Source organism: Rhizorhapis sp. SPR117 (assembly GCF_021742065.1).
In genome coordinates this window covers 1-57,671 of sequence record NZ_JAKKIE010000019.1, presented here as the reverse complement: position 1 = coordinate 57,671, position 57,671 = coordinate 1, and the positions used below count along the sequence as shown (strand labels likewise).

The following is a 57,671-nucleotide window of genomic DNA, read 5'->3' as shown; positions in this document are numbered from 1 at the left end:
AACTGCATCCCGATCGCAACGCCGACAATCCCAAGGCGACGGAAAAATTCTCGGCCGCTACGCAGGCCTACGACCTGTTGACGGACAAGGACAAACGCGCCCAATTCGACCGCGGCGAAATTGACGAAAATGGCAACCCGACCGCACCTTTCGGTTTTGGCGGCGGGCGCGGCAGCGCCCGTTCTGGTGGGCCTGGAGCCGGCGGATTCGAATTTCACAGCGAAAGCGGTGATTTCGGCGATATTTTCGAAGGCCTGTTTGGCGGCGAACGTCGTGCGCCGGGCGGCGGATTTGGCCGGTCCGCGCCGCCACCAAAGGGGGCAAATGCGGCATATCGTCTGCCCGTCCAGTTTATTGACGCTGCCACCCTGGCGCCGCAACGCATTACATTGCAGGATGGCAAGACAATCGATCTCAAACTGCCCAACGGCGTTGAAGACGGGACGCAAATGCGCCTTTCGGGCAAAGGGCAGCCCGGACCGGGCGGCACGGGCGACGCGATAATCACGATTGAAATCAAACCGCATGCATTTTTTACGCGCGAAGGTCATAATGTCAGACTGGAACTGCCCATCACCCTTGATGAGGCGGTGAACGGAGCCAAGGTAAAGGTGCCGACCGTCGATGGTCCGGTGATGCTAGGCGTTCCTGCCGGTTCCAGCTCCGGCAAAACATTGCGGCTTAAGGGCAAGGGTTTTCATGACAAAAACGGTGTGCGCGGCGATCAGTTCGTTACATTGATGATCGATATTCCCGCCGATGACGACAAACTGAAAAGCACGCTTCAAGGCTGGAGCGACACACGGAAGGTGCGCGGGGCTTTGGGAGTGTGATGTCGTCGGCCGCTAGAAAATGAGGGATTTCTCACCACAATCTCCCGAAGCGCGCCGCAAGCGATTGCATCTGGCCAGAGCCAAAGTGCGGCAGCAATTGGAGCGACCACGGCCCGTTTCGCATCCTTTCGAGGTTCTAAAGCGCGTTGTGGTCGGCGTTTATAGCGACGGCTTCATCCATGCCGGCAATCTTGCCTACCTTTCGCTCATCGCTCTATTTCCCTTCTTCATCGTAGCAGTTGCCATTGCGAAGATTTTCGGACGCACGCAGGACGGCATGGCCAGCGTCAATACTTTTCTGGCCAACGTGCCGCCCAGCGTCGCCAATGCATTGCGCGGACCGATTGAGGACGTGCTGACCGCACGCACGGGGAATTTGCTTTGGCTGGGCGCATTGGTGGGCCTGTGGACGACGGCAAGCCTGATCGAAACCATCCGCGACATATTGCGCCGCGCCTATGGGACGACCAGTGGGCGGCCATTCTGGGAATATCGGCTGGGATCGATCGGCATCATCCTCCTTTCCATCTTTGCCGTAATGTTCGCCTTCAGCATTCAGGTGATCCTGGTCGGGCTCGAACAGTTCCTGCGAGCCCTTTTGCCTTTCGCTGACCAGGCCATTACCATCGTCTCCACTACACGGTTGCTGCCCATGGCGGTCGTGGGCGGCGCGCTATATTTCCTGTTCGTTTCACTGACCCCGAGCGCCTACAAAGCGAAACAATACCCAAAATGGCCCGGTGCCATATGCACTGCGATATGGTGGTATGGCACAACTTTGCTGCTGCCCGTGGTGCTTTCCAGCCTTGGCGGCTACGATTTGACCTATGGCAGTCTGGCGGGCGTGATGATTACGCTCATTTTTTTCTTTGTGGTTGGGCTGGGCGTGGTAATTGGCGCGGAGCTTAATGCGGCGCTCGCCGAATTTCCGGCTGATGAGGGAGATCCGGCGGGTGATCAGCAGGCGGACGATCAGGAGGTATTAAAATAATGACTGGCTTGATGGCGGGGAAGCGTGGCCTGATCATGGGTTTGGCCAATGAAAAGTCACTGGCCTGGGGGATTTCACGGCAGTTGGCGGCGCAAGGAGCGCAGCTTGCCTTTTCCTATCAAGGCGAAGCGTTGGAAAAACGTGTACGTCCGCTGGCCGCGGAGCTCGGTTCCGATGATTTCCTGGTGGAATGCGACGTGTCGGACATGACGGCGCTTGACCGCACCTTCGACACGATTGCGGAACGCTGGCCGACGATTGACTTTGTTGTTCATGCCATCGGTTTTTCCGACAAGAATGAGCTGCGCGGCAAATATGTCGATACCAGCCTCGACAACTTCCTGATGACGATGAACATTTCCGCATACAGCTTCGTCGCCGTGGCAAAGCGCGCCCGCGCGATGATGCCCGAAGGGGGCAGCCTGCTGACGTTGAGCTATTATGGCGCGGAAAAAGTCATTCCTCATTATAACGTCATGGGCGTGGCCAAGGCGGCGCTGGAAACCTCCGTCAAATATCTGGCGATGGACATGGGGCCGGAAAATATCCGCGTTAATGCCATTTCGGCGGGTCCGATCCGGACATTGGCGGCCTCCGGCATTGGCGATTTCCGCTATATCCTGAAATGGAACGAGCTGAATTCTCCCATGCGCCGTAATGTCACCATCGACGATGTCGGCGGCGCGGGCCTCTATCTGCTCAGCGATTTGGCGAGCGGGGTTACCGGCGAAATTCACCACGTCGACGCAGGCTACAACGTCATCGGCATGAAGGCCGAAGACGCTCCGGACATTGCGCTCGACAAATGAGTTTCAACACATTCGGCCGCGTCTTTCGCTTTTCGACCTGGGGGGAAAGCCACGGGCCTGCCATTGGTGCGGTAGTCGATGGTTGCCCGCCGGGGCTGGTATTGAGCGAAGCGGACATCCAGCCTTTCCTCGACAAGCGACGGCCCGGCACATCGAAATTCACAACGCAACGACAGGAGCCGGACCAAGTCCGCATCCTGTCGGGCGTGTTTGAAGGCAAAACCACCGGCACGCCGATCAGCCTGATGATCGACAATGTGGATCAGCGGTCGAAGGATTATTCCGACGTCGCCAAATCCTATCGCCCCGGCCATGCCGATTATGCCTATGACGCCAAATATGGTTTCCGGGATTATCGCGGCGGCGGCCGGTCTAGCGCGCGGGAGACCGCCAGCCGGGTCGCGGCGGGCGCGGTGGCGCGGCTGGTGATCCCGGACGTCGATATTTTTGCCTATGTGACTGAAATCGGCGGCGACGCCATTGATTTTGCCAACTTCGATCCGGCCGAAATCGACAACAATCCTTTTTTCTGCCCCGATGCGAAGACCGCCATACGCTGGGAAAAACTGGTCGATGGTGCGCGCAAAGAGGGGTCGTCGCTGGGCGCAGTCGTCGAATGCGTCGCAACCGGGGTTCCGGCAGGCTGGGGTGCGCCGCTTTATGCCAAGCTGGACAGCGAATTGGCCAGTGCAGCCATGTCAATCAACGCGGTCAAAGGCGTCGAAATCGGCGATGGCTTCGCCGCTGCCCGTCTGCGCGGCGAAGAGAACGCCGATCCCATGCATCCAGGTAAAGACGGCCCGGTCTTCGAGGCGAACCATGCAGGCGGCATTGCAGGCGGCATTTCCACGGGACAACCTGTGAAGCTTCGCGTGGCCTTCAAACCGACCAGTTCCATCCTGATTCCGGTCGAAACGGTTGACCGGCAAGGAGACGCGAGCCAGATCATCACCAAGGGCCGTCATGATCCGTGCGTAGGCATTCGCGGGATGCCCGTTGTCGAAGCGATGATGGCACTTGTCCTTGCCGATCAGAAGCTGTTGCACCGGGCCCAATGCGGCTGACTGCATTGCGGTAATTACGATGGCCTGATAGCCATGCCCATGGCTGCGGGAGCATTACGCACATGACACAGAGCGCAACATTGCAGGGCGGCAAGGGCATTTCGCTTCAATGGCAAATGCTGATCGGTTTTCTGACCGGCCTTGTGTTCGGCCTGATCGCGCATATTGGCGCTCCCGATGCTGAATGGGTTCAAACTACCATTACCTATGTAACTGGTCCTATCGGCCAGATATTTCTTCGCCTGCTTTTCATGCTGGTCATCCCGCTGCTCTTTTCGGCACTGGTGATCGGAATCGCCGAAATGGGTGAGATCCGTTCGCTGCGGCGTGTGGGCATGCGGACATTGATCTACACCTTGGTCGTATCCAGTATTGCCGTGATTGTCAGCCTTGCAATCGTGAACCTATTCCGGCCGGGCGATGGTGTGGATCCGACGGTCGCGCGCCAATTACTGTCCAGCGCTGGCGAGGGCGCACAGGCCATTGTCAGGCAATCGGCTGAAAGCGTGTCCGGCATTGATGCGCTGGTCAACATTGTACCCTCCAACATCGTTGCCGCCATGAGCGCCAACGACATATTGGCGGTGATGTTCTTCGCCCTGTTCTTCGGCATCGGTCTGGTACTGGTGCAGACGCCAAATTCACGGGCGCTGAAGGATGCGATTGAGGGTATTTTTGAGATCGCGATGCGTCTGATCGGCATTGTCATCAAGATGGCCCCGCTCGCCATCGCCTGCTTCATGTTCAATCTTGCCGCACTGTTCGGCTGGGACCTGCTGGTGCGCCTTTCCGCCTATGTCGGCGTTGTCCTGCTGGCGCTGGCGATCCAGATGTTCATTGTTTTTTCAGTGCTGCTCGTGGTGCTGGCAAAGAAATCCCCACTCACCTTCTTCCGTCAGGTTGAAGAGGCAATCATCATGGCCTTTGCCACCGCGTCGTCCAATGCGACCCTGCCAACGGCGCTGCGCGTGGCCGATGAACAATTGAAGCTGCCGCCCAAAGTCGCCCGCTTCGTCCTCACCATAGGGGCCACGGCAAACCAGAACGGCACCGCAATGTTCGAGGGTGTGACCGTCATTTTTCTCGCCCAATTTTTCGGCGTCGATTTGACGCTGAGCCAACAGTTCATGGTGATGCTGGTGTGCATATTGGGCGGGATTGGCACGGCCGGCGTTCCAGCGGGCTCCTTGCCCGTCGTGGCGCTGATTCTGGGCATGGTCGGCGTGCCGCCAGAAGGCATCGGTCTGGTGCTGGGTGTCGACCGGTTCCTCGATATGTGCCGCACTACGTTGAACGTGACAGGCGACCTGGTTGCCGCGACAGTTATATCGGCTGGCGAAAGGGATGAAGATACGGGCGAACCGTCGCTGTCGCGGGAAGAGCAAATGGCGCGGTTGCCCGAAGTTCAGAATAACTGAGCTATCGGTACAAAAAAGGGCGACCCCTATGGAGCCGCCCTTCTTTAACCTGGTCGTCGCATCCCGTTCCGGGCGCAACATCCAAAAGCTTACTTCAGTTCGACGGTCGCGCCGGCTGCTTCGAGCTGAGCCTTCAGCTTCTCTGCTTCTTCCTTGTTCACGCCTTCCTTGACGGCCTTCGGCGCGCCTTCAACCAGCGCCTTGGCTTCGGTCAGGCCAAGCTGCGTGATCGTGCGAACTTCCTTGATGACGTTGATCTTCTTGCCACCGTCGCCGGTCAGGATGACGTCGAATTCGGTCTGCTCTTCAGCGGCAGGCGCAGCAGCGCCAGCGGCGGGACCGGCAACCGCAACGGCGGCGGCGGCGGAAACGCCCCACTTTTCTTCCAGAGCCTTCGACAATTCAGCGGCTTCCAGGACGGTCAGTTCGGAAAGCTGTTCTACGAGCGTGTTGATGTCTGCCATGTTACTATCTCCATATCGGGGCGCATATGGCCCCGTGTGTTTAAATCAAAGTGTTTCAGTCAAATCGAAAAATCAGGCTGCGTCTTTGGTTGCATAAGCATTGAAGACCCGTGCAAGCTGTCCGGCCGGCGCCTGAATGACCTGTACGACCTTGGTTGCGGGTGCCTGAACCAGGCCCACAATCTTGGCGCGCAGTTCATCGAGCGACGGCAGCGATGCCAGCGCCTTCACGCCTTCGACGTCAAGCAGGGTATCCCCCATCGCACCGCCGACAATTTCAAACTTGTCATTGGTTTTGGCGAAATCGACAGCGACCTTTGCGGCCGCTACCGGATCCGACGATGTGGCGAGCGCTGTCGGACCAGTCAGCAGATTGCCGAGCTGTTCGTAAGCGGTGCCCGTGACGGCGATCTTGGCGAGACGGTTCTTCGTTACCTTGTAGCTGGCGCCGGCATCACGCATTTTCGCCCGCAGATCAGTTGACTGAGCCACGGTGAGGCCAAGATTGCGTGTGACCACAACAACCCCGATCTCCGCGAACGTGTCGTGAAGCGTGGTAACCAGCTCGGCTTTTTGAGCACGATCCATGCCATTCTCCACTCTGGCGCGGACGGACCATCCGCCCGCGCGGGTTAAGCAACAGGGTGGCCAAAGCCGGCCCTGCCGCCTGTCCGAGGGGAATGTTGCCTGGCCTTCGATCCTTATCTGAGGACTTCAGGCAGACCCGGTACGCCGCTCTGTCAGCGAACCGATAAAAACTTTCCCCGTCTTGGCAGGAGATTAAGGAGGGCAAATTCCCTCCACCTGCTGTCTCGGACGGTTTAAAAAAATGAAAACGCCGGGGCGCTTCATTCCTTCGGACCACGAAAGCCGAAGCCCCCGAGGATCTCGCCCCAACTCCGCTCATGTCGAGCCAAGTCGAGACATGCCAGCGCTACGTCAACGTCCCTCGACTTCGCTCGGGACAAACGGGCGCTGAAATAATGTTACGCCACCGACAATGCGGCGACATCAACCTTTACGCCAGGACCCATCGAACTCGAAAGCGCGACCTTGCGGACATATTTGCCCTTGGTGCCCGATGGTTTGGCCTTGACGATAGCATCGACAAAGGCGTCGAAATTCTTGCGCAAATCGTCCTGGCTGAAGCTGGCCTTGCCAAGCCCGGCGTGAATGATACCGGCCTTTTCAACGCGAAACTCGATCTGACCACCCTTGGCAGCCTTGACCGCTTCAGTCACGTTCGGAGTGACAGTGCCCAGCTTCGGATTCGGCATCAAGCCTTTGGGACCCAACACCTTGCCCAGACGACCAACCAGGCCCATCATGTCAGGCGTAGCGATGACGCGGTCGAAATCGATCGTGCCGCCCTGGATGGTTTCCAGAAGATCTTCTGCGCCTACGATATCGGCACCAGCGGCAGTCGCTTCGGCGGCCTTTTCGTTGCGCGCAAACACTGCAACCCGAACGGTCTTGCCAGTGCCTGCGGGCAGCGTCACGACGCCACGGACCATCTGATCGGCATGGCGCGGGTCAACGCCCAGGTTCATCGCTACTTCGATGGTTTCATCGAACTTGGCGGTGGCATTGGTCTTGATGAGCGCAATCGCTTCGTCGACGCCATGCAGCTTGTCGCGGTCAACGGTGGTGGCCAGAGTCTTGGCTTTCTTGGTCAGCTTTGCCATGTCCTTAACCCTCCACAACCTGAAGGCCCATGGCCCTCGCCGAACCTTCGATGATGCGGGTCGCCGACTCAATATCGTTGGCGTTCAGATCCTTCATCTTCTTCTCTGCAATTTCAGCAAGCTGCGAACGTTTGATCTGTCCGGCGGAAATCTTGCCCGGTTCTTTCGAACCCGATTTCAGCTTCGCCGCTTTCTTGATCAGAAAGGATGCAGGCGGGGTTTTGGTTTCGAAGGAAAAGCTGCGATCGGCATAAACGGTGATGATCGTGGGGATCGGCATCGCCTTTTCCAGGTCGCCGGTCGCCGCGTTGAAGGCCTTGCAGAATTCCATGATGTTGACGCCGCGTTGACCCAAAGCAGGACCGATCGGCGGCGACGGATTTGCAGCGCCCGCAGGCACCTGGAGCTTGATATAGCCCGTGATTTTCTTAGCCATTATTCACTCACTCTATAGTCGGGGCTGCCGCGCCGAAACGCCTCGCCCTGTTTCAAGTTTAGCGGTACAATCGGCAGCCCGAAGACTGCCTCCCGCACGTATCCCGGGGTTGCCCCCGAAAATTCCTAACCATCATGCTGAACTTGTTTCAGCATCCATTGGCTCTGCCGTTGCGCCTCTTTCGGAAGCTTCGGCGCTCATAGACCCTGAAACAAATTCAGGGTGACGAAAAACCTGTGTTTATCCCTGCCAAGCTGGATCCCGGCCTTCGCCGGGATGACGGCCTGTGGGGGCCGTCACTTCGCCAATTCCACCTGCTCGAAATCGAGTTCAACCGGCGTTGCCCGGCCAAAGATGGAAACCGACACTTTTACACGATTCTTTTCGAAATCCAGTTCCTCGACCGTGCCGTTGAAGCTGGCGAACGGGCCGTCCAGAACCTTGACCTGATCGCCAATCTCGTAATTGACGGTGACCTTATGCTTGGTCTGGGCTGCTGCTTCCTCCTTGGTGTTGAGGATGCGCGCGGCCTCTGTTTCGCTGATCGCCTGCGGCTTGCCGCTGGCACCCAGAAAGCCGGTCACTTTCGGCGTATTCTTGATCAGATGATAGACATCGTCGTTCAAGTTCAGTTTCGCCAGCACATAGCCGGGAAAGAACTTCCGTTCCGACTGAATTTTCTTTCCACGGCGCACCTCGGTCACCGTCTCGGTCGGAACCTCGACCGATTCGACAAGCTGCTCGAGGCCCATACGCGTGGCTTCCGCCATGATCGCGTCGCGCACCTTGTTCTCGAATCCGGAATAGGCGTGAATGATGTACCAGCGCGACATGTCTACTGTCTAAACTCCAGTCAACGAACCTTGCCCCTTATCGGGCAAGGCCAAGTAGAAATTGAACGACCCATCCGAAAAACGAATCGATCCCGAAGAAGAACAGGCCAAGAATCGTGGTCATGATCACCACCATGATAGTGGTGACAACCGTTTCCCGCCTCGACGGCCAGACGATCTTGCCCGCTTCGGCGCGTACTTGCCGAACGAAATCACCGGGAGATGTTTTAGCCACTGGACCTTAATCCGTTCACATACCAAGTAAAAACATCGAAACCAAAAGCCGCAGGCCGGTCTTTCAACCGGAGCGGCTTTGACCTCGTACCAATTTCCCTGCGGCCCTTACCCTGAACTGCATGGACTTGCAAGTATTTGGCAGGAGTGGAGGGATTCGAACCCCCGGCATTCGGTTTTGGAGACCGACGCTCTACCAGCTGAGCTACACTCCTGCACGTCAAGGGGAGGGCTATTAGCTTGGGGAGCAGGCAGGCGCAAGGGATATGGTAGCAATCAGCGAACATGCTTCTTGCTGGCAAGGGACGAAATCTTTGCTAATCCATGGCGTGATGGCCATCGACCTCAACATCCTGCTGCGCGCCTATGCCATGGGAATTTTCCCGATGGCCGATAGCAGGGACGATCCAGAGATTTTCTGGGTAGAGCCCAAGAAGCGATCAATCCTGCCGCTTGATGAACTGCACTTGTCCCGGTCCTTGCGTAAAACTATCCGGTCCGACAAATTTCGCGTCACTGCGGACCGCGATTTTCCTGCTGTTTTACAGGCCTGCGCCGAACCTGCTCCGGATCGGCCCGAAACCTGGATCAATCCGACGATTGCGGAGGCTTGCCTCACCCTGTTTCGAATGGGTTATGCGCACAGCGTCGAATGCTGGATGGATGACACACTGGTCGGCGGCCTTTATGGCATATCTTTGGGCCGCGCCTTTTTTGGCGAAAGCATGTTCAGCCGAAAAACTGACGCGTCGAAGGTGGCGCTTGCCTGGTTGGTTGCGCGACTGAAATTAGGCGGATTCGAATTGCTCGATTGCCAATTCATGACCGATCATCTCCGCTCGCTGGGTGCGGTGGAAATCAGCCAGAAACACTATCTGTCGTTGCTTGACGATGCACTTGCCGGTGCGGGAGCGGCGATGGTGGGAGGGGTTTCGGGCGCAGCTGCAGCATCTGTGCTGCCCGTCGCAGGAGATTTTTCCGCACTGGACGTATTGGCTGCTGCTCCGTCCTTGCCCAACTTGACGGTATCAGGCCCGGTTTCAGGCCAACTCATCTTGCAGCTTTTGACCCAGACGTCGTAAATTCCATGTTCGACGACGTTGCGTTCGGGCCGTTCCTTGAACAACCAACCTGAAAAGATGCGCCGCCATTTCTTGTCGTTGCCATGAACATCGAGTTGAACGAACGCCCCCGTTTCGGGCACCTCTTCCCAAGGCGCAGTGGTTTCGCAGGCGCGCAGGCGAACAATGACGTTGCCCACCCGTAACGCCTCACCCGGCTTCATCGTGAGATCACGAGTAAGGCCATTGCGTTTGTTAAGCAGGCCGATCACAGCGACGCGCTCAGCCATTGGCGTGCCCGGAAGGGCGGCGAGTTCCTTGCCGGTTGCGGATAGATCGACGCCATTGCCGACTTCTACCGGACCGCTGTTGGTTTGATCGTCGGAGGGGAGCTTGTCGCTACAAGCGCCGAGCATCAGCAGGGCAGGCAGGACCGCACCCGCCAGCTTGATATTCATGATGCGTCAGGGCTCCACGCTTCATAGTCGCCCGTCGCCTGCGCACGACGCCCGCCCTGTTCCAGGGCGCCCTTGGGGCGATAGGCATGCGCAGTACCAGTAAGGTTCGGTGTCGATTCCTTTTCCCAGATGCGCGACGGCGGCAGAAAGCTTTCAGGTTCCTCATCAAATGTATGATGCAGCCAGCCATGCCATTCGGCCGGCACACGGCTTGCGTCATTGGGACCATTGTAGATCACCCAGCGGCGATCATCCTTGCCCTTGTAATAGACATTGCCCAGATGGTCCTCCCCTACTTTCGCGCCGTTACGCGCGCTATAGAGCGAGGTGCCGATGGTGGCGCCGTCCCACCAGGTGAAGATCTTGCCGAGGATTCCCATGGCCCGCCTTAGCCTTTTCTCGTCCTGCCTTGCAATGGCCTATCGCAGCCCTGTACCCGCCAGCGCCAGGATCACGCCGAACGCCACCAGCAACAAACCGGCCGCTTCCGTCCGCGCCAGCTTTTCGCGCAAATAGAAATGCGAAAAGCCCAAAGTGAAAAGCACCTCCACCTGTCCAACGATCCGCACCAAAGCCACCGGCGCGGTCGCAAAACCGGTGAACCAGCAAGCCGACCCCAGCGAAGCAAGCAAACCCACTTGCCCCGAAACACGCCAGCTTGCAGCGATTTTTGCAAATTGTTCTCGCTCTCGCCAGAACAGATAAGCGCCTTGCATCAGCGTCTGCAGAAAAACTGTAACTGCAAGGACGATCAGCGCAGCCTCTATCTTGTCGTCGCTCGCAACTTCAAAGGTTGCGCGCTTTACCGCCACCGATGTCATGGCGAACAGGAAGCCTGCGGCAATACCGCAAATCGCAGCGGGCTGCCCCAGCACCCGCAGCAATCCGCCCGGCCCGATTCGCTGCCCGCCAACCGACAGTACCAGTACGCCCGCCACACCCGTCGATATGCCGAGCCAACTCAAAGGCGAAAGTCTCTCCCCCAGCAGCACCAGCGCCAATATCGCGCTCTGCAGCGCCTCGGTCTTGGAATAGGCGGTCCCAGCAATGAAATTGCGATAGCCAAAGGCCATGATCAGTAAATTGGTCGCCAGTATCTGCGCTATCCCCGCCGCCAGCGCAAAGAGCAACAGCATGGGGTGAATGGCGGGAAAGGTATCCGCCGCGATCAGTTTTTCATACAAGACCAGCAAAGCCCATGCGACTGGCAGGCCAAACAGATAGCGCACCAGCCCCGCCGCATTGACCGAAAGCGTCGCCCGCACCCGCTGCTGTACCGCCGTCCGCCACGCTTGAAGCGCGCCAGCGATGAGGGTGGCGGGTAGCCATATGGAGGACGTGATCATAATATTATTTCAGCCGGGACGCAGGGAATGAAGGCAATGCGATCATACCCCCGCTAGCAATTTCTCCCGCTTGATCTTTTCCTGCCACACCAGCGGCGCAAGGTGATGGACGCTCTGGCCCTCGCTATCTACCGCAACGGTGACCGGCATGTCCTGCACCTCAAATTCGTATATTGCTTCCATGCCGAGATCTTCGAAGCCCACGACTTTCGATCCCTTGATGGCACGGGCGACCAGATAGGCCGCACCACCCACCGCCATCAGATAAGCCGATTTGTGATCTCTGATCGCCTCGATCGCCATCGGTCCGCGCTCCGCCTTGCCGACCATGGCGAGCAAGTTTTTTTCCAGCATCATGCGCGTGAATTTGTCCATGCGTGTGGCGGTGGTGGGTCCCGCGGGGCCGACGATTTCCTCGCCGACAGGATCGACCGGGCCGACATAATAGATGACGCGCCCGGCAAATTCGACGGGTAGTTCCTCGCCCGCGTCCAGCATATCCTTGATCCGCTTATGTGCCGCATCGCGCCCCGTCAGCATCTTGCCGTTGAGCAGCAGGCGATCGCCATGCTTCCAACTCTGCACCACTTCCGGCGTCAGCGTGTCGAGGTCGACGCGGATCGCGGCTTTATCCGGCGTCCAGTTGACGTCCGGCCATTCGGAAAGCTTCGGCGCTTCCAGATAGACCGGCCCCGACCCATTCAGCGTGAAATGCGCGTGGCGGGTGGCGGCGCAGTTGGGGATCATCGCAATCGGCTTGGATGCCGCGTGGGTCGGCCAGTCCATGATTTTGACGTCCAGGATGGTAGAAAGCCCGCCCAGTCCCTGTGCGCCGATGCCCAGCGCATTGACCTTGTCGAAAATCTCGATCCGCAACTCCTCGATCGGGTTCTGCGGCCCGCGCTCTTTCAACTGCGCCATGTCGATCGCGCCCATGAGCGATTCCTTTGCAAGCAGCACCGCCTTTTCCGCCGTGCCACCAATGCCGATGCCCAACATACCCGGTGGGCACCAGCCGGCACCCATTTGCGGCACCATTTCAAGCACCCAGTCAACGATGCTGTCGGACGGGTTCAGCATCTTGAACTTCGACTTGTTTTCCGATCCGCCGCCCTTGGCCGCGACGTCGATGCTCACCGTATCGCCCGGCACCATTTCGACGTGGAGAACCGAAGGCGTATTGTCTTTCGTATTCACCCGCGAAAAGGCCGGGTCGCGCAGAATTGAGGCACGCAGGGGGTTTTCAGGATTGCGATAGGCGCGCCGCACGCCCTCATCGACCACATCCTGCAGGCTCTTGTCACTTTCCAGGCGGCAATTCTGCCCCCACTTTACGAACACCGTCACGATACCGGTATCCTGGCAGATCGGGCGATGCCCCTCGGCGCACATGCGGCTGTTGGTCAGTATTTGTGCGATCGCGTCCTTGGCCGCCGGACTCTTTTCCGCCTCATATGCCGTACCCAGCGCGCGGATATAGTCCATCGGGTGATAATAGCTGATAAACTGCAACGCGTCGGCGACGCTTTCAATCAGGTCGGATTCCTTGATGACGATCATGAAGCGGTTCCCTCATTTCCCGGATTTGGCTGTTGGCCGCCGCTTTAATGCTTTGGGGCGGAGTGTCCATAGCCGAGGGAAGCATGACGTCAGTTTCGAGCGGTATCCTGTTCAACCGGCGATGATGGCCTCGCCAAGCTGCAACCTCTTGCCATTCGTGATGATCACACGGTCGCCAATTTTGGCCTGCGCAAACAGTTTCGCCGCAAACGCGATGGGAACGCCGATGCAGCCATGCGTGGCCCAACCCCATTCCACCTTGCTGCCATGAATGGCAACGCCATCGTTGGTGAGCCGCAGCATATAAGGCATCGGCGCGTCATAAAGGTTGGACACATGATCCGCGTCCTTCTCCGTAATCGGGAAGACGCCCTCAGGAGTCGGCTTTTCTTCGGCGCCATAAAGGATGACGGCAGCTCCAATCTCATAGCCGCCGCGAAAGACGGAGAGCGTTTGCGCCTCGACATCGACGGTGATGACGATGGGACCCGCCGGTACACCGGCATCGTCCCAGACATAATCACCATGCCTGAATGGATGATCGATGTTGAGGATGCGCTTCACCACAAAGTCCGGGTTCAGTGCAACAGGTGCCGGAGACGGCTTTTCCACTGGAGGCGCGGGGCGATCGGGTTCAGCGACAACAGCAACAGGCGCGCGTGCTGGCAGATTCGTTACATGAAAAATCGCGGCGAACAGCGCAACAAGAACCAGCGGCCTGGTGCCCGCCCATGTTCTGATCCTTCCCATCCTGATCGCCATCACCAAGGCCTCCATCTGCCTTACCGGGTTGCATATCAAAAACCCGCAAAAGTACCAGACGGGGATTCCGCCTGTTTCGGTTCGGGACGATAAAGAGGGTAAATATTAACAAAGCGCATCAGGCTATATTTGCTACGATGAACGTCATCGACGCACAGAAAAAGGCCCAGCTGTTGCCAGCCGGGCCTTTTGTCTCCCCATTTTTCTTTTATTCGGTCAGCCGTCGTAGTCGCTGCTGATATTCTGATTGCGAGGCGGCGCCGCTGCTGTCAGACGCAGCGCTTCAGCCGACTGGGCAATCGATCCGATTTCATCGGGCATATCATCGTCATCGATCTGAACCTTTTGCAGACTGGCGACCAATGAATCCTGCAGTTCGTCAGGCAAGACTGTTTCATCTGCAATTTCGCGCAGGGCGACGACCGGATTCTTGTCCCGGTCCCGATCGACAGTCAGTTCGGCGCCGCCGCTGATTTCGCGGGCGCGTTGCGCCGCCAGCAGGACGAGATCAAAACGATTGGTAACCTTGTCGACGCAATCTTCGACGGTGACGCGGGCCATGCGGGCTCCCTTGAAATGCAGAAAAAGAGTAAGTGGCGTCGCCTAGCAGCAAGGCCTCGGCGAGTCAATGAAATCGCGGATGGCAATCCCGCCCCATCAAGCTGAACTCTATGCAACTGCCGTGAAAGCAGGCACATTGTTCTCATGTCTGTTGCCGTCGCCCCCGTAGCCGATCCCATAAACGCAGAAATTGAGGGTAATCGCTTACGCCTTATCGAAACCGGCCCTGAACGCCTGTCCGTATTACTCGATTTCATCGACGGCGCACGATGCAGCCTGAAGTTTTATTATTACGTGTTTGAAAGCGACGATTGCGGAAGCCAGATCATGGACCGGCTGATCGCCGCCGTCCGGCGCGGAATAGACGTTGTGCTGATGGTCGACAGCTTCGGATCGTCAAACGCGGCACCAGGATTTTTTGACGCATTCCGTAAAGGCGGCGGCAGATTCGGTGTCTTTGGCAATCGCCGCTCCACTCGCTATCTGATCCGTAATCACCAAAAGATCGCCATCGCCGATGACCAACGGTTGATTATCGGCGGCTTTAACCTGTCCGACCATTATTTCGGCATCCCTGACGATAAGGCATGGCGGGACATCGGCCTGTATATGGAAGGACCGGGAACGGCGGAAGCGGTACGCTGGTTCAACGCGCTCCAGGCGTGGGTGATGGCCGACAAACAACGATTTTCGACGCTGCGCCGGATGATTCGCACATGGCGGCCGGCCGATGGGATGTTTCATTTCCTGATCGGCGGTCCGGTTCGACGGCTCAGCCCCTGGGCACAAGCGGTAAAACATGATCTGGAGAAGGGGCGCCAGGTCGATATGATCCAGGCCTATTTTTCACCTTCTCGTGGAATGCTCCGCCGAATCGAAAGGATAGGCACACACGGGAAAACTCGGATCATCACCGCATCTCGATCCGATAACAGCACCACCATCTCGGCTGCGCGTGCACTTTATGCCGCGCTGTTGAAACGCGGCGTGCGAATTTATGAATATCTGCCTGCCAAACTGCACACGAAACTGATTATCATCGATAACATCGTATATATCGGATCGGCCAATTTCGACATGCGAAGCCTGTTCATCAATCTGGAACTGGTTTTGCGAATTGAAGATGCAGCTTTTGCCGAACAAATGCGCGCATTTGTCACGCGCGAGATTGCGGATTGCGAAGAAATCACCCTATCACTGCATCGGCATCGCACCGGCATTTTTGCGCGTCTTCTTGGCTGGATCAGCTACGTGATGGTGTCGGTCATCGACTATACGGTAACCCGGCGGCTCAATTTCCCTGCCCGCACATGGCAGGACGATGATGATTGATGGGAGCCATGGTTCAGGCCGCGATTTCAGCGACCTCTTGGTCTTTCCATGCCCAGTATAGCTGGCAGGGCGGGATATTCCAGAATTCAAAATCATGATCGATGTCCCGGAAATGCGGGGCGATGAATTTGTGAACCTTGGGCGAATATTGGTAAACCAGAAACGCGCCGCCCGGCCGCAACGCTGCCTGTGTTTCGCGGGCTATAGTTGGCCCCACGCCACCTGGCAGGGTCGAAAAAGGCAGGCCGGATAATATATAATCCGCATGGGCAAAGCCATGGTCAGCGATGATCTTGCGCACATCGGCAGCCGACCCATGCACAGCCAGAAAACGGCTGTCGGCAATGTCAGCATTCAGATAATCGACAAATTCGTCATTCGTGTCGATGGCGATCAGCATCGCATCCGGCCGCATCCGTTCCAATACCGGACGGCAGAACGTACCCACGCCCGGTCCATATTCGATAAACAGTTTCACATTCTGCCAATCGACCGGCTTCAACATTGTTCGGATCAACGTGGGCGATGAGGGAATCACCGACCCGACCATGACCGGATGTTTCAGAAACCCCCGGAAAAATAAGCCCCAGGGGCCTAAAAATCGGGTGAAGCGGACCAGAAGGTTGTTCGAACCGCGAAGCTTTTCGGCGCGTGAAGTGCTCATTCTGTTCCTGTCTTTTAAACCCTATGGCACCAGCCGTCGCAAATCCGGCGGCAAGTTTCAAGTACGCTAATCATCTTTACAAGCTGCGCCCGCTCCGAGTTGCGACGAATGGAAATAGCTCGTGCCATGGAAATAGCTCGTGCCAGAGAATTGCCGATCGGTCGGGCATAGACCGCCGCTGGACCTCGACGGTTCCATTGTGCCACTATTCTCTCGCGGGATATTGGGCTGGGCGAGCCTTGTTGCCACCTTTGTCGCTGTCATTGGCTGGCGGCTGACCATGCCGCCTGGCCAATTATATATGCAGATGCAAATATGCAAAACCATATTAAATGCGTTACGAACTGACGTCGGTATAAAATCTTCAGCTATTCAATTGGACTTTCATGTTAAAATTATCAATTGGGCCACTGATAATGCTTGGTGCGCCGCAATAGTATTGGGTTGAAAAGGTAACAGATGCGGCGTTTGCCACCCCTTACGGCTCTGGAAGCCTTTGTACAGGTCGCCCGACTCGGCTCGGTCAAAGCCGCCGCTGAGGAACTGGCCCTGTCTACTCCGGCGTTGAGCCGTAGAGTGCAGGCGCTGGAGCGCTTTGTCGGAAAGCCCCTGTTCGAACGCAAGCATCAGGCCATCGAAATTAACGCCGATGGCCAGCGGCTATTGGCCAATATCGCACCGGCACTTGATGTTCTGTCGATTGCGGTCGAAGAAGTGCAAAAGGATAATGGTCAGCTTCGCCTGCGCCTCAGCGTCATGCCGCTGTTCGCCAGTCAGCGCCTGTTCCCGCGCATGGGTGAGTTTCGGCAGATGCATTCCAACCTTCATCTCGACATCGAAACGACGCCGCACAGCATTTCCCGGCTGGGAGAAGGTATCGATGCAGCAATCGTGTTGGCGCGCGAGGTAGAACCATCGCTTTATGCCCATCAGCTTGACCATGACGAAGTTTACCTGATTGCCGCACATGATCTGGTGCATGGGCCGAATGCAATTACCCGGCCAGAACAGATTGCCAATATGACCATCCTGGTCCACCGTGAAATGCCCGGCAGTTTTGATGCATGGAAAGACGTGGTGGGACTACCCGACCTGCAACCGGCTGCGATCGACAATTTCGATTCCGGACCCTTGATGCTGGAAGCGGCAGCGCAAGGTCTGGGCGTCGCCTTTATGCATGCCAGCCATTATCATCAGGCAAAGGATAATCGCCTCGCCCGATTGTTCGATATGCAGGTGAAAAGCCCCTATTATTACTGGTTCGTCTGCCGGCCAAAGGCCTTGCAAGGGCGGGCCGTAAGCCTATTCCACGATTGGTTGATCAAGGCTGGAATCTGAAAAAATCGACGGCAAGCTAAAAAGCGTCGTCAGATTTCCGTTCTGACGCCCATGGGATACGAGCCGACATCGGTACGAAATGAACATGGCACACCTGCGGTCGCGCCGCGGGGACGCCTGTCGCAATGGCTGGGACATTTTTCTTTCAACCTGATGGCCAACGAAGACGGCGGCGACGCCGCGGCGATGGATAATCAACCATGTCATGATCGCGCAGAGAACCGCCGCGCCAGATTATATCAGGAGATCGGCGAATTCATGTTCGCGCACGACCTGGACCTGACGCCGCTTAATTTCGGACTTGCCTATGACTATGTGACCGGCAACGATCGCGCCATCGAACAGGCCGTGCGCGCCATCATCATGGAAAAGGGAAAACTGACCAATGGTCAGGCCGAAACCATCCTCGCCGAAACGCACAAAGACGAATTTACCCCCGAAGCCATGACGGAAATGCTCGATTCGGTCGAATCCAACTTTGCCCAGCTTTCCGAACTGGTCAAACAGTCACAGCATGAGGCCACGCATTATGGAGCCGCTCTGCAAGCGCAGGTGAAGGACCTTTCCGTTCCGGAAATGGCGGAACCCGTGATGGGCCGGCTCATTGCGCTGACGCGGTCGATGATCGACAAGAGCCGGGCCGTTGAAGCGCAGATGCGCGAAAGCCATAGCCAGACCAGACTGCTCAAGAAAAACCTGGACCATGCACGCAAGGCAGCCGAGCAGGACCATCTCACTGGCCTGCCCAACCGCCGCGCCTTCGAAGCGACCCTGCGTGAAGCCGCGCTGCGGGCGCAAGGGAACGGCAAGGCGCTCAGCATCGCCTTTTGTGACATTGACCACTTCAAACAAATCAATGACGTCCATGGTCACGACGTGGGCGATCGCATTCTGAAATTCGTGGGCAAGCTGCTCGCCGATATTTCCAATGATACATGCCATGTCGCACGACACGGCGGCGAGGAATTCGTCATGCTGTTCGAAGGTCAGACGACGGCGGCGGCTTGCGAAATCGTTGACGCCGCCCGCATCGACCTGTCAAGCCGCACTCTGGTCAACAAGACGACGGGCGAACGTCTGGACAAGGTCAGCTTTTCGGCTGGTATAGCCGATGTCGCAGCCTATGAGGACGCCCGCGCGGCGCTGCGAGCCGCAGACGCGGCCATGTATGATGCCAAAACAGACGGCCGCAACCGCGTCTATATTGCCGCCGCGTGATACTCGTTTCCCGCAAGACGACCGGCCAAATACAAATCGGGGCGGCGCTTTTCAACGCCGCCCCGATTCGGTTGTCACGGTTTTCAGTTATGTCGGCCGCAGACCGCTGGTTTATTCCTGATCCAGCGACTGCGTGGTGAAGTCCTCACCCTGAACCGCAGCCAGTGGATCGTCGCCGATAGCGGCTTCCGGGCCTTGCTGCAGTTCAGCCTCATGTTCCTCGGCAGCGCTTTGCGGCGCAACCATATGCGCTTGCATCATCTTGAGCTGCGCCCGCAGTGCGGCGTCACGGCTGTTGGCCGCGATCCGCATGCGGTTCATGCCAGCGCCCGTGCCCGCCGGGATCAGGCGACCAACGATGACATTTTCCTTCAGACCAACCAGCGTGTCCTTCTTGCCCTGAACCGCCGCTTCGGTGAGAACGCGGGTGGTTTCCTGGAATGAGGCGGCAGAAATGAAGCTGCGCGTCTGCAGGCTTGCCTTGGTGATGCCGAGCAGCACCGGCTTGCCCACGGCAGGCTGCTGACCAGGTTTCAGTCTGGCATTGATCTCGCTCACTTCCTCGTGGTCGAGCTGTTCGCCAGCCAATAGCGTGGTATCGCCCGCATCGGTGATTTCCACCTTCTGCAGCATCTGACGCACGATCACTTCGATATGCTTGTCGTTGATCTTCACGCCCTGCAGTCGATAGACTTCCTGTATTTCGCTGACCAGATATTCGGCCAGCGGTTCAATACCAAGCACTTCCAGAATATCATGCGGATCGGGCGACCCGCCGATCAGGTTATCGCCACGCTTGACGAAATCGCCTTCCTGCACGTCGATAACCTTCGACTTGGGGATCAGATATTCAACCGGCTCGCCATCCTCGGGAACAATGGCGATCTTGCGCTTCGCCTTGTAATCCTTGAGGAACTGAACGCGACCTGAAACCTTTGCGATGATCGCATTGTCCTTGGGCTTGCGCGCTTCGAACAGTTCGGCAACGCGCGGCAAACCGCCGGTGATGTCGCGGGTCTTGGCAGCTTCTCGGGACACACGGGCCAGCACGTCGCCGGCATGGACCTCTTGCCCATCCTGAACCGACAGGGTCGCCCCGATGGTCAGCATATAACGGGCTGCTTCGCCGCTGTCCGCATCGAGCAGGGTCAGACGAGGACGTAAATCCTCCTTCGCCCGCGCGGCGCCACGATATTCAGTGACGACGCTCTGGGCGATGCCCGTTGCTTCGTCGGTCTGTTCCACCAGCGTCTTGCCGTCGATCAGATCCTGATATTTGACGATACCGGGCTTTTCCGTAATCACCGGCATGGTGAACGGATCCCATTCGGCCAGACGGTCGCCCTGCTTAACCTGCGCGCCGTCTTCCAGCATCAACTGCGCACCATAAGGCAGGCGGTGAACTGCGCGTTCGCGGCCTTCCTTATCGATGATCGCCAGCTCGCCATTGCGAGCCATCGACAACCGCCGATTACGCGAGTCCATGATGGTCGGCATGTCACGATATTCGAGATGGCCGTCGGCCACTGCGTCCAGGTTCGACGTTTCGTTGAGCTGCGCCGCGCCGCCGATGTGGAAGGTCCGCATCGTGAGCTGCGTGCCAGGTTCACCGATCGATTGCGCCGCAATAACGCCGACGGCTTCACCGATGTTGACCGGCGTACCACGGGCAAGATCGCGGCCATAGCATTTGCCGCACACACCCATTTTCGATTCGCAGATCAGCGGCGAACGGATCTTCACCGCCTGAATACCGATGGCCTCGATCTTCACAATCGCCGCTTCGTCCAGCAAGGTGCCGGTTTCAACGATGACCGAACCATCCTTGACGTCGATGATGTCCTCCGCCGTGGTGCGGCCCAGGATGCGCTCACCAAGCGAAGCGATGACCGAACCACCCTGAATGATGGCTTTCATCTCCAGTGCATGTTCGGTGCCGCAGTCTTCTTCGACGATCGTGCAATCCTGCGACACGTCCACAAGACGGCGGGTCAGATAGCCCGAGTTCGCCGTCTTGAGCGCAGTATCGGCCAGACCCTTGCGCGCGCCATGGGTCGAGTTGAAATATTCAAGGACGGTCAGGCCTTCCTTGAAGTTCGAGATGATCGGCGTTTCGATGATCTCGCCCGATGGCTTTGCCATCAGACCGCGCATACCGGCGAGTTGTTTCATCTGCGCTGGCGAACCACGCGCACCGGAGTGCGACATCATGTAGATCGAGTTGATCGGCGCAAGCCGCCCGTCGGCCAGTTTCGGAGTCGCCTTGATCTCATCCATCATCGCGCTGGCGACGACATCGCCGCAACGCGACCATGCGTCGATCACCTTGTTGTATTTTTCCTGCTGGGTGATCAGACCATCCTGATATTGCTGTTCATAGTCAGCAACCAGTGCGCGGGTTTCATCAACCGTGCCCACCTTCGAGTCCGGAATGATCATGTCATCCTTGCCGAAGGAAATGCCGGCCTGGAACGCGTGACGGAAGCCAAGAGCCATGATTGCGTCGGCAAACAGGACCGTGTCCTTCTGGCCGGTATGACGATAGACCTGATCGATGACGTCACCGATGTCCTTCTTGGTCAGAAGGCGGTTAACGATGTCGAAAGGCACCTTGTGGCTTTGCGGCAGGCATTCGGCGATCAACATACGGCCCGGTGTCGTTTCGAACCGTTTCATATACTGGTTGCCGTCCTCGTCCGTTTGCGGAACGCGACTGATGATCTTGCTGTGCAGGGTCACCGCCTTGGCAAATAGCGCCTGATGCACTTCCTGCATGTCGGTCAGCATCATGCCCTCGCCCGGCTCGCCTTCACGCTCCATGGACAGATAATAGATGCCCAACACCATGTCCTGCGAAGGCACGATGATTGGTTTGCCGTTGGCGGGCGAGAGGATGTTGTTGGTCGACATCATCAGCACGCGCGCTTCCAGCTGCGCCTCAAGGCTCAGCGGAACGTGTACGGCCATCTGGTCGCCATCGAAGTCAGCGTTGAAGGCGGAGCAGACCAGCGGATGCAGCTGGATCGCCTTGCCTTCGATCAGCACCGGCTCGAACGCCTGAATGCCCAGACGGTGAAGCGTCGGTGCGCGGTTCAGCATCACCGGATGTTCGCGGATCACCTCGTCTAGAATGTCCCAGACTTCCTTGCGCTCCTTTTCGACCCACTTCTTCGCCTGTTTCAAGGTCATCGACAGACCCTTTGCGTCAAGACGCGCGTAGATGAACGGCTTGAACAGTTCGAGCGCCATCTTCTTGGGCAGGCCGCACTGGTGCAGCTTGAGTTCCGGACCGGTCACGATGACCGAACGACCGGAATAATCGACGCGCTTGCCGAGCAGGTTCTGGCGGAAGCGACCCTGCTTGCCCTTGAGCATGTCGGACAGCGACTTCAGCGGACGCTTGTTCGCGCCGGTGATGACGCGACCACGGCGGCCATTGTCGAACAGCGCATCGACGGCTTCCTGCAACATGCGCTTTTCGTTGCGGACGATAATGTCCGGCGCGCGCAGTTCCATCAGGCGCTTCAAACGGTTGTTGCGGTTGATGACGCGGCGATAAAGATCGTTCAGATCCGAGGTGGCGAAGCGGCCGCCATCGAGCGGAACCAGTGGACGCAGTTCAGGCGGAATGACCGGCACGACTTCCAGGATCATCCATTCGGGACGGTTGCCCGAATCAATGAAGGATTCGACGACCTTCAACCGCTTGATGATTTTCTTCGGTTTCAGTTCCGACTTGGTTTCGGCCAGGTCCTTGAGCAGAATTTCCTTCTCGCCCTCAAGGTCGAGGTCGATCAGCATCTGCCTGACCGCTTCCGCGCCGATACCAGCGGAGAAAGCGTCTTCGCCATATTCGTCCTGCGCCGTCAGCAGTTCGTCTTCGGTCAGAAGCTGATATTTGTCGAGCGGGGTCAGACCCGGTTCAATGACGATATAGGCTTCGAAATAAAGGACGCGCTCAAGCTGCTTCAACTGCATGTCGAGCAACAGGCCGATCCGGCTGGGCAGCGACTTCAGGAACCAGATATGCGCTACGGGCGCGGCCAGTTCGATATGGCCCATCCGCTCGCGGCGGACCTTCGATACGGTGACTTCGACACCGCACTTTTCGCAAACGATGCCCTTGTACTTCATGCGCTTGTACTTGCCGCACAGGCACTCATAATCCTTGATCGGACCAAAGATGCGTGCACAGAACAGACCATCGCGTTCGGGCTTGAACGTGCGGTAATTGATGGTTTCGGGCTTCTTGATCTCGCCGAAGGACCATGACCGGATGCGCTCAGGGGAAGCAAGGCCGATCTGGATCTGGTCGAAAGATTCCGGCTTGGCCACCGGATTTGCGAAATTGGTCAGTTCGTTCATTTCTGATCCCTTATCTAATTCCCCTCCCGCCTGTGGGAGGGGCTAGGGGTGGGTATTTCCAGTTTCGGGCAGGCTGCGGCCAACCCGTCCAACCCCTCCCGCAAGCGGGAGGGGAGGCCTATCACTCGGCTGCTTCGGCCTCTTCATCGTCGGCGATCGCATCAAACGCCGCCAGTTCGACATTAAGGCCAAGGCTGCGCATCTCCTTGACGAGAACGTTGAAGCTCTCCGGAATGCCGGCTTCGAATGTGTCGTCGCCCTTGACGATCGCTTCATAGACCTTGGTGCGGCCGATCACGTCATCCGACTTCACGGTCAGCATTTCCTGCAATGTGTATGCAGCGCCATAGGCTTGCAGCGCCCAGACCTCCATTTCACCAAAGCGCTGGCCGCCGAACTGTGCCTTGCCGCCCAGCGGTTGCTGGGTGACGAGCGAATAGGGACCGATGGAACGGGCATGGATCTTGTCATCGACAAGGTGATGGAGCTTCAACATATAGATGTAGCCCACGGTCACCTTGCGGTCGAACCTGTCGCCAGTGCGGCCGTCGAACAGATCGACCTGACCCGATTTATCGAGACCGGCCAGCTCAAGCATATCGGCCACATCGGCTTCACGCGCACCATCGAACACGGGCGTCGCCATCGGCACGCCTGTGGTCAGCAACGATGCCATTTCGACAATCTGATCGTCGGAACGCGCCCCGATTTCCTCATGATAGCCAGCACCATAGACGGTCTTGAGCCTGTCACGAACCGCTTCAGGCGGGGCTGCCGCCTGCGGATCGGGATTGGCGTCGCGCCATGCCTCAAGGGCTTCCTTGATCTGGTGGCCCAAGCCGCGGGCAGCCCAGCCCAGATGCGTCTCAAAGATTTGCCCAACGTTCATGCGGCTCGGCACACCCAGCGGGTTGAGTACGATGTCGACAGCAGTGCCATCGGCCAGGAACGGCATGTCTTCCTGCGGCAATATGCGGGAGATGACTCCCTTGTTGCCGTGACGACCGGCCATCTTGTCGCCCGGTTGCAGCTTGCGCTTCACCGCGACGAACACCTTGACCATTTTCAGCACACCCGGCGGCAGTTCATCACCGCGTTCCAGCTTGTCGCGGCGATCCTCGAACTTGTCGACGATCAACTTGACCGCTTCGTCATATTGCGCCTTGACCGCTTCCAGATGGGTCTGGATGGTGTCGTCGGCCACCGCAAATTTCCACCATTCATAATGCTCGGCTTCATCGAGCAGTTCTTCGGTTATCTCTACGCCCTTTTTGATGCCTTTGGGCGCAGCAGCCGCAACCTGGCCGAGCAGCATGTCCTTCAGACGGTTAAAGGTCGCACGGTTGAGAATGCCCCGTTCGTCTTCACGATCCTTGGCGAGACGATCGATTTCTTCCCGCTCGATCGCCATCGCGCGTTCATCCTTGTCGATGCCGTGGCGATTGAACACGCGCACTTCAACGACAGTCCCTGCAACACCGGGCGGCAGGCGAAGCGACGTATCGCGCACATCGCTGGCCTTTTCGCCAAAGATGGCACGGAGCAGCTTCTCTTCCGGCGTCATAGGGCTTTCGCCCTTGGGTGTGATCTTGCCGACCAGAATGTCGCCCGGCTCCACTTCGGCGCCGATATAGACAATACCTGCTTCGTCGAGGCTACGCAGCGCCTCCTCACCGACGTTTGGAATGTCGCGGGTGATGTCTTCCGGACCCAGTTTGGTGTCGCGGGCCATCACCTCAAATTCCTCGATATGGATCGAGGTGAAGACGTCATCCTTCACAATCCGTTCGGAGATCAGGATGGAGTCTTCATAGTTGTAGCCATTCCACGGCATGAACGCGACGAGCGTATTGCGGCCCAACGCCAGTTCGCCCAGTTCCGTCGAAGGACCGTCGGCGATCACATCGCCCTTGGCAATGGCCTCACCCACCTTCACCAGCGGACGCTGGTTGATGCAGGTGTCCTGGTTCGATCGCTGGAACTTCATCAACGTATAGATGTCGACGCCCGACTGACCCGGCGCGATTTCCTCTGTGGCGCGAATAACGATACGGGTCGCATCGACCTGATCGACTATGCCCGCCCGCTTGGCGGCGATGGCTGCGCCGGAATCCCGAGCAACCGTTTCTTCCATGCCCGTGCCGACAAATGGCGCTTCGGCAGACACCAGAGGCACGGCCTGACGCTGCATGTTCGATCCCATGAGCGCGCGGTTGGCGTCATCGTTTTCCAGGAATGGAATGAGCGATGCCGCAACAGACACAAGCTGCTTGGGGCTGACGTCCATAAGTGTGATGGTATCGCGCGGCGCCATCAGGAATTCGCCTGCCTGCCGAGAAGATACGATTTCCTCTGCAAAACCGTTATTGGCATCCAGTTCGGCGTTTGCCTGCGCGATCGTGTGCTTGGCCTCTTCCATGGCGGACAGATAGACCACCTCGCTGGTCACCTTATGGTCAATGACCTTGCGATAGGGCGTCTCGATGAAGCCATATTTATTGACCCGGCTGAACGAAGCCAGCGAGTTGATCAGGCCGATATTCGGGCCTTCAGGCGTTTCAATCGGGCAGATACGGCCATAGTGGGTCGGGTGAACGTCGCGGACCTCAAAACCCGCACGCTCACGCGTCAGGCCGCCGGGGCCAAGCGCCGACACACGGCGCTTGTGAGTGACTTCCGACAGCGGATTAGTCTGATCCATGAACTGCGAAAGCTGCGACGAACCAAAGAACTCACGCACTGCCGCCACGGCGGGCTTCGCGTTGATAAGGTCGTTGGGCATCACGGTCGAAACGTCAACGCTCGACATACGCTCCTTGACTGCGCGTTCCATGCGGAGCAGGCCGACGCGATACTGATTCTCCAGCAATTCGCCGACCGAACGCACCCGGCGGTTGCCGAGATTGTCGATGTCGTCGATTTCGCCCTTGCCGTCCTTCAGGTTCACCAATTCCTTGACGACCGCGATAATGTCTTCGCGGCGCAACGTGGTGACCGTATCCTCACAGTCGAGTTCGAGGCGCATGTTCAATTTGACGCGGCCCACGGCGGACAGGTCATAACGCTCAGGGTCGAAGAACAGGCCTTCAAACAGCGCTTCGGCGGTTTCGCGTGTCGGCGGTTCACCGGGACGCATGACGCGATAGATATCGGAGAGCGCATGATCGCGGTCCTCCGCCTTGTCGGCCTTCAACGTATTGCGGATCCACGGTCCAGTGGCGACATGATCGATATCAAGCAGTTCCAGACGGTCTATGCCCGCCTTGTCCAGCTTTTCGAGATTTTCGGTCGAAACTTCGTCGCCAGCCTCGATATAGATTTCGCCTGTCTTTTCATTGATAAGGTCGAAGGCGGAATAGCGGCCAAAGATTTCCTCGGTCGGGATCAACAGATCGGTGAGACCATCCTTTGCAGCCTTGTTCGCGGCGCGAGGGGAAATTTTCTGGCCCGCCGGGAAAATCACTTCGCCCGAACCGCCATCGATGATGTCAAAGGTCGGCCTTTGCCCGCGCCAGTTTTCGGCGGCAAAGGGAATTTTCCAACCGCCATCGCCACGCACGAAGGTGACTGTGTTATAGAAAGTGTTGAGAATTTCTTCGCCGCTCAAGCCGAGCGCATGCAGCAGCGCTGTGACCGGCAGCTTGCGCTTGCGGTCGATGCGAACATTTACGATGTCCTTGGCGTCGAATTCGAAATCCAGCCATGAACCGCGATAGGGAATGACGCGCGCAGCAAACAGATATTTGCCTGAACTGTGCGTCTTGCCGCGATCATGGTCGAACAACACACCCGGCGAACGGTGCATCTGCGACACGATCACGCGCTCAGTACCGTTGATGATGAAGGTGCCGTTCCCCGTCATGAGCGGCATGTCGCCCATGTACACGTCCTGCTCCTTGATATCGAGGACAGAGCGGCTCTCGGTGTCCTGATCGACTTCGAACACGATGAGGCGCAGCGTCACGCGCATCGGCGCGGCATAGGTGATGCCCCGCTGACGGCATTCCTCGGTATCGTATTTCGGATCTTCCAGCACATACTGGACGAAATCCATTTCGGCAGTGCCGGCAAAATCGCGGATCGGGAACACGCTGCGCAACGTCTTTTCCAGGCCCGATACATAACCGATCGCCGGGTTGGAGCGCAGAAACTGTTCATAGGATTCGCGCTGCACCTCAATCAGGTTCGGCATCTGCACGACTTCGTGGATATTGCCGAAAACCTTGCGGATGCGCTTTTTTGCGCCCGAATTATGATGTGTCGGGGGGACTGCCTTGGTCGCCATGCTTTATCCTGCCTTGTTTTTACAAACATTTTTTCCGCCTTGCAGCGGGATTGCAGCCGATTCGCGGGACCCATGCCACGAAAAAAAGTGCGGGTCCGGGCTGTCGGAACCGCACTGTCTGCGTCTGGTAAAACCCCCGCATCCTCCAATTCGTCGCGGTCCGAAGCGCAAAAGCGGACCGTGTCCCGAAGGAGCGAGAGCGGCTTCGGTCATCTGGGATGACGGGATGAAGCCGGAAAACTCGAACGGCCTATATAGGCGGCCTGTTGGATTTTGTGAAGTGGCGATTTCACCTTTTGCCGCAAACCGCCGGAACATGACGAAACCATATCGATTTTCTTGTTATACAATTGTATTATGTCCTTGATCCAATGAAGCACCAGCGCTGTTAAATCAGGCAAAGAATCAGAGTTCGGGATAAAAACATGACACAGGCGCACGAATCGGTGTTGCTGCGACTTCTGCAAAGCGAGCGTGATATCCGTCCGCCGCCATGGCTGACTGGCGCGGTGCATATTCACCCGGCGCTGAAGGCAGAAATTGGCAACACCGCATCCCGCGCCGTTATGGCCATGGCGTTAAATCTATATCTGCTAGCGGATTTGCTGGGCCGCGTGCCCACCGGCCGCCAATATATGAGGGAACTCGCCGCAGCCGGACGGCAGATGACTTTCGACCACGGCGCCCTGCGCACGGTCGACCTTATGGGCATGGGAACCCTTCCTGCCGGTGAACGGGCGATCACACGCATTCTGGAACCTCTGGGCTATCGTCAAACCGGACTTTATCCGCTCGACGCTCTGAAGATGACAGGCAGATCGTATACGCATGTGGATTTTCCCGAAAACGTGCCGCAATTCTTTGTGAGTGAACTGCACCCCGCACGTTTTTCGACTTCCTTCCAGGCCGCAGTGGCGCGCCTTACAGAAAATTCGCTCGATCCCCTCGATGCCGCCGACATGCGATTGCTGGATCGCCTGTCCGCGGATGCAAAGCTTTTGGTATCGGACGCTGCGCGACTGCTGCCCAAACTCACGGCCTGTTTCATGCGTCAGCACCCACACCCGAGTTTGGCCGATTATGAATGTGTACGCGCCGAGTCCGCCGAAATGGCCTGGATTGCTACGGAAGGGAATGCCTTCAATCATGCCACGGACCGCGTCGCCTCATTGGAAGCACTGGTGAGCGAGCAGCGCAGCCTCAACCGCCCGCTCAAGGACAAGATCGAAGTATCGCGGTCAGGCAGTGTCCGGCAAACGGCGTTCAGGGCCGACCCGGTCGAACGAATTTTCATTGACGCGCAAGGCAGGGAAATTCCGCGACAAGTCCCCGGTTCTTTTTTCGAATTCATCCAGCGAGATCGCATATGCGACGCTGCAAGCGGCCAAGACAGGCTTGACCTGGGTTTTGACAGTGGAAATGCGCAAGGCATTTTCAAAATGACGACGGCGGCTTGAACCGCAACAGAACGACAGAAATACAAAGCCACTTGAAATCTATGTTGGCCCCAACGGAGCGTTATTGGTTCCATTGGTTCGCTTGGTCGCATTGGCAGTACTGCCTTAGGGTTACGAGGGCGGCGAATAGTTTTTCTTGTTAGAATGCCGACGAAGGGCAATGGTAATGCCCTGCACATGCTCGGCCATTTGATCCTGATGGCCGGCAATGATGAAGAAGGTACGATGACGGCAAGCAGTCTAACCCATCTCCAGCGGCTTGAGGCCGAGAGCATTCATATCATGCGCGAGGTTGTTTCAGAGGCTGAAAAGCCTGTGATGCTGTATTCGGTGGGAAAAGACAGCGCCGTCATGCTGCATCTGGCAAAGAAGGCCTTTTATCCTTCGCCCCCGCCATTTCCGTTACTGCATGTCGATACCACATGGAAGTTTCGCGCGATGTATGATCTGCGCGACAAGGCGGCGGCGGATGCCAGGATGGAACTGCTGGTTTATAAAAACCCCGAGGCGCTGGAAAAGGGGATCAACCCGTTCGACCATGGCAGTCTGCACACCGATATGTGGAAGACCGAAGGGCTGAAGCAGGCGCTCGACAAATACGGCTTTGACGCGGCCTTTGGCGGGGCGCGACGCGATGAGGAAAAGTCGAGAGCCAAGGAGCGCGTCTTTTCCTTTCGCTCGGCCAATCACCGTTGGGACCCCAAGCAGCAGCGGCCCGAACTGTGGCGGCTATATAATGCGCGCAAGGCCAAGGGGGAATCAATGCGCGTCTTCCCGATCAGCAACTGGACCGAGCTGGACATCTGGCAATATATCCATCTGGAGGGCATCGAGATCGTGCCCCTCTATTTCAGCGCGCCGCGCCCGACAGTAGAGCGCGATGGACTGTTGCTAATGGTCGATGACGACCGCTTTCCGTTGAAGGAAGGCGAGGTTCCGGTGGAACGCTCGATCCGGTTCCGCACATTGGGCTGCTATCCCCTGACCGGCGCCGTAGAGAGCGAAGCCGCCACTTTACCGCAGGTAATTCAGGAGATGCTGCTGACCACGACGTCGGAACGGCAAGGCCGCGCTATCGATCATGATCAGGCAGCCAGCATGGAGAAGAAGAAGCAGGAGGGGTATTTCTGATGACCGAAGCCCTCACAGACAATGCCTATCAGGCCGACGCGCTGATCGCATCGGACATCGATGCCTATCTGGAGGTGCATCAGCACAAGTCGCTGCTGCGTTTCATCACCTGCGGCAGCGTGGACGATGGCAAGTCGACGCTGATCGGCCGCCTGCTCTACGACAGCAAGATGATCTTTGAGGATCAACTGGCGACACTCGAAGCGGACAGCAAGCGCATGGGGACGCAGGGGCAGGAGATCGATTTTGCCCTTCTGGTCGATGGCCTTGCCGCCGAGCGCGAACAGGGCATCACCATCGATGTCGCCTATCGCTTTTTTGCCACCGAAAAGCGCAAGTTCATCGTCGCCGACACGCCGGGGCATGAACAATATACCCGTAACATGGTGACCGGCGCATCGACCGCGGACCTTGCCGTCATCCTGATCGATGCGCGGCAGGGGGTGCTTACACAGACCCGTCGACACAGCTATCTCGTCAACCTGATCGGTATTCGCAATGTGGTACTGGCGATCAACAAGATGGATCTTGTCGATTATAGTCAGGAACGCTTCGACGAAATCGTTGCGCAGTACAAGGCGTTCGCCGACAGCATCGGCATCGAAAGCTTTCTTGCCATTCCGATTTCGGGCCTCAAAGGCGACAATATCACGGCGAAAAGCCAAAATACGCCCTGGTATAAAGGCCCCGCCTTGCTGGATCATCTGGAAACGGTGGAACTCGACAGCGAGCGCATGGCGCAGCGGCCGTTCCGCATGGCCGTGCAATGGGTCAATCGCCCCAATCTCGACTTTCGTGGCTTTTCCGGGCTGATCGGGTCAGGCACCATCAAACCGGGCGACGCAATTCGCGTGCTGCCGTCGGGCAAGACCAGCACGATCAAGTCCATCGTCACCTTTGATGGCGAGCTGGAACAGGCAGTAGCGGGCCAATCGGTCACGCTGACCTTCAAGGATGAGATCGACTGTTCGCGCGGCGACGTCATAACGGCATCCGACGCGCCCACCGAAGTCGCCGACCAGTTCGAGGCGACATTGGTGTGGATGGATGAACATGAAATGCTGCCCGGACGGCCCTATCTTCTGAAAATGGGTACATCGACGGTCACGGCCGCGATTACCAAACCCAAATACGAAGTCTGCATCAACACCATGGCGCATGAGGCGTCGGACACGCTGGCATTGAACGTGATTGGCGTCGTCAACATCTCACTCGATCGCGCCCTGCCGTTTGAGGCCTATGCCGATAACCCCGACCTTGGCGGCTTCATCCTTATCGACCGGATAACCAACCGCACGGTTGCGGCGGGCATGATCCATTTTGCCCTGCGCCGTTCGCAGAACATTCACTGGCAGGCGCTCGATCTGGATCGCAGCTTCCATGCGCGGCTGAAGAACCAGAAGCCCGCCGTGCTCTGGCTGACCGGGCTGTCGGGCGCGGGCAAGTCGACCATTGCCAACATCGTGGAAAAGAAGCTGGCGCGGATGAATCGCCATACCTTCCTGCTTGATGGTGACAATGTTCGCCATGGACTGAACCGCGATCTGGGCTTTACCGATGCCGACCGGGTAGAAAATATCCGCCGCGTGGGCGAGGTTGCCAAGCTGATGACCGATGCGGGCCTGATCGTTATCACCGCCTTCATCTCGCCCTTCCGTGCAGAGCGGGAGATGGTGAGGCAAATGATAGCACCAGGCGAGTTTTTCGAGATCCATGTCGATACGCCGCTGGAGATTGCGGAACAGCGAGACGTCAAAGGCCTCTATAAAAAAGCGCGTGCCGGACAGCTCAAGCACTTCACCGGCATCGATAGCCCCTATGAAGCGCCCGAAAAGCCCGAAATCCGGGTCAATACCACCACAATGAGCGCAGAAGAGGCCGCCGACCTGATCGTCGAACACATCCTCGGCGAGTGGAGTCCTGAACTTTGAGCGCGGATCTTGGTGCGGACGCGCAGCTTGCGGCACAACTGGCGACATCAGCTGGCGAAATCCTGCTGGCCGTTCGCCGGTCGGGCCTCCTTTCGAGCAAGGCGCTGGGCAAGGCGGGCGACCAGACCGCCAACCAGTTTCTTGTTCACGCCATAAAGGAGCAGCGCCCGGACGATGGCCTGCTATCCGAAGAAAGCCAGTGTGACGGCAGCCGCCTCGCCAAGTCCCGCGTCTGGATCATCGACCCGGTCGATGGCACCCGCGAATATGGCGAAGAACGCGCCGACTGGGCCGTGCATGTGGCATTGGCCATCGATGGTATCGCTACTATCGGCGCGGTTGCGCTGCCTGGCATGAACTTGACCCTGCGTTCTGACCAACCCGCTGCCGTGCCGCCACCAAAAGCCCCGCTCAAGATGGTTGTCAGCCGCACCCGCCCCGCAGCCGAGGCTGTTGCGGTCGCCAAAACTATCGGCGCCGAACTTCTCCCCATGGGATCGGCCGGTGCAAAGGCCATGGCCATCGTGCGCGGCGAGGCTGATATCTATCTCCATTCGGGTGGCCAGTATGAATGGGATAGTTGCGCGCCCGTCGCCGTCGCGCACGCCCATGGCCTCCACTGCTCGCGCATCGATGGATCGCCGCTCCTCTACAACCGGCAAGACACTTATATGCCCGACCTGCTTATCTGCCGGAAAGAGCATGCGGCTGTTGTTTTTGAAGCGCTGAAGATTTTCGCCGACGCGAGGCAGTGACGGCTCAGTCAGCCTGAGCCATCAAAATTCAAAACAAGCCGGGTGACAAGCATCATTGTAGACGGTAGAGGCGCTTCCCATGACGGAGTGGCTCAGGCAATCGGCAATGGGGCGCGGCATATTTGCCGCCGCATTATTGTTCGCCCTGTCGGTGCGGATTCTGATCCCGACCGGATACATGCCCACCGCGTCGGCGCATGGCGTGGTCATTTTCCTGTGTACCGGACAGGGCCCTGTCGAACTGACAGTCGATCTCGGCAAGAAGGCCCCAGCCCAGCATCAGGACCAGAATTCCCACCCCTGTACCTTTGCGACCGGTCTGGGCGGGGGGTTGCTGGCTGCCTCTTTGCCATATCTGCTTTTGTCGACGGTCATGGCCGTGCCAGCCGCGCCGGGCGCAGCCCTTGCTGACTTTACGGTCCATCGCCTTGCTGCGCCGCCGCCGCCCTCGCAAGGACCACCCGCGCTGAGCTGATTGCTCGCGCGGCGGACGCCCTCATTATCGTTCGCTGCTTGTCTGTGCAGGATTGATCCTGCGCTCCTGCCCGCTGTCATCAGCGGCAGACTGACCTTCAGTAAACGGAAATCCACTACCCATGAAATCGTCCCTTATCGCGCTCGCCGTGGCGCTTGTTGCTGCGCATCCCGCCTTTGCCGAAGACGCCGCATCTGCTGATGACGGCGCGCCTCATGCCTCCATCCTGGTCGTTGGCCAACAGGAAGCGCCGATGACCATCGAACCACGCGGCCTGTCCGTCAGCCTGGGCAAGGAGCAATTCGACGGCATCAACGCCTATAATGTCGAGGATTTGATGAAATACGCGCCGGACTTTTTCGTCCGCAAGCGCTTCATTGGCGACAATAATGCGGTGTCCGGTTTCCGCGGCACCCACAGCACGCAATCTGCGCGCAGTCTTGTCATGGTGGACGGTTTCAACATCTCGAACTTTCTGGGCAACAGTTACAACTTCCCGCCCAAATGGGGTATTATCGGCCCCGGTGAGGTCAAGCAGTTCGATATTGTCTATGGCCCATATAGCGCGCGCTATCCCGGCAATTCGATGGGTGGCATCGTCAACATCACCACCCGCGACCCCGAAGACGCCGAAGCATTCGGCAAGGTACAAGGCATCTACCAGAACTACCGGCAATATGGCACGGATGAGGAGCTTTATGGCTGGTCGGCAGAGGGCGGCTTCGGCCTGAAGCAGAAGGATGGACCGCTGGCGTTCCGCATATCGGCCAGACGTCTGAAAAATCAGGGCCAACCTCAGCAATTCTACGCGCTGACAAGCGCCGGCAATGCGACTGGCGCCATTCCAGTGACGGGCGCTGTTGCGGATACGAAAAATCCGTCTCTGCCGCTTTATTTCGGCGATTATTCCGCCGTCGATACGACACAGGATCAGGTCCGGGCAAAGCTGATTGCCGATACCGGCACGATCAAGCTGTCCTGGCTCTTCACCTATTGGTGGAACACAGAGGATGAGACCCATCCATCCACCTATTTGCGTGGCATGAATGGTGATCCCGTCTTCGGTGGTGCTGGCGGTTCGGTAAAGGTGCTGTATGACGGCACAGCCTATATCGCCAATGGGTCCAACCTCACCATTCGCGACAAACGCGAATGGCTGGGCGGATTCAGCGCGGAAGCGGGTCTGGACAGGAACTGGAATGTCCGGTTGAACCTGTCCACCATCCGCACCGACAGCCAGCGCGTGCGCACGTCCAACGGCTATACGAATGGCAAGACGGAGGGAGCGGGCACGCTGACGCTCGCCGGGCCGACCGGCTGGTACACGGGTGACCTGCTGCTGACCGGCGATGTGGGGCGCAATCATCTTGCCCTCGGCATCAACGCCAACCTCTATGAAACCGACCAATCGCAATATGCCACGACCAGTTGGCGCGCCGCAACGGGTCAGATCTTTCAGAACAGAGCCTTTGGCAAGAGCCGCCAGATCGGCTTGTTCGCGGAGGATGAGATTGCGTTCACCGACAGCCTGTCACTGACGGCAGGAATTCGCGCCGATTTCTGGCGCGCATTCGGCGGCGGCATGGAGCAGATGATGGGCAGCTCTCGCGCCGCCAGCACCTATGCCAGCCGCAGCGACAGCGTCATCAGTCCCACCCTCTCACTGGCTTGGGCGGCCGCGCCGGATTGGAATGCACAATTGAGCCTCGCGATGGCCACCCGTTTCCCGACTGTGGGCGAACTGTTTCAGGGCAGCCTGACCGGCGATGGCCAGTTCGATCCGGACAGCTTCGATCCTGATCTGAAGCCGGAAAGGAGCCATGACGCCAACTTCATCATCCGCCATGACGCGGGCAAGGTAGCGATCACCGGCAGCCTGTTTTATCAGCATGTGAAGGACGCACTGTTTCGCTTTACCGGGCTGCTCAACAGTGGCGCAACTTTTACCCGCAACTTCAACATCGACCGCACCCGCCAATATGGCGCGGAACTGATTGCCGAGGCGAAGGACTGGCCAATCGCGGGCATGAATATGGACGGCAATCTCGCCTGGATCGACAGCACCGTCACACGCAACGATGCCGATCCGACGACGGAAGGGCATCAGTTCCCGCGCATTCCACGCTGGCGGTTGAGCGGTAATGTTCGTTATCATGTGACGCCTGCGATATTGACCAGCCTTGGCATACGCTATGCTTCGCGGCCCAATAGCGACCTCAATGGATTGCAGCGCGGCGACACCTATGGCTATGCGTCGGAATTCTTTGCGCTCGACGCGCGTGTGGCATGGGATGTGAGCAGCAACGTCACATTGTCCGCCGGGGTCGACAACATCACCAACGACCGCGCCTGGGTCTATCACCCCTATCCGCAGCGTACATTCCTGATTGAAGCGGGCTGGAGGCTTTGACCATGACGGCCATCACCAGCAGACCGGAGTCCCTGTACCGAACCGTCTGGCGCTGGCATTTTTATGCCGGGCTGTTCTGCGTGCCATTCATTCTTTGGCTGTCCGTGACGGGCGGCATTTATCTGTTCAAGCCACAAATTCAGGCACTGATCGACCGCCCCTATACAGGCCTTGCCTATAGCGGCCCGCTCGCTCCGCCCTCGGTACAAGCGCAGGCAGCGGTCGATGCCGTGCCGGGATCGGTGTTGCACCGCTACGTGCTGTCCGAACGGACTACCGACGCAACCCAGATCATCGTTGGTGTCGGCAGCCGCGAAACACGGGCTTATCTGAACCCGCAGTCACTGGAAGTGCTCAGGACGGTGGGGGAGGAGGATCAATTCCTGCGCCAGATATTTCGCCTGCATGGCGAATTGATGGCTGGACGATGGGGATCGGCGCTGGTTGAGCTGGCTGCGAGCTGGGCTATCATCATGATTCTCACCGGTCTGTTCCTCTGGTGGCCGCGTGGCGGGTCGGGCTTGGCCGGAACGCTCTATCCCCGCCTGCGAGCGGGTAAACGTGTCCTGTGGCGTGATCTGCATGCGGTAACAGGCGTCTGGGTGTCGTTTTTCGCCATATTTTTGATACTCAGCGGCCTGCCCTGGGCAAAAAATTGGGGCGACTATCTCGGTACAGTCCGATCAATTGCCGCCACGACCGTTGCCGAACAGGATTGGTCGGCAGGCAGCGAGGCCGATGCCCAGGCAACAGCAAGGTTGGATGCAGGCGCCCGGGCCATGATCGAACATAGCGAGCACGGCGGAATGACTATGCCCCATATGGCCGATTCATTGGGCGCGCTCGATATTCTGGTTCCCCGCACCAAGGCTTTACATCTGGCCGGCCCCGTCGAAATTTCGCCGCCGAGCACGATCGAAGGCATCTGGACGGTCAAATCCAACGCCCCTAACCGCCCATTGCGCACCACCATAGAAATGGACGGTCGCACCGGCACGATTTTCAGCAGGGAGGATTTCAACCAGCGCCCGTTCATCGATCGGGTCGTGGGCTATGGCATCGCCCTGCATGAAGGCGCGTATTTTGGTCTTGCAAATCAGCTTGCCGGGTTGGCAACCGTATCAGGGCTCTTCCTGCTTGCTGTGTCCAGCGTGATCATGTGGTGGAAGCGCCGCCCGGGCGGTAGTCTGGGCGCCCCGCCGCCGCAGGGTGTTATTCGGCATAGCTGGCTGCTGGTTTCGGTAGTCATTGGCCTTGGTTTTTTGGTGCCGCTTTTTGGCATCAGCCTTGCGCTCACACTCATTGTCGAACGCTGTTTACTCAGACGGCTGAACAAAGCGCCGCATTTTCTGGGCTTGCGCGCATAGCGATAGTTGCGGCGCGCGACTTTTCTGCGGATCAACATGGTTCGTCATCCGCGATCCGTTGGATTGTCGATGGTTGGCTTGGTCGTCGCACTGCGGGCAAGGTTGGCAAGACCGCTTTTGTAGGTCGAAAATCGCGGTCGCCAACCAAGTACGCGCTTGGCTTTGCCATTGGCGATGCGCCGGTTTTCAGCATAAAAGCCAAGGGCTGCGGTGGAAAGCCCTGCTTCCTGAAGTGACAACAACGGCGGCAGAGGCTGGCCCAGCAGGTCGCAACCATGTGCAATAACCGCGTTCTGGCTGGCAGGCAGATCATCGGCCAGATTGTATACCCCCGCTGGTCCTTTCAATCCTGCGATTACGCCTGAAACGATATCCTCGACATGCACGCGGCTGAATACCTGACCGGGAAGATCGATGCGATGCGCTTTGCCCTGCTGAATGCGATCAAGCACGCTGCGTCCGGGTCCATAGATACCGGGCAAGCGAAAGACGTGAACATCATCACGCAAAGCCTGCCATGCCAGATCAGCGTCTGATCGCGCGCTTCGCCGTCCGCTGCCAATCGGCGCGGTTTCATCCACCCACGCCCCTCCCGTATCCCCATAGACCCCTGTCGAAGAAAGATAGCCGGTCCAGATTGCGGGCGCGGCAGCAATGGCAGCGCCATAGTGAGACAGTACGGGGTCCTCGCTTCCAACCGGCGGCACCGAAGAAAGGATGTGCGTCGCTCTATATAGTGCCGCGGCCACTGTTGGCTCATCATCAGAGGCGATAGCGCTGCCATCAGCGCAGCGCCGCGTTCCAGTGACCTTCCAGCCCATGGAACGCAAGCGCTCAGCCAATCGGCCACTGGTGTAACCCAGGCCAAAGATCATCATATGTGACATCGAAGCCCCTCTACCGCGATTTTTCCATGATTTGGAGGAGAAAAGCCGCGCTTGGGTCATTGTGCGCAAGCACGCGGCAAAGTAGAAAAAATAATGGCCGACAAACAACACATGCAAGCCCCGAGTCCCGCTGTCATTCGTCGCGCGGATTATCGTGCGCCTGATTGGTTGGTGCCGCAAATCGCGCTGGACTTCTCCCTTGATCCTGCCGTGACCCGCGTTCGGGCCATCATGACAGTTGTGCGCAATGGCGATCATCAGCGCCCCATAAAGCTTGACGGCGACGCACTGGTGCCTCTGGTGGTCAAGGTTGACGGCGTAGAACGCAATCAGGATGGCTGGACATTGCAAGCAGGGGCGCTGGTAATTGACCTGCCCGGCGACCGGCATGAAATTGAAACGTTGGTTGAAATCTGTCCCAAATCCAATACGCAGCTTATGGGCCTTTATGCCAGTGACGGCCTGCTTTGCACCCAATGTGAGGCTGAGGGTTTCCGTCGTATTACCTTCTTCCCCGACCGGCCTGACATATTGAGCCGCTATAGCGTCCGAATGGAAGCCGACAGGAAAGACTGCCCTGTGCTGCTGACCAATGGCGACCCGGTGGCCAGCGGCGACCTGGAAGGTGGTCGGCACTGGGTCAAATGGACCGATCCCTACCCCAAACCCTGCTACCTGTTCGCCATGGTGGCAGGCAATTTACAGGTCAATACGGACACCTTCACCACCATGTCCGGCCGCAAGGTTTCGCTTGGCATCTGGGTACGGGAGGAGGACCTGCCACGGACAGGCCATGCCATGACCGCGCTCAAAAACAGCATGGCGTGGGATGAAAAAACCTATGGCCGTGAATATGACCTGGATGTGTTCAACATCGTCGCCGTGTCCGACTTCAACTTCGGCGCGATGGAGAACAAGGGTCTCAACATATTCAATTCACGGTACATCCTGGCTGATCCCGAAACCGCAACCGATGCCGATTATGACGCGGTGGAGGGCGTGGTTGCGCACGAATATTTTCACAACTGGTCGGGCAATCGCGTCACATGTCGCGACTGGTTCCAATTATCGTTGAAGGAAGGCTTCACAGTCTTTCGGGATCAGCAATTTTCCGCCGACATGGGCTCAGCCGCAGTCAAGCGCATTGAGGACGTCCGCGTGCTCCGCGCCGCGCAGTTTCCGGAGGATGGAGGCCCGCTTGCTCATCCGGTCCGCCCCGAATCCTATATGGAAATCTCCAATTTCTATACCGCGACCATCTATAACAAGGGAGCAGAGCTTATCCGCATGATGGCGCTGATGCTGGGTCCCGAACGATTCCGTAAAGGTGCCGACCTTTATTTCGATCGTCATGATGGTCAGGCGGTCACCTGCGAGGATTTCGTCCGTGCGATGGAGGACGGCGGCGGCATCGACCTTTCACAATTCCGTCTGTGGTACGAACAAGCTGGCACGCCGCGTGTCAAGGCGCTGTTGTCCCATGACGTCACGACCGGTCAGGCGACGCTTTCGCTGGAACAGAATATTCCGCCGACACCCGGCCAAACCAACAAGAAGCCTGTGACCATTCCCTTGCGTGTGGCCCTTTTCGATTCAACGACGGGCACGCATCAAGGTGATGAGTTGCTGATGCTGACGCAAGAAAAACAGCAATTCGATTTTAATGGCTTTCCCGCTCCGCCGGTCCTGTCCATCAACCGCGGCTTTTCCGCGCCCGTCATCGTCGACACCAATCGCAGCCAGAAGGACCTGGCTTTTCTGTCGGCTCATGATGATGATCCATTCGCCCGATACGAAGCGATGCAGCAACTCATGGTGAATGTCCTTATGGCCAGCATCGCTGGCGGCGCCGCCGACGCTACGCCAATTATCGAAGCTATCCGCCGCACATTGTCAGATACAGGCCTGGATGATGCCTTCATCGCCGATACGGTCACGCTGCCCAGTGAAAGTTATCTGGGGGATCAGATGAATATCGTCGATCCGCAGAGCATTCACGCAGTGCGTGAAAAACTGCGTGCAAAAATTGCCCGGCGGCTGGAAAAGGAATGGCGAGACGTCCACAGCCGGACCAGCGCCAACAGTTTTTCCCTGTCCCCTGCGGCCAAGGGTGCACGGCGGCTGCGTAATACAGCGCTTGCCTATATCAATGCGGCCGATTCAGCCGATGCTGCAAAGCTTGCTTTCACTCAGTTCAAGCAAGCCGACAATATGACCGAGCAGCACGGTGCGCTGTCGGTTCTTGCCAATGGGTCAAGCAGCGAACGTATTGCTGCGCTCGACATCTTCTACAACCGCTATCGCGATAACGCGCTGGTGCTCGACAAATGGTTTCAGACGCAGGCTCTCGCCACGCGTAATGACACGGTTGAACAGGTCATGGAGCTTGCTGCGCACAGGGACTTCACGCTGGCCAACCCCAATCGGGCCCGCGCGCTTTATGGCGCTTTTGCCGCAAATCAGTTTGGCTTTCACCATCATTCGGGCAAGGGTTATACGCTGCTGGCCGATGCGATTATCGCGCTGGACAGATTGAATCCCCAGACTGCGGCCCGTCTGGTCCCGCCGCTCGGACGATGGCGCCGCTTTGGTGAACAACGCGGAGCCGCGATGCGGGCTGAGCTTCAGCGGATTCTTGCCGCACCGGGACTGTCAAAGGATGTGACCGAACAGGTCAGCAAAAGTCTGGGATAATTACCGCAAGGGTTGCGGTATTTTGGGCGTCCGGGGGCGCGTGAACAACCTGCCCCTCTCGGCCCAGAACACCCATAGCAGCGAAAGCAGGCCGCAGGAGAGGAAACCAAGCGCCAAAGGCGCAGTCGTGCCGTTGAACTGCGATCCGATAAAGGTGCCGATCATCGCCGAAATGAGGGTGGTAAGGCATGCCTGAAACGACGATGCCGCTCCAGCCCCGCGCGAGAACGACTCCATGGAAATCGAACCGAAATTGGAACCGGTGAACGCAAAGCTCAGCATCGTCAGCGCCTGAATTACCACAAAGCTCCAGACAGTCTCCATGCCCGCCAGAGCGATGCCTGAGTGCACGGCGGACAATGCGATAAAAAACATCAGCGATCCCTGGCTCATGCGCCGCGCACCGATACGTTCGACAAGGCGACTGTTGCAAAAGCTTCCAAGCGCCATGAAGCCTGCAATGCCCGCAAATGCGTAGGGAAATACGTCAGGTAGATGAAAAATGTCGAAAAATATCTGCTGTACCGACGTGATGAAGCCGATCAAAGCGCCCATGGCGATCCCGGTCGCCATCATATAGCCGAAGGCCGTGCGGTTGGTGATGATAGTCCAGAAAGTCGTGGTTATATCGCCAATGTTGATATGTACCCGGTTTTGCGGCGTGAGCGTTTCGGGCAGCCGCAGTGCAGTCCACGCCATAACAATCGCGCCGATTATCAACAACGCAATGAAAATCCAGCGCCAGTTTGCTACATACAGGATGAGCTGGCCAAAGGTCGGCGCCAGGATTGGCACGATCATGAAAACGATGAACACCGTCGACATGATGCTCGCCATGCGGTCGCCGACAAAGCGGTCGCGCACGATGCTGATGGCGACGACACGCGTCGCGGCGGCAAAAAAACCCTGCGCGGCACGGCCAGTCAGCATCACGGTGAAATCTTGCGCCAGCGCGCAAAACACACCGGCCAGAAGGTAAAGCGACAGGCTGACGAGGAGCACCGGCTTGCGCCCGAAATTGTCGGACAAAGACCCATAAAAGAGCGATCCGATGCCTAGTCCAGCAAAATAGGAGCTAACAATCCATTGGCGCTGATTATCTTCAACGATACCCAATGCCTCGCCCATTGCCGGAAGCGCGGGCAGCATAGGATCGATCGACAGCGCATTCAGTGCCATAAGCGCCGCAACCAGAGCGATGAATTCGGGAAATCGCAGCGGAAAATCTTTTCCGCTCGTCCCGCTTACAGGCATATGACGATCATGCTGCATTGCAGCGCATATGGCTGGTACAGGCTTAAACTTCCAGTAGAAAAGCGCTTCATGCCCAATCGAGTCTTGGCCAGCCGCGTTCCAATGCCAGCTTTGCAAGCGGAGGATGTGGCTTGACGGCATAGGCCTCATCGGAAAATTCCAGCATCGGTGCGTCCGACACATGATCGGAATAAGCGCGTATGTGGCTGTTGGTACGCGCAATGCCCTCGCTTGCCATCCAGGCCTCGATCATCCGCAACTTGGCTATGTCATAACAGTTTTCACCTGCGATCTTTGCCCGAACATAATCGAGATCCTGATTGAGATGATCAGTGGCAATGACCGCGTCAAAGCCCAGCCGCGCCGCGATCGCCTCTACATATAGCCGGTAGGATGCGGTGGCGAGAACAAGCCGGTAGCCCTCCGCCCGATCCTGCGCAATTCTGTCCAACGCGCCTTTGCGGACGTTCTTCGCCATCACCTTGTCCGCATAGCTTTCGATATGCGGCTGCAGCTTCGTTCGTCTGACATTATGCCCGATCATCAATGCCTGATTGATTTCCTTCAACCGCGCGCGTGGAATGAGGCGCAGCACATAGGCAAGCATGACAAAGGGTATGAAAAACGCCAATATCAATCGCCAGGGCGCCATCTGCGCACTGACATGCAGCAGAAACGGCGTATAGGTTCCCGAAATAGTGATGGTCCTATCCATGTCATAGATGGCGATTCTGTCCATGCCGTCGGTCCGGATTTCCCTGTTTCATTCTGGATTCCCAAGCAGGTAACCACCGCTTTGCTCTTGCCGTGCCATCGATAATATCCCACTGTCCACCGCAAATGACGAACAGGGCGGATTATTGTGAAGAGGAAACCGACGGTGGCCGGATCATTCGGCTGACCGGCAGCCTGTCTATCGCCCATCTGGAAGATTTGCCCAATCGATTGGCGGCGCTGGAAGGCGACGTCGCTTTGATTGACGTAAGCGCTATCGAACATGCTGATACCATTGGTGCATGGTTGATCCACCGTACAGCGCGTGAGCATAACGCACGGATCGAAGGCGCCGATGCTGACACGCAAAGGCTGATCGAAGAAGTTAGCAAGGCCGATCAGCCGGCTGATCTGCACCCGCCCTATGTCCCTGCTCTGCACCGGGTACTGGGTGAAATTGGTCAGGCTACGATCGTTGCGGGCCAAACCCTGCTCGGCATGCTTGGCTTTTTTGGGGGCACGCTCGTCGCATTCTGGAACGTGATGCGCCACCCGAAGCGTTTTCGGGTCAACGCGGTAGTACAGCGCTTCGAAGTAGTTGGCGTATCGGCGCTCGGCATTATCGGGCTGATGAGCTTTCTGATCGGCATTGTCATCGCGCAACAGGGATCGGTCCAGCTTCGCCAGTTCGGCGCAGAGGTGCTGACGATCAATCTGGTCGGCCGAATCACCTTTCGGGAACTTGGCGTGCTGATGACCGCAATCATGGTGGCGGGACGGTCGGGTTCCGCTTTTGCCGCACAGCTTGGCACGATGAAGCTGACTGAGGAAATTGATGCCATGCGCACCATTGGCGTATCGCCCATGGAAGCGCTGGTGCTGCCCCGCGCGCTGGCGGCGATCATCATGATGCCGTTACTCAGTTTTTATGCGTCCATCATCGCGATCATCGGCGGTGGTTTTCTTTGTGCAATTGCGCTCGACATCCCCCCCATCACCTTTGTTCAACGGCTGCGGGAGGTGGTGCCGATCACTGATATTTATGTCGGACTGGTCAAAGCCCCTGTGTTCGGCATGATCATCGCCATTTCCGGCTGCTTTCAGGGCATGCAGGTCAAAGGTAACGCCGAAGAAGTCGGCCTGCGCACCACTGCGGCCGTCGTGCAGGCGATTTTTCTGGTCATCGTGCTGGACGCTTTTTTCGCGGTCTTTTTCACCTGGGTTGGCTGGATATGACGGACGGCGAGCAAGCGGCGGCCGACGAGCAGCGCGTCGAAGAGGCGGCAAAGAGCGCCGAAATTGCCATTTGCGTACGCGACCTGCGCAACAGCTTTGGCGAACAGGTGGTGCATGAAAACCTGGATCTTGATGTACGGCGCGGCGAAATTCTGGGCGTGGTCGGGGGATCAGGCACCGGCAAGTCGGTATTAATGCGCGCAATTATCGGCCTGCAGATTCCGGACAAGGGCGAAATTCAGGTCTTCGGCGAATCGATGATCGGTCGTGCGGACGACGAAGCCACTGCCATACGCAAGCGCTGGGGCGTCTTGTTTCAGGGCGGGGCACTGTTTTCCACACTGACGGTGGCGGAAAATATCGAAGTACCGCTGCGGGAATATTATCCGGAACTCAACCCGCAATTGCGTGAGGAAATAGCTTCATACAAGATACAGATGGCTGGCCTTCCCGCCGAAGCCGGCCCCAAATTCCCGGCAGAGCTGTCCGGCGGCATGAAAAAGCGCGCTGGTCTTGCCCGGGCACTGGCGCTTGATCCTGACCTCCTCTTTCTCGACGAGCCGACCGCAGGTTTGGATCCTATCGGTGCCGCTGCCTTCGACGACCAGACACGGCGCCTGCAACAAACTCTCGGTCTGACCGTATTCCTTATCACGCACGACCTCGATACGCTTTATGCAATTTGCGACCGTGTCGCGGTCATCGCCGACAAACGCGTAATTGGAGTCGGGACGATCGAGGAGCTGCTGGCAACCGATCATCCCTGGATTCAGGAATATTTCAACGGCCCGCGTAGCCGGGCGGCGAAGGCGTCATTCAATGCACATGAAGTAGACTTGAACGGCAACCCCGGTCATAAACAGCCCAAAGGCGGTGGGAACTGATGGAAACACGATCCAACCATATATTGGTCGGCAGCGTCGTGCTGGCTTTGCTGGCGGCGGTAATTATCGCTGCGTTCTGGTTTTCACGCCTGGCGAGCGGTGATGAACAGCTTTACGATATCTATTTCGGGCAGTCCGTTAATGGCCTTGCCAAGGGATCGGGCGTCAGCTTTTCGGGCGTGCCGTCGGGACAGGTGAAGGAAATCGAACTCTGGAAACGGGACCCGAGTTTTGTCCGCGTCCGCATCGCGGTCAAGGAAGACGTCCCCATTCTGCAGGGCACGACCGCAACCATTCAAGGCGTTGGTTTTACCGGGGTCTCCGAAATCCAACTGGATGGGGCGGTAAAGGGCGCGCCGCCGATCACTTGCCCCCGTACGAACATCAAATCCGAATGTCCCGATGGCGTACCTGTCATTCCGACCAAGCCGGGAGCGCTCGGCGAACTGCTCAATAACGCACCACTATTGCTGGAGCGCCTGTCGACCCTGACCGAACGGCTGACCGAATTGCTGTCCGACCGCAATCAGGCAAGCATTGCTTCCATATTGGCAAATGTCGAAAAGCTGACTGGATCGTTTGCCGACCGTGCGCCGGAAATCGCGGCGATGCTCGCGCAGACGCGAATCGCCATTGAACAGGCTGGCAATGCTACTGAACAGATTGGCAAGCTTGCCGGCACGACGAACGAATTGCTGGATCAGCAAGGTCGCCCACTGATGGCCGATCTGCAAAAAACCGTGCAAGCCGCCCAGCGCAGCATGGACAATCTTGATGCGGCGCTCAGCGAAGCACGGCCCGGCCTGCATACCTTTTCCACCAAGACCATGCCCGAGGTCGATCTTCTGGTCCGTGACCTTCGGACTATGTCGAAATCGCTAAGTGATGTTACCGAAAAACTGAATCAGCAAGGTGCAGGTTCGCTATTGAGTTCGCCGAAGTTGCCAGATTACAAGGGAAAATGAGATTGCTCATGCGCAAATTGCTCCTGCCCCTACTGCTTGCCGCACCGCTGGCAGCTTGTGTCAGCTTTGGTGCGAAAACGCCCGAACGCCTTCTGACGCTAACGGCGCAAAGCAGGCTTGAGGCCGGAACGGCCCGATCAACTGCTAACGGTCGCAGCCTTGTCGTGGCGGTTCCTGAAACGCCACGAATGCTGGATACCAATAGAATTCCGGTACAGGTCGACGACACGTCAGTCGCTTATGTCAAGGATGCCCAGTGGGTGGATCAGCCCGGCCGTTTGTTCCAGCGACTCCTGTCTGAAACCATTGCGGCAAAGACCAACCGCGTGCTGTTGGACCCACGACAATATTCAGGTGAATCGAATACGCAGTTGACAGGCGAATTGCTGCGCTTTGGCATCGATGCCCAAACCAACGAAGCGGTCGTGACATATGATGCGACTCAGATGGGAGCCGATGGCGCCACCATCATGAAAAAACGTTTTTCAGCAAGCCGCCCGGTCGGCGCGATCAAGGCCGAGCGCGTGGGCGGCTCCCTTAATGACGCTGCCAACGACGTGGCCGCACAGGTGGCAAGCTGGGTAAGCGAATAACGCTGGCCCGGCTGGACTCAGGCGTCCTTTCCGCCCGGCGTTGATGCGCCCGGCATCGGCGGAACCGGCTGCGGCGGAATGTCGACATCCTCTTCATGCATTTCCGTCAGACCGCGCCCGACATGGCTCTTGCGATAGCTATAGAGGAAGTAAACGATCATACCGATCACCGCCCATCCGACAAACAACAACTTGGTATCATCCGACAGGCTGAAAAACAGATAGGCGCAGCCCGCAACTGCAATGGGCGCAGTAAAATACAGGCCCGGCGTACGAAAGGGACGTTTGCGGCCTGGATCGGTTCGGCGCAGCACCAGAACCGCAATCGCCACCGCCGCAAAGGCGAAAAGCGTGCCCGAATTGGAAATGTCCGCAAGCTTGCCCACTGGGAAGAACGCCGCAAACAAAGCCACGAAAATGCCCGTCAATATCGTGATGACGTAGGGCGTATGAAATTTCGGATGCACTTTCGAAAAGACTTCAGGCAACAGCCCATCCCGGCTCATCACGAAGAAAATACGCGTCTGGCCGAACATCATCATCAAGATGACTGAGGGCAGAGCCAGGCCTGCCGCAAGACCGATGAGATTGCCAATCTGTGTCCAGCCGATTTCGCGCAACGTCCAGGCAAGCGCTTCCTTTGAACAAACGACAGCGGCTTCATGGATAGCGCTGCATGCCTGCGCCAGTTCGATGGTGCCCGGATTAAGCGCTCCGCCATCAGGACCGCCCACTGGTTGCGCACCCACACTGCCAATCACGCCAGCGGCAACAAGAATGTAGAATATGGTGCAGATGGCGAGCGAACCAATCAGGCCAATGGGCATGTTCCGTTGGGGGTTTTTGGTTTCCTCTGCGGCTGTCGATACCGCGTCAAAGCCGACATAAGCGAAGAAGATGGAGGCCGCCGCCGCCGAAATACCAGCAAAGCCAAGCGGCGCAAACGGCTGGAAGTTTTCCATGTTGGCGACCGGCAACGCCAGAATGACGAACAGGGTCAGCGCCGCTACCTTGATTGTAACCAGCACCGCATTGACCATGGCGCTTTCGCGGGTCCCGATAACGAGCAGCCATGTGACGAGACCTGCAATCCCCATAGCGGGCAGATTGATCAAGCCGCCGTCAAACGGCCCGCGGACCAATTCCTTGGGTATATCTACATGAAAGGCATTTTCGATAAGGCCAACGACATAACCCGACCATCCTACCGATACCGCGCCTGCGGCAACCGCATATTCCAGAATCAGCGCCCATCCGACCATCCAGGCGATCAGTTCGCCCATGACGGCGTAGCTGTATGTATAAGCAGATCCAGAAACCGGCACCATTGCCGCCATTTCGGCGTAACAGAGCGCAGCAACCGCGCATACGAAACCCGCAATCACGAAGGACAGCATCATGCCCGGTCCGGCCTTCTGCGCGGCCTCGGCGGTCAGCACGAAAATGCCGGTGCCGATAACGGCGCCCACGCCCAGCATGGTCAGTTGAAATGCCCCCAAAGAACGAGGCAGTGATTTTTTCTCTGCAGTGGCGAGAATGGCGTCAAGTGACTTAATGCGGCCAAAGATCATGCAAAAATCTCTCTGCTTGGGACGAGCCAGCAGGACACGCCTCCCCTTATCGGGCAGAGACTATCGTTAAAATCACGTCACGCAAGTATATTACAAGCCAACGCAACAGATATAGGAAAACTACCGCGCCAACATGGGACCCAGTGGCTGTCCGGCAAAAATGTGGACGTGCAGATGGGGTACTTCCTGATGACTGTCCGGTCCGGCATTGGCGAGCAGCCGGTAGCCGCGTTCCACCAACCCTGCATCACGCGCGACCTTACCCACCGCTCGGATGAAGCCCGCAATTTCCGCGTCATCGGCGTGGCGCGAGAAATCGTCCCAACTGACATAAGGCCCTTTGGGAACTACCAGGATGTGGGTCGGCGCCTGGGGATTGATGTCGTGAAAGGCGAAAGCGAATTCGTCCTCGTAAACCTGCTTGCATGGAATCTCTCCACGCAGGATCTTTGCGAAAATATTCTGGTTGTCATAAGGCAAAGTTGCATCGACAGCCATGGCTCTACTCCGCTTTTCTGGACGCTTTTTCGTCGATGCCGGATACACCCTCCCGCCGGTCAAGCTCCGCCATGACGTCATCGAAGGACAAGTCCATGTCCGCCAACAGAACCCCAAGGTGGAACATCAGATCCGCCGCTTCGTCTGTTACCGCCTTTGCGTCGCCACCCATTGCAGCGATCACCGTTTCAACTGCTTCTTCACCCAGCTTTTGCGCCATCTTGGCGCGTCCGGCAGCGGTCAGTTTGGCAACATAGGAAAGCGCCGGGTCACCGACCCGGCGCTCCTTGATGGTGTTTTCCAGTCGTTTCAGGGTTCCGCTCATATCCGCAATTGGGACATGCCCCCCGGACCCGTCAACTGGAAAATCTTTGGTCCACCTTCAAAACGTTTATTTTTCGGCCTTGCGTCCGGCACGTTTACGGCTGGATCGACGGCCGATCATCAAGCCAACGACACCTGCTGCGAACAGAGCGAAATCCGTCGGTTCCGGCACGGAAATTCCTCCGCTCGATCCACCAGACGAACCGCCATGGTGGTGGCCGCCCCGTGTGGCATTCGCCGGCGAGGCGAGGAATATCAGGGCCATGGAAGTAGCCAGCGCAGCATGTTTGAAAATCATCGGTCAATCCTTTGGTCAGCGAATAAACATATACCAAAAGATATGCATCGAATGTGCCATTTCCCCTTCCGCAGCGGATTACCGTGAACAGTTTGGTTAACAGCTCGAAATGAGATTAGGTTAATGTAAAGGCTTCCGACATTAACCATCTCTCGGAGGGCTGCCTTGGGTCAGCTGGCCTGAACCGCCGACCGCGTCGCTATACCGGCAGCCGCCAGCGCCGCATGCGCCTCTGCAATGCTGTGCTGGCCGAAATGAAAGATGGAAGCGGCAAGCACGGCGCTGGCATGACCCTCCACCACGCCTTCGACCAGATGTTGCAGCGTGCCCACACCGCCGCTGGCAATTACCGGCACGGAAACCGCATCCGCAATGGCCCGCGTCAATTCCAGGTCATAGCCCCGCCGCGTACCATCGCCATCCATCGATGTGACCAGCAATTCGCCCGCGCCCAGTTCCGCCAGCCGCGCCGCATGCCCCAGCGCGTCGATTCCGGTCGCGCGCCGTCCGCCATGCGTGAAGATTTCCCAGCGCCCTTCCCCTGCGCGCCGCGCATCCACGCTTGCCACGACGCACTGGCTGCCAAAGCGATCGGCCAGATCGGAAACCAGTTCGGGCCGCGCGACCGCCGCACTGTTCACCGCCACCTTGTCGGCGCCCGCAAGCAATAGCGCTCGCGCATCGTCGGGGGTACGGACGCCACCGCCGACCGTTAGCGGCATGAAGCACACTTCCGCAGTACGTCGCACGATATCCAACAAGGTACCGCGCGCTTCATGGCTTGCCGTTATGTCCAGAAAGCACAGTTCGTCTGCACCCGCCGCATCGTACAGCCGCGCCTGTTCGACCGGATCGCCCGCATCGGCAAGGTCAACGAAGTTGACACCCTTCACCACGCGCCCGTTGGCAACGTCCAGACATGGGATGATGCGGGTGCGGACCGTCATGACGCCGCGGCCAAAGCCAGCGCGGTTTTCAAATCCAACCGTCCGTCATAGAGCGCGCGGCCGGTAATAACGCCTTCGATTCCGTCTTGCACATGCAGGCTCAAGATACGAATATCGGCAATTCCAGCAACCCCGCCGCTGGCGATTACCGGGATGTCGGTAGCGCGGGCGAGGTCCACCGTCGCCTCGACATTGCATCCCTTGAGCAATCCATCACGCCCGACATCGGTAAACAGCAAGGCCGCGACCCCGGCATCCTCGAATCGGCGCGCCATATCGGCCACGGGCATATCCGATTTCTCTGCCCAGCCTTCGGTTGCGACAAAGCCATCGCGGGCATCGACCGCAACCACAATACCACCCTCAAATTCTCGCGCTACATCCTTCACGAATTCCGGGTCCTTAAGCGCTGCTGTCCCGATCACCACGCGAGACACGCCCAGATCAAACCAGCGCTCCACCGCCGCACGGTCGCGTATGCCGCCGCCAAGCTGAACATGGCCCGGGAAAACATCGATGATACTCTCCACCGCTTGCGCATTGACTGCCTTGCCCGCAAAGGCGCCATCCAGATCGACGACATGGAGGAACCCTGCACCGGCTTCCGCGAACAAGACAGCCTGCTGCGCCGGATTGTCGCCATAGACGGTGGCGCGGTCCATATCGCCTTCGGCCAAGCGCACAACTTGTCCGCCTTTCAAATCAATGGCGGGGAAAACGATCAGGCTCACGGATGCCACTCCAAAAAGCGGGCGAGAAATTCCAGCCCATAGGTCTGGCTCTTTTCCGGATGAAATTGCACGCCGATGATATTGTCCCGGCCAACCGCCGCAACCAGCGGTCCACCATGATCGGTCCGCGCAATAACATCGGCATCATCGACCGCATCAAAATGATAGCTGTGGAGAAAATACGCCTCGCCCGGCACAATCAACGGGTGTTCGCGCACCACCGCCACATCGTTCCAGCCCATATGCGGCACCTTGATCGCCGGGTCCTCCGGTTCGATCATTCGCACGGCGCCGGGAATCCAGCCCAGTCCTTCATGGATGCCATGCTCCTCACCCCGCTCGGCCAAAAGCTGCATCCCAACGCAGATGCCAAGGAACGGCACTCCATGCGTTCGCACTGCTTCCTCCATCGCTTCCACCATCCCGGGGACAGCGACCAGTGCGTCCCGGCAGGCGCGAAACGCGCCCACGCCCGGCAGCACGATCCGCGCCGCGCCGCGCACCAATGCAGGATCGCTTGTCACCTCGACATGCGCCGCACCCGCTTTTTTCAACGCATTATAAACGGAATGGAGGTTGCCTGCTCCATAATCCACCAGAGCGACGATGCCGGTCATTGCCCGCCTAGCGTACCCTTGGTCGAGGGGACGCTATCGGCCTTGCGCGGGTCAATTTCGACCGCGGTGCGCAATGCGCGGGCCAACGCCTTGAAGCAGCTTTCGATGATATGGTGATTGTTGGCACCGTACAGATTTTCAATGTGTAGTGTGATGCCAGCCGATCCCGCGAAACTGTGGAACCAGTGTTCGAACAGTTCCGTATCCATTTCGCCCAGACGCGGCGTTGAAAATTCCGCCTTGAACACCAGGAAGGGCCGCCCGCTGATGTCCAGAGTGCAACGTGTCAGCGTTTCATCCATCGGCGCATAAGCATGGCCGTAACGCGTGATACCTTTGCGGTCACCCAGCGCTTTGGCAACCGCCTCACCAATGGCAATGCCGGTATCTTCGGTTGTGTGGTGCTGATCGATATGCAGATCGCCCTTTGCGCTAACCTTCAGATCGATCAGCGAATGGCGCGACAATTGCTCCAGCATATGGTCCAGAAAACCAATGCCCGTCGAAATTTCATATTCGCCCGTACCGTCGAGATCAATTTCGACGTCGATCGACGTTTCCGCCGTCTTGCGATGGATTTCCGCGCTGCGCATGGCGATCCCTATAACGCCAGAATCATTCCATGCAACAATGTCGGTGCTTGACCCGCCCGATGCCTGCGTTACGAAGGGCAATCATGAGTGACGACCTGCCAGACAGCCTGATTCCCTATGACGAAATCGTGCAGGAAGCCTTGCGCGCCGTTGTCGGCCGCGTTTTGGGCGAGATTGAGGCGTCGGGCGGCCTTCCGGGCAGCCACCATTTTTACATCACATTCAAGACCGGCGCACCGGGCGTATCGATCCCTCAAAGGCTGATCGAGCGCTTTCCCGATGAGATGACCATCGTACTCCAGAATAAATTCTGGGATCTGAAGGTCACTCCGGAAGGATTTGAGGTCAGCCTGACCTTCAACCAAATTCCTTCCCTGCTCATCATTCCCTTTTCAGCAATCACCGCCTTTGTCGATCCCGCCGTCAATTTTGCGCTGCAATTTCAGGTTCAAGGCGCAGGCGAAGAGCCCGAACCACATGAAGAAGCGGAAAACGACATCCCGCCTGCAACAAGTGAAGACGGCTCCAACGTCGTCACGGTCGATTTCGGCAAAAAGAAATAAGCCCGGCAGAAAGGCTGGCTTTTTTCTCGGCGTCTCCCAATATCGGATTGTCACCCTGATTGGGCGGCATCAGGAGCGTTCATCATGCCCGACACCCGCATAGAAACTGATTCGATTGGCCCCATAGACGTATCGGCCAGCGTCTATTGGGGCGCGCAGACCCAGCGCAGCATCGAAAATTTCCCCTTCGGTCCAGCCGAACATATGCCCATCGGCATCATCCACGCACTCGCTATCGTCAAGCAGGCCGCCGCACGCATCAACACCCGCCACGGCCTTGATCCGAAAATTGCCAAAGCGATAGAGGATGCCGCCATCACCATTCGATCGGGCGAACTGGACGATCAGTTCCCTCTGGTCATCTGGCAGACCGGTTCCGGCACGCAATCCAACATGAACGTCAATGAAGTCATTGCGGGCTATGCCAATGAACAGCTTGGTAAAAAGCGTGGCGGCAAGACGCCAGTTCATCCCAATGACCATGTCAATCGGGGGCAATCCTCCAACGACAGTTTCCCCACCGCAATGCATATCGCCGCGGCGCGTGCCCTGCATGGCCATCTCCTTCCCGCACTGACCCGCCTTCATGCCCGTTTGGCCGAGCAGGCCAGGCGCTGGGACGATATCGTAAAGATCGGCCGCACTCACTTGCAGGATGCAACGCCTTTGACTTTGGGCCAGGAATTTTCCGGCTATGCCACCCAGGCCGCAGCGAATATTTCGCGGCTGGAGGATGTTCAGCCGCGTCTATACGCGCTGGCGCAGGGCGGCACGGCGGTCGGCACGGGCCTTAATGCCCCGCCACAATTCGCGGAGGATATGGCCTGCGAAATCAGTGCGATCACCAGCCTTCCCTTCACCACCGCGCCCAACAAGTTTGCCGAGCTTGCCGCACACGACACGCTGGTGGAACTATCGGGCGCACTCAACACCCTTGCCGTTTCGCTGACGAAAATTGCCAACGACGTCCGACTGCTCGGTTCCGGCCCGCGGTCAGGCCTTGGCGAGCTGGATCTGCCAGCCAATGAACCGGGCAGCTCGATCATGCCGGGAAAGGTCAATCCCACCCAATGCGAGATGTTGACCATGGTGGCCGCGCAAGTGATCGGCAATCACACTGCTGTCACCGTTGGCGGGCTTCAGGGACATCTGGAACTGAACGTCTTCAAGCCTTTGATCGGGGCCAATGTGTTGCGGTCGATCGGTCTGCTTGCAATCGGCATTCACAGTTTCAACGAGCGCACACTGGCAGGGCTTGAGCCCAATCGTGCCCGTATTGCCGAACTGGTCGAACGGTCGTTGATGCTGGTCACGGCGCTTGCGCCTGAAATCGGCTATGACAAGGCGGCAAAGATCGCCAAGCACGCTCATGAAACGGGTCAGACATTAAAGCAGGCGGCATTGGAACTGCGAATGATCGATGCTGCAACGTTCGATCGTCTGGTCCGCCCTGACAAGATGGTGGGGTAGCAAGAAGGCGCGCCGGTTGCGTGGCGTTGGCCGGACCTTATATCTGAATGCAAGAGGGCAAGAAAGGACATGGTCATGCTGCACAAGATCGCACGCGTCGTCATCACCAATCACGTGAAGTCGGAGGGCGCCAAGGCAGGGCCGCTTGGCATGTTGGCCGGTCTTGCAGTGGGCACGGTGATGCGCCGGTCCGTGCCGGGTGCGATCATCATCGGCGGCGTCATGGTGGCGCGTCAACTTTTAAAGATAAAGCGCAATGTCAATGCGAAACGCGCCGCTGACGTGAAAGCGGCGGTGAAAGACGCCGACTCCGCACCCGACCCCTCTTGACCTTTCCCCTGTGCTTGCGCCACTAGCGGCCATGGCACTGACTGATCCGCCCGCCCGTCGCGGCCTCCTGTTCGTTCTTTCGTCCCCCTCGGGGGCCGGCAAGTCCACCATCGCACGCAAACTTCTCTCTGCCGATGGGCATATCAAGCTTTCTGTGTCCGCCACGACCCGGCCAATCCGTCCGGGCGAAACCGACGGTGTCGACTATCATTTCGTCGACGAGGCCCAGTTCAAGAAAATGGCGACGGACGGCGAATTCCTGGAATGGGCGCATGTCTTTGGCCACCGTTACGGCACCCCGCGCGCGCCGGTTGAAGCTTCGTTGGCGGAGGGGCAGGATGTCCTGTTCGATATCGATTGGCAGGGCGCACAACAACTGTACCAGCAGGCAGGCGGTGATGTTGTGCGGGTTTTCATCCTGCCTCCTTCGATGAAGGAACTGGAACGCCGCCTGCACAGCCGCGCCACCGACAGCGACGACGTGATCGCTGCCCGCATGGAGCGTGCCGCGGCCGAAATCGGCCACTGGGACGGCTATGACTATGTTCTCATCAACAAGGACGTAGACGCCTGTTTCGAACAGGTGCGCGACATTCTGGCCGCCGAACGCCTTCGCCGCAGCCGTCAGACCGGCCTGATCGGCTTCGTGCGGAGTTTGACCAAGGGCACATAAGGACCGGCCCGGCAGATTAACCCTTTCCCTGCCCCGGCAAAGCCCCTACATTGCCCACCATCCCCGGGGGACCACAACGATGTGGTTGAGAGGTGGCTGATCGCGCCACGACCCGCTGAACCTGATCCAGTTGACACTGGCGGAGGGAGGGAGTGGTTTTTCACCCGAAACGCCGCTTATCTCTCCCCGCCACGAAGGAGAGTATAGATGGCAGACATTCCCGCCCGCACCGAAATGCGCGTTACCACTGGCCCGATCCGGGGATCTAGGAAGGTCCATGTCGGCCCGCTGAACGTTGCCATGCGCGAAATCGACCTGGAAGGCGGCGAGGCGCCTGTCCGCGTTTACGATACATCCGGTCCCTATAGCGACCCCAAGGCCCGCATCGACATCATGGCTGGCCTGCCCCAGCTTCGTCGCGAATGGATCATGGCGCGCGGCGATGTCGAGGCATATGACGCCCGCGAGATCAAGCCGGAAGACAACGGCCTGAAAGGTCCCGACCGCTCCGCTGGCGTCGCCCCCTTCCCCAATGTCGTCAAACGCCCCCTGCGCGCCAAATCCGGCATGAATGTCAGCCAGATGCACTATGCCCGCAAAGGCATCATCACGCCGGAAATGGAATATGTGGCCGAGCGTGAAAATCTGGGCCGTGCGCGACTGGTCGAATATGTCCGCGATGGTGAAAGCTTCGGCGCGAGCATTCCCGACTATGTCACCCCCGAATTCGTCCGCGACGAAATCGCCCGTGGCCGCGCCATCATCCCCAACAATATCAACCACCCCGAATCCGAACCGATGGCGATCGGCCGCAATTTCCTGGTGAAGATCAACGCCAATATCGGCAATAGCGCCGTCGCATCCGATGTGGCGAACGAAGTCGACAAGATGGTGTGGTCGATCCGTTGGGGCGCGGACACGGTGATGGACCTCAGCACCGGTCGCAACATCCATGACACCCGCGAATGGATCATCCGCAATTCGCCCGTCCCCATCGGCACCGTGCCAATCTATCAGGCGCTGGAGAAAGTCGGCGGCGTGGCCGAGGACCTTACATGGGAAATCTTCCGCGACACCCTGATCGAACAGGCCGAACAGGGCGTCGATTATTTCACCATCCATGCGGGCGTCCGCCTCGCCTACATTCCGATGGCGGCAAAGCGCGTCACCGGCATCGTGTCGCGCGGCGGCTCGATCATGGCAAAATGGTGCCTTGCCCATCACAAGGAAAGCTTCCTCTACGAACATTTCGACGAGATTACGGAGATCATGAAGGCGTATGACATCGCCTACAGCCTGGGCGACGGCCTGCGCCCCGGCTCCATCGCCGACGCCAATGACGAAGCGCAGTTTTCCGAACTCTACACGCTGGGCGAATTGACGCACAAGGCATGGGCGCAGGATGTTCAGGTGATGATCGAAGGCCCCGGCCATGTGCCGATGCACAAGATCAAGGAGAATATGGACAAGCAGCTACAGGTATGCGGCGAGGCCCCCTTCTACACCCTCGGCCCGCTGACCACCGACATTGCGCCGGGATATGACCATATCACCAGCGGCATCGGCGCGGCCATGATCGGCTGGTACGGCACGGCGATGCTTTGCTATGTCACGCCCAAGGAGCATCTGGGCCTGCCCGACCGCGACGATGTGAAGGTCGGCGTCGTCACCTATAAACTCGCCGCCCACGCCGCCGATCTGGCCAAGGGGCATCCGGCAGCCCAGGTGCGGGACAATGCCCTGTCAAAGGCGCGCTTCGAATTTCGCTGGCGCGACCAGTTCAACCTGTCGCTCGACCCCGACACGGCGGAGGAGTTCCACGACCAGACCCTGCCCGCCGAAGGTGCGAAGACCGCCCATTTCTGTTCGATGTGCGGCCCCAAATTCTGTTCGATGCAGATCAGCCAGGAAGTCCGCGACTTCGCCGCCAAACAGAATCAAGGCGTCGAAGGCTTCATCGCCACCGGCCCCACCGGCGCGGAAACCGCAGCGGCCAGCAAAGCCGCCGCGATCAAGGGCATGGAAGAAATGAGCGAACGCTTCAAAGAGAAGGGCGGGGAGATTTATCTGCCAGCGGAGGGGTAACGGTCGTACACAACCAGCCAAATCGTCATTCCCGCGAAGGCGGGAATCCATTTCCTGAACTCTTCACCAGAGACAACGCTGGGAGATGGATTCCCGCCTTCGCGGGAATGACGAACAATAGGATAGAAGATGTCCGATGAGCAGGAAATTCATTCAGGTGGAGGAATCCGTTGCCGGATGGCACAAGGACCCGACCTATCGCTCCGCCTATGACGCGCTGGAGAAGCTCGCGGCGGCAACGAAGTTGCGGGTGCATTTTGAACCGATTGGGACAAATAAATAACATGAAAGGCTGAAGGCATGGCTCACGATCTTTGGTACATGCTTCAGGATCATGAGAAATATGTCTATCATTACACGCGTAGCTGTACGCTAGTTGAGCATATACTGCCTACAAAAAAGCTTCGTTTATCTCCATTCAGCAAGCTGAATGACTGACCGGCTGATGCCGGTAGGATCAAGTGGAGGGGCTGAAGCCGTTTCTGTGGGAATGCCGGTCCA

The 57,671-nt window shown here is 58.0% G+C and carries 52 protein-coding genes, 1 tRNA gene, 1 pseudogene and 1 riboswitch (1 of these 55 running past the window's edge); of the genes and pseudogenes, 27 read left to right on the top strand and 27 right to left on the bottom strand.

Going from position 1 to position 57,671, the window contains the following annotated elements; all coding sequences use genetic code 11:
- The 5 genes from L3X40_RS09405 to L3X40_RS09385 form a co-directional block, all read left to right on the top strand.
- A protein-coding gene (locus L3X40_RS09405; RefSeq protein ID WP_237365387.1) for a DnaJ C-terminal domain-containing protein crosses the window boundary here: on the top strand, positions 1–833 show its 3' portion. 85 nt of this gene lie to the left of the window's left edge; only the last 833 of its 918 coding nucleotides appear in the window; its start codon lies beyond the left edge, outside the window; its stop codon occupies positions 831–833.
- Positions 834–852: 19 nt separating this feature from the next.
- Positions 853–1,824, top strand: a complete 972-nt coding sequence (locus L3X40_RS09400) for a YihY/virulence factor BrkB family protein (RefSeq protein WP_237365386.1) — start codon at positions 853–855, stop codon at positions 1,822–1,824.
- Positions 1,824–2,633, top strand: coding sequence for an enoyl-ACP reductase FabI (gene fabI / locus L3X40_RS09395; RefSeq protein WP_237365385.1), 810 nt, complete (start codon positions 1,824–1,826; stop codon positions 2,631–2,633). The genes L3X40_RS09400 and fabI overlap by 1 nt, the downstream gene beginning before the upstream one ends.
- On the top strand, positions 2,630–3,697 hold the full coding sequence (aroC, locus tag L3X40_RS09390; RefSeq protein ID WP_237365384.1) for a chorismate synthase: 1,068 nt from the start codon (positions 2,630–2,632) through the stop codon (positions 3,695–3,697). Before fabI ends, aroC begins: the two co-directional genes overlap by 4 nt.
- A gap of 62 nt (positions 3,698–3,759) precedes the next feature.
- Positions 3,760–5,115 (top strand): dicarboxylate/amino acid:cation symporter, encoded by a 1,356-nt coding sequence (locus L3X40_RS09385; RefSeq protein ID WP_237365383.1) that lies wholly within the window; start codon positions 3,760–3,762, stop codon positions 5,113–5,115.
- A gap of 89 nt (positions 5,116–5,204) precedes the next feature.
- On the opposite strand, the gene rplL is transcribed toward L3X40_RS09385, so the two are convergent.
- From rplL to L3X40_RS09350, 7 genes are all read right to left on the bottom strand, one after another.
- Positions 5,205–5,579 carry a 50S ribosomal protein L7/L12 gene (gene rplL, locus L3X40_RS09380; protein ID WP_237365382.1) on the bottom strand — a complete coding sequence of 125 codons (375 nt, stop codon included), beginning with the start codon at positions 5,577–5,579 and terminating at the stop codon, positions 5,205–5,207.
- Between the two features lie 72 nt (positions 5,580–5,651).
- A complete protein-coding gene (gene rplJ, locus L3X40_RS09375; RefSeq protein WP_237365381.1) occupies positions 5,652–6,167 on the bottom strand; it encodes a 50S ribosomal protein L10 in 516 nt (171 codons plus the stop codon).
- 398 nt (positions 6,168–6,565) lie between these two features.
- Entirely contained in the window at positions 6,566–7,264 is a 699-nt protein-coding gene (gene rplA / locus L3X40_RS09370; RefSeq protein WP_237365380.1) for a 50S ribosomal protein L1, read from the bottom strand.
- 4 nt (positions 7,265–7,268) lie between these two features.
- Positions 7,269–7,700 (bottom strand): 50S ribosomal protein L11, encoded by a 432-nt coding sequence (gene rplK, locus L3X40_RS09365; RefSeq protein WP_237365379.1) that lies wholly within the window; start codon positions 7,698–7,700, stop codon positions 7,269–7,271.
- A 296-nt stretch (positions 7,701–7,996) separates the two neighbouring features.
- A complete protein-coding gene (gene nusG, locus L3X40_RS09360) occupies positions 7,997–8,533 on the bottom strand; it encodes a transcription termination/antitermination protein NusG (protein WP_237365378.1) in 537 nt (178 codons plus the stop codon).
- A 37-nt stretch (positions 8,534–8,570) separates the two neighbouring features.
- The gene (secE, locus tag L3X40_RS09355) at positions 8,571–8,768 is read right to left on the bottom strand and encodes a preprotein translocase subunit SecE (protein ID WP_237365377.1); all 198 of its coding nucleotides are present in this window, start codon (positions 8,766–8,768) and stop codon (positions 8,571–8,573) included.
- 138 nt (positions 8,769–8,906) lie between these two features.
- Positions 8,907–8,982: transfer RNA gene (locus L3X40_RS09350), tRNA-Trp, on the bottom strand.
- Positions 8,983–9,096: 114 nt separating this feature from the next.
- On the opposite strand from L3X40_RS09350, the gene aat reads away from it, so the two are divergent.
- Complete coding sequence (gene aat / locus L3X40_RS09345) at positions 9,097–9,849, top strand: leucyl/phenylalanyl-tRNA--protein transferase (RefSeq protein ID WP_338331137.1); 753 nt, start codon at positions 9,097–9,099, stop codon at positions 9,847–9,849.
- Between the two features lie 35 nt (positions 9,850–9,884).
- Here the strand turns inward: aat and L3X40_RS22420 are convergent.
- From L3X40_RS22420 to rpoZ, 6 genes and pseudogenes are all read right to left on the bottom strand, one after another.
- Positions 9,885–10,052, bottom strand: a pseudogene (locus L3X40_RS22420) (DUF2155 domain-containing protein); the annotation flags it as partial.
- 230 nt (positions 10,053–10,282) lie between these two features.
- Positions 10,283–10,666, bottom strand: coding sequence for an NADH:ubiquinone oxidoreductase subunit NDUFA12 (locus L3X40_RS09335; RefSeq protein ID WP_237365375.1), 384 nt, complete (start codon positions 10,664–10,666; stop codon positions 10,283–10,285).
- A 39-nt stretch (positions 10,667–10,705) separates the two neighbouring features.
- Complete coding sequence (locus L3X40_RS09330) at positions 10,706–11,632, bottom strand: EamA family transporter (RefSeq protein WP_237365374.1); 927 nt, start codon at positions 11,630–11,632, stop codon at positions 10,706–10,708.
- A gap of 42 nt (positions 11,633–11,674) precedes the next feature.
- Positions 11,675–13,192: a fumarate hydratase gene (locus tag L3X40_RS09325; protein ID WP_237365373.1), complete on the bottom strand. Its 1,518-nt coding sequence runs from the start codon at positions 13,190–13,192 to the stop codon at positions 11,675–11,677.
- 111 nt (positions 13,193–13,303) lie between these two features.
- Entirely contained in the window at positions 13,304–13,942 is a 639-nt protein-coding gene (locus tag L3X40_RS09320) for a L,D-transpeptidase family protein (protein WP_237365372.1), read from the bottom strand.
- A 228-nt stretch (positions 13,943–14,170) separates the two neighbouring features.
- Positions 14,171–14,515 (bottom strand): DNA-directed RNA polymerase subunit omega, encoded by a 345-nt coding sequence (gene rpoZ / locus L3X40_RS09315; RefSeq protein WP_237365371.1) that lies wholly within the window; start codon positions 14,513–14,515, stop codon positions 14,171–14,173.
- Between the two features lie 144 nt (positions 14,516–14,659).
- Between rpoZ and L3X40_RS09310 the strand changes: the two genes are divergently transcribed.
- Positions 14,660–15,847: a phospholipase D-like domain-containing protein gene (locus L3X40_RS09310; protein ID WP_237365370.1), complete on the top strand. Its 1,188-nt coding sequence runs from the start codon at positions 14,660–14,662 to the stop codon at positions 15,845–15,847.
- A 13-nt stretch (positions 15,848–15,860) separates the two neighbouring features.
- On the opposite strand, the gene L3X40_RS09305 is transcribed toward L3X40_RS09310, so the two are convergent.
- The gene (locus L3X40_RS09305; protein WP_237365369.1) at positions 15,861–16,511 is read right to left on the bottom strand and encodes a class I SAM-dependent methyltransferase; all 651 of its coding nucleotides are present in this window, start codon (positions 16,509–16,511) and stop codon (positions 15,861–15,863) included.
- 459 nt (positions 16,512–16,970) lie between these two features.
- On the opposite strand from L3X40_RS09305, the gene L3X40_RS09300 reads away from it, so the two are divergent.
- Both L3X40_RS09300 and L3X40_RS09295 read left to right on the top strand, forming a co-directional pair.
- On the top strand, positions 16,971–17,849 hold the full coding sequence (locus tag L3X40_RS09300) for a LysR substrate-binding domain-containing protein (RefSeq protein ID WP_237365368.1): 879 nt from the start codon (positions 16,971–16,973) through the stop codon (positions 17,847–17,849).
- A 51-nt stretch (positions 17,850–17,900) separates the two neighbouring features.
- Entirely contained in the window at positions 17,901–19,067 is a 1,167-nt protein-coding gene (locus L3X40_RS09295) for a GGDEF domain-containing protein (RefSeq protein ID WP_237365367.1), read from the top strand.
- Between the two features lie 111 nt (positions 19,068–19,178).
- Here the strand turns inward: L3X40_RS09295 and rpoC are convergent, their stop codons facing one another.
- Together rpoC and rpoB are read right to left on the bottom strand one after the other, a co-directional pair.
- Entirely contained in the window at positions 19,179–23,432 is a 4,254-nt protein-coding gene (gene rpoC, locus L3X40_RS09290; RefSeq protein WP_237365366.1) for a DNA-directed RNA polymerase subunit beta', read from the bottom strand.
- A 121-nt stretch (positions 23,433–23,553) separates the two neighbouring features.
- On the bottom strand, positions 23,554–27,717 hold the full coding sequence (gene rpoB, locus L3X40_RS09285; protein ID WP_237365365.1) for a DNA-directed RNA polymerase subunit beta: 4,164 nt from the start codon (positions 27,715–27,717) through the stop codon (positions 23,554–23,556).
- Positions 27,718–28,142: 425 nt separating this feature from the next.
- Here rpoB and L3X40_RS09280 point away from each other — a divergent pair, with 425 nt between their 5' ends.
- From L3X40_RS09280 to L3X40_RS09250, 7 genes are all read left to right on the top strand, one after another.
- A complete protein-coding gene (locus tag L3X40_RS09280; protein ID WP_237365364.1) occupies positions 28,143–29,174 on the top strand; it encodes a 2-oxoadipate dioxygenase/decarboxylase family protein in 1,032 nt (343 codons plus the stop codon).
- Positions 29,175–29,399: 225 nt separating this feature from the next.
- Positions 29,400–30,305, top strand: a complete 906-nt coding sequence (gene cysD / locus L3X40_RS09275) for a sulfate adenylyltransferase subunit CysD (RefSeq protein ID WP_237365400.1) — start codon at positions 29,400–29,402, stop codon at positions 30,303–30,305.
- Complete coding sequence (gene cysN / locus L3X40_RS09270; RefSeq protein WP_237365363.1) at positions 30,305–32,236, top strand: sulfate adenylyltransferase subunit CysN; 1,932 nt, start codon at positions 30,305–30,307, stop codon at positions 32,234–32,236. Before cysD ends, cysN begins: the two co-directional genes overlap by 1 nt.
- Positions 32,233–32,991 (top strand): 3'(2'),5'-bisphosphate nucleotidase CysQ, encoded by a 759-nt coding sequence (locus tag L3X40_RS09265; RefSeq protein ID WP_237365362.1) that lies wholly within the window; start codon positions 32,233–32,235, stop codon positions 32,989–32,991. The genes cysN and L3X40_RS09265 overlap by 4 nt, the downstream gene beginning before the upstream one ends.
- A 79-nt stretch (positions 32,992–33,070) precedes the next feature.
- Positions 33,071–33,466 (top strand): hypothetical protein, encoded by a 396-nt coding sequence (locus tag L3X40_RS09260; protein ID WP_237365361.1) that lies wholly within the window; start codon positions 33,071–33,073, stop codon positions 33,464–33,466.
- Positions 33,467–33,587: 121 nt separating this feature from the next.
- The gene (locus L3X40_RS09255; RefSeq protein ID WP_237365360.1) at positions 33,588–35,876 is read left to right on the top strand and encodes a TonB-dependent receptor; all 2,289 of its coding nucleotides are present in this window, start codon (positions 33,588–33,590) and stop codon (positions 35,874–35,876) included.
- A 2-nt stretch (positions 35,877–35,878) separates the two neighbouring features.
- Positions 35,879–37,243 (top strand): PepSY-associated TM helix domain-containing protein, encoded by a 1,365-nt coding sequence (locus L3X40_RS09250; RefSeq protein WP_237365359.1) that lies wholly within the window; start codon positions 35,879–35,881, stop codon positions 37,241–37,243.
- 44 nt (positions 37,244–37,287) lie between these two features.
- Here the strand turns inward: L3X40_RS09250 and L3X40_RS09245 are convergent, their stop codons facing one another.
- Entirely contained in the window at positions 37,288–38,130 is an 843-nt protein-coding gene (locus tag L3X40_RS09245; protein WP_237365358.1) for an SDR family NAD(P)-dependent oxidoreductase, read from the bottom strand.
- Positions 38,131–38,223: 93 nt separating this feature from the next.
- Between L3X40_RS09245 and pepN the strand changes: the two genes are divergently transcribed.
- Positions 38,224–40,824 carry an aminopeptidase N gene (pepN, locus tag L3X40_RS09240; protein ID WP_237365357.1) on the top strand — a complete coding sequence of 867 codons (2,601 nt, stop codon included), beginning with the start codon at positions 38,224–38,226 and terminating at the stop codon, positions 40,822–40,824.
- Here pepN and L3X40_RS09235 read toward each other — a convergent pair whose 3' ends face one another.
- Together L3X40_RS09235 and L3X40_RS09230 are read right to left on the bottom strand one after the other, a co-directional pair.
- Entirely contained in the window at positions 40,825–42,096 is a 1,272-nt protein-coding gene (locus L3X40_RS09235) for a multidrug effflux MFS transporter (protein ID WP_237365356.1), read from the bottom strand.
- Positions 42,097–42,145: 49 nt separating this feature from the next.
- Positions 42,146–42,817, bottom strand: coding sequence for an HAD family hydrolase (locus L3X40_RS09230; RefSeq protein WP_272907936.1), 672 nt, complete (start codon positions 42,815–42,817; stop codon positions 42,146–42,148).
- 101 nt (positions 42,818–42,918) lie between these two features.
- Between L3X40_RS09230 and L3X40_RS09225 the strand changes: the two genes are divergently transcribed.
- Genes L3X40_RS09225 through L3X40_RS09210 form a run of 4 tightly spaced genes read left to right on the top strand, consistent with a single transcriptional unit; the run spans position 42,919 to position 46,470 of the window.
- A complete protein-coding gene (locus L3X40_RS09225) occupies positions 42,919–44,028 on the top strand; it encodes an ABC transporter permease (protein ID WP_237365355.1) in 1,110 nt (369 codons plus the stop codon).
- The gene (locus tag L3X40_RS09220) at positions 44,025–44,912 is read left to right on the top strand and encodes an ABC transporter ATP-binding protein (protein ID WP_237365354.1); all 888 of its coding nucleotides are present in this window, start codon (positions 44,025–44,027) and stop codon (positions 44,910–44,912) included. The genes L3X40_RS09225 and L3X40_RS09220 overlap by 4 nt, the downstream gene beginning before the upstream one ends.
- Entirely contained in the window at positions 44,912–45,877 is a 966-nt protein-coding gene (locus L3X40_RS09215) for an MlaD family protein (RefSeq protein ID WP_237365353.1), read from the top strand. The genes L3X40_RS09220 and L3X40_RS09215 overlap by 1 nt, the downstream gene beginning before the upstream one ends.
- An 8-nt stretch (positions 45,878–45,885) precedes the next feature.
- Entirely contained in the window at positions 45,886–46,470 is a 585-nt protein-coding gene (locus L3X40_RS09210; protein WP_237365352.1) for an ABC-type transport auxiliary lipoprotein family protein, read from the top strand.
- Between the two features lie 17 nt (positions 46,471–46,487).
- On the opposite strand, the gene L3X40_RS09205 is transcribed toward L3X40_RS09210, so the two are convergent.
- The 8 genes from L3X40_RS09205 to hisB form a co-directional block, all read right to left on the bottom strand.
- Positions 46,488–48,041 (bottom strand): amino acid permease, encoded by a 1,554-nt coding sequence (locus tag L3X40_RS09205; RefSeq protein ID WP_237365351.1) that lies wholly within the window; start codon positions 48,039–48,041, stop codon positions 46,488–46,490.
- 120 nt (positions 48,042–48,161) lie between these two features.
- On the bottom strand, positions 48,162–48,539 hold the full coding sequence (locus L3X40_RS09200; protein ID WP_237365350.1) for a histidine triad nucleotide-binding protein: 378 nt from the start codon (positions 48,537–48,539) through the stop codon (positions 48,162–48,164).
- A gap of 4 nt (positions 48,540–48,543) precedes the next feature.
- Positions 48,544–48,864 carry a phosphoribosyl-ATP diphosphatase gene (locus L3X40_RS09195; protein WP_237365349.1) on the bottom strand — a complete coding sequence of 107 codons (321 nt, stop codon included), beginning with the start codon at positions 48,862–48,864 and terminating at the stop codon, positions 48,544–48,546.
- Positions 48,865–48,930: 66 nt separating this feature from the next.
- The gene (locus L3X40_RS09190) at positions 48,931–49,161 is read right to left on the bottom strand and encodes a PEP-CTERM sorting domain-containing protein (RefSeq protein ID WP_237365348.1); all 231 of its coding nucleotides are present in this window, start codon (positions 49,159–49,161) and stop codon (positions 48,931–48,933) included.
- A 170-nt stretch (positions 49,162–49,331) separates the two neighbouring features.
- On the bottom strand, positions 49,332–50,108 hold the full coding sequence (gene hisF / locus L3X40_RS09185) for an imidazole glycerol phosphate synthase subunit HisF (RefSeq protein WP_237365347.1): 777 nt from the start codon (positions 50,106–50,108) through the stop codon (positions 49,332–49,334).
- Complete coding sequence (gene hisA / locus L3X40_RS09180; RefSeq protein ID WP_237365346.1) at positions 50,105–50,839, bottom strand: 1-(5-phosphoribosyl)-5-[(5-phosphoribosylamino)methylideneamino]imidazole-4-carboxamide isomerase; 735 nt, start codon at positions 50,837–50,839, stop codon at positions 50,105–50,107. Before hisA ends, hisF begins: the two co-directional genes overlap by 4 nt.
- Complete coding sequence (gene hisH / locus L3X40_RS09175) at positions 50,836–51,456, bottom strand: imidazole glycerol phosphate synthase subunit HisH (RefSeq protein WP_237365345.1); 621 nt, start codon at positions 51,454–51,456, stop codon at positions 50,836–50,838. Before hisH ends, hisA begins: the two co-directional genes overlap by 4 nt.
- Positions 51,453–52,049 carry an imidazoleglycerol-phosphate dehydratase HisB gene (gene hisB / locus L3X40_RS09170; protein ID WP_237365344.1) on the bottom strand — a complete coding sequence of 199 codons (597 nt, stop codon included), beginning with the start codon at positions 52,047–52,049 and terminating at the stop codon, positions 51,453–51,455. Before hisB ends, hisH begins: the two co-directional genes overlap by 4 nt.
- Positions 52,050–52,132: 83 nt before the next feature.
- Between hisB and L3X40_RS09165 the strand changes: the two genes are divergently transcribed.
- From L3X40_RS09165 to L3X40_RS09140, 6 genes are all read left to right on the top strand, one after another.
- Positions 52,133–52,612 carry an SspB family protein gene (locus tag L3X40_RS09165; protein ID WP_237365343.1) on the top strand — a complete coding sequence of 160 codons (480 nt, stop codon included), beginning with the start codon at positions 52,133–52,135 and terminating at the stop codon, positions 52,610–52,612.
- An 84-nt stretch (positions 52,613–52,696) separates the two neighbouring features.
- On the top strand, positions 52,697–54,082 hold the full coding sequence (fumC, locus tag L3X40_RS09160; RefSeq protein ID WP_237365342.1) for a class II fumarate hydratase: 1,386 nt from the start codon (positions 52,697–52,699) through the stop codon (positions 54,080–54,082).
- Positions 54,083–54,157: 75 nt separating this feature from the next.
- On the top strand, positions 54,158–54,412 hold the full coding sequence (locus tag L3X40_RS09155) for a hypothetical protein (RefSeq protein ID WP_237365341.1): 255 nt from the start codon (positions 54,158–54,160) through the stop codon (positions 54,410–54,412).
- Between the two features lie 31 nt (positions 54,413–54,443).
- Positions 54,444–55,085, top strand: coding sequence for a guanylate kinase (gmk, locus tag L3X40_RS09150; RefSeq protein ID WP_237365340.1), 642 nt, complete (start codon positions 54,444–54,446; stop codon positions 55,083–55,085).
- 54 nt (positions 55,086–55,139) lie between these two features.
- Positions 55,140–55,250: riboswitch (TPP riboswitch) on the top strand.
- 42 nt (positions 55,251–55,292) lie between these two features.
- Positions 55,293–57,170, top strand: a complete 1,878-nt coding sequence (gene thiC / locus L3X40_RS09145; protein ID WP_237365339.1) for a phosphomethylpyrimidine synthase ThiC — start codon at positions 55,293–55,295, stop codon at positions 57,168–57,170.
- A gap of 136 nt (positions 57,171–57,306) precedes the next feature.
- Positions 57,307–57,453 carry a hypothetical protein gene (locus L3X40_RS09140; RefSeq protein WP_237365338.1) on the top strand — a complete coding sequence of 49 codons (147 nt, stop codon included), beginning with the start codon at positions 57,307–57,309 and terminating at the stop codon, positions 57,451–57,453.
- Positions 57,454–57,671: the final 218 nt, after the last annotated feature.

Excerpts from the sequence above, each read along its gene's own strand:
- cysD (WP_237365400.1), top strand. The coding sequence starts at position 29,400 with ATGACGGCAAGCAGTCTAACCCATCTCCAGCGGCTTGAGGCCGAGAGC.
- L3X40_RS09330 (WP_237365374.1), bottom strand. The coding sequence starts at position 11,632 with ATGATCACGTCCTCCATATGGCTACCCGCCACCCTCATCGCTGGCGCG.
- L3X40_RS09200 (WP_237365350.1), bottom strand. The coding sequence starts at position 48,539 with ATGGCTGTCGATGCAACTTTGCCTTATGACAACCAGAATATTTTCGCA.
- L3X40_RS09385 (WP_237365383.1), top strand. The coding sequence starts at position 3,760 with ATGACACAGAGCGCAACATTGCAGGGCGGCAAGGGCATTTCGCTTCAA.
- L3X40_RS09195 (WP_237365349.1), bottom strand. The coding sequence starts at position 48,864 with ATGAGCGGAACCCTGAAACGACTGGAAAACACCATCAAGGAGCGCCGG.
- L3X40_RS09300 (WP_237365368.1), top strand. The coding sequence starts at position 16,971 with ATGCGGCGTTTGCCACCCCTTACGGCTCTGGAAGCCTTTGTACAGGTC.
- cysN (WP_237365363.1), top strand. The coding sequence starts at position 30,305 with ATGACCGAAGCCCTCACAGACAATGCCTATCAGGCCGACGCGCTGATC.
- fabI (WP_237365385.1), top strand. The coding sequence starts at position 1,824 with ATGACTGGCTTGATGGCGGGGAAGCGTGGCCTGATCATGGGTTTGGCC.
- rpoZ (WP_237365371.1), bottom strand. The coding sequence starts at position 14,515 with ATGGCCCGCGTCACCGTCGAAGATTGCGTCGACAAGGTTACCAATCGT.
- gmk (WP_237365340.1), top strand. The coding sequence starts at position 54,444 with ATGGCACTGACTGATCCGCCCGCCCGTCGCGGCCTCCTGTTCGTTCTT.
- L3X40_RS09140 (WP_237365338.1), top strand. The coding sequence starts at position 57,307 with ATGAGCAGGAAATTCATTCAGGTGGAGGAATCCGTTGCCGGATGGCAC.
- rplA (WP_237365380.1), bottom strand. The coding sequence starts at position 7,264 with ATGGCAAAGCTGACCAAGAAAGCCAAGACTCTGGCCACCACCGTTGAC.
- L3X40_RS09220 (WP_237365354.1), top strand. The coding sequence starts at position 44,025 with ATGACGGACGGCGAGCAAGCGGCGGCCGACGAGCAGCGCGTCGAAGAG.
- rpoC (WP_237365366.1), bottom strand. The coding sequence starts at position 23,432 with ATGAACGAACTGACCAATTTCGCAAATCCGGTGGCCAAGCCGGAATCT.
- L3X40_RS09245 (WP_237365358.1), bottom strand. The coding sequence starts at position 38,130 with ATGTCACATATGATGATCTTTGGCCTGGGTTACACCAGTGGCCGATTG.
- hisB (WP_237365344.1), bottom strand. The coding sequence starts at position 52,049 with ATGCGCAGCGCGGAAATCCATCGCAAGACGGCGGAAACGTCGATCGAC.
- thiC (WP_237365339.1), top strand. The coding sequence starts at position 55,293 with ATGGCAGACATTCCCGCCCGCACCGAAATGCGCGTTACCACTGGCCCG.
- L3X40_RS09225 (WP_237365355.1), top strand. The coding sequence starts at position 42,919 with ATGACGAACAGGGCGGATTATTGTGAAGAGGAAACCGACGGTGGCCGG.
- L3X40_RS09335 (WP_237365375.1), bottom strand. The coding sequence starts at position 10,666 with ATGGGAATCCTCGGCAAGATCTTCACCTGGTGGGACGGCGCCACCATC.
- fumC (WP_237365342.1), top strand. The coding sequence starts at position 52,697 with ATGCCCGACACCCGCATAGAAACTGATTCGATTGGCCCCATAGACGTA.
- rplK (WP_237365379.1), bottom strand. The coding sequence starts at position 7,700 with ATGGCTAAGAAAATCACGGGCTATATCAAGCTCCAGGTGCCTGCGGGC.
- L3X40_RS09250 (WP_237365359.1), top strand. The coding sequence starts at position 35,879 with ATGACGGCCATCACCAGCAGACCGGAGTCCCTGTACCGAACCGTCTGG.
- L3X40_RS09210 (WP_237365352.1), top strand. The coding sequence starts at position 45,886 with ATGCGCAAATTGCTCCTGCCCCTACTGCTTGCCGCACCGCTGGCAGCT.
- L3X40_RS09155 (WP_237365341.1), top strand. The coding sequence starts at position 54,158 with ATGCTGCACAAGATCGCACGCGTCGTCATCACCAATCACGTGAAGTCG.
- L3X40_RS09295 (WP_237365367.1), top strand. The coding sequence starts at position 17,901 with ATGGGATACGAGCCGACATCGGTACGAAATGAACATGGCACACCTGCG.
- nusG (WP_237365378.1), bottom strand. The coding sequence starts at position 8,533 with ATGTCGCGCTGGTACATCATTCACGCCTATTCCGGATTCGAGAACAAG.
- L3X40_RS09305 (WP_237365369.1), bottom strand. The coding sequence starts at position 16,511 with ATGAGCACTTCACGCGCCGAAAAGCTTCGCGGTTCGAACAACCTTCTG.
- aroC (WP_237365384.1), top strand. The coding sequence starts at position 2,630 with ATGAGTTTCAACACATTCGGCCGCGTCTTTCGCTTTTCGACCTGGGGG.
- L3X40_RS09320 (WP_237365372.1), bottom strand. The coding sequence starts at position 13,942 with ATGGGAAGGATCAGAACATGGGCGGGCACCAGGCCGCTGGTTCTTGTT.
- hisH (WP_237365345.1), bottom strand. The coding sequence starts at position 51,456 with ATGACCGGCATCGTCGCTCTGGTGGATTATGGAGCAGGCAACCTCCAT.
- hisF (WP_237365347.1), bottom strand. The coding sequence starts at position 50,108 with ATGACGGTCCGCACCCGCATCATCCCATGTCTGGACGTTGCCAACGGG.
- L3X40_RS09230 (WP_272907936.1), bottom strand. The coding sequence starts at position 42,817 with ATGGACAGAATCGCCATCTATGACATGGATAGGACCATCACTATTTCG.
- rpoB (WP_237365365.1), bottom strand. The coding sequence starts at position 27,717 with ATGGCGACCAAGGCAGTCCCCCCGACACATCATAATTCGGGCGCAAAA.
- L3X40_RS09325 (WP_237365373.1), bottom strand. The coding sequence starts at position 13,192 with ATGATCGTCATCAAGGAATCCGACCTGATTGAAAGCGTCGCCGACGCG.
- L3X40_RS09400 (WP_237365386.1), top strand. The coding sequence starts at position 853 with ATGAGGGATTTCTCACCACAATCTCCCGAAGCGCGCCGCAAGCGATTG.
- L3X40_RS09310 (WP_237365370.1), top strand. The coding sequence starts at position 14,660 with ATGTCTGTTGCCGTCGCCCCCGTAGCCGATCCCATAAACGCAGAAATT.
- L3X40_RS09215 (WP_237365353.1), top strand. The coding sequence starts at position 44,912 with ATGGAAACACGATCCAACCATATATTGGTCGGCAGCGTCGTGCTGGCT.
- pepN (WP_237365357.1), top strand. The coding sequence starts at position 38,224 with ATGGCCGACAAACAACACATGCAAGCCCCGAGTCCCGCTGTCATTCGT.
- L3X40_RS09255 (WP_237365360.1), top strand. The coding sequence starts at position 33,588 with ATGAAATCGTCCCTTATCGCGCTCGCCGTGGCGCTTGTTGCTGCGCAT.
- rplL (WP_237365382.1), bottom strand. The coding sequence starts at position 5,579 with ATGGCAGACATCAACACGCTCGTAGAACAGCTTTCCGAACTGACCGTC.
- L3X40_RS09235 (WP_237365356.1), bottom strand. The coding sequence starts at position 42,096 with ATGCAGCATGATCGTCATATGCCTGTAAGCGGGACGAGCGGAAAAGAT.
- L3X40_RS09190 (WP_237365348.1), bottom strand. The coding sequence starts at position 49,161 with ATGATTTTCAAACATGCTGCGCTGGCTACTTCCATGGCCCTGATATTC.
- L3X40_RS09260 (WP_237365361.1), top strand. The coding sequence starts at position 33,071 with ATGACGGAGTGGCTCAGGCAATCGGCAATGGGGCGCGGCATATTTGCC.
- L3X40_RS09165 (WP_237365343.1), top strand. The coding sequence starts at position 52,133 with ATGAGTGACGACCTGCCAGACAGCCTGATTCCCTATGACGAAATCGTG.
- rplJ (WP_237365381.1), bottom strand. The coding sequence starts at position 6,167 with ATGGATCGTGCTCAAAAAGCCGAGCTGGTTACCACGCTTCACGACACG.
- L3X40_RS09280 (WP_237365364.1), top strand. The coding sequence starts at position 28,143 with ATGACACAGGCGCACGAATCGGTGTTGCTGCGACTTCTGCAAAGCGAG.
- L3X40_RS09205 (WP_237365351.1), bottom strand. The coding sequence starts at position 48,041 with ATGATCTTTGGCCGCATTAAGTCACTTGACGCCATTCTCGCCACTGCA.